Here is a 57,671-nt window from a genome sequence, read left to right as displayed (position 1 = left end):
TTTGAAAAAGCAGACCCATCAGCTGGTGCTGTCCAGATTTTTCAATATCTGCGATCTCGGTGAATCCATGGTCGAGCAGTCTATTCTCGATTTGGTCGACGGACAGACCAATCCGACCATCGCGACCTACGCAAAACCCGGGGAAGTGTTGATCCGCGTGACGGCGAACGGCACCGATCCAGACGAAATGAACCGCTTGCTCGACCGATACGCCGATGAAATCGAAAAGCGCTTTGGCCGACACATTTTCGCTCACTCCAGTGAACCCCTTTCTCAAACAGCGGCGGATCTTCTGATTAAGAAGGGCATGACGTTAGCGATAGCCGATTCGGGAACAGGCGGCATCGCGGGCTCGGTTTTGTCGGGTATCGACGACATCGCAAAGGTGTACAAGCTGGGACTGACCGTTGAGGACGATCAGATGAAGGTTAAATTTTTGGATTTGGATCCGGCACTGCTCGAAACCAAGGGCGCGGACAGCGCGGAAACGGCTGCGGCGATGGCTGAAAATTTAGCACGAATTTCCGACTGCGACGTCAACATTGCGGTTTCCGATATCCGCGAGGAAGAAGATGATGGTCAGCCGTCAGGCACGGTCAACATCTCGGTCTGCGCTGGCGGTAAAACCGAAACCCAGACCTGCAAATTTAGAGGCAACCGCCGGATGATCCAGACTCGGACAGCGGTGAAGGTCTTCGGACTCATTCGAGAGATTTTATTATGATGTTAAATAGATAAGGAGGAATGCGCATGGCGAAGAAAGAAAAACCTTTGGAACCAGTCGTTCCAATTTTAGATCAGGAAGAACGAAAAAAAGCGCTGGACACCGCGCTGAAAAATATTGAAAAGACATACGGCAAGGGCGCTGTGATGCGTCTCGGTGACAGTGCGCAGAAAAATGTCGACGTGATTTCGACCTCGTCGCTGAGTATCGATATGGCTCTCGGCATCGGCGGCATTCCGAAGGGGAGAATCACCGAAATCTACGGTCCAGAATCTTCAGGGAAGACGACCCTGGCGCTGCACATTATCGCTGAGTGTCAGAAAGCAGGCGGCAACGCGGCCTTTATCGACGCGGAGCACGCATTGGATCCGATCTACGCGGCCAATCTCGGCGTCGATATTGATAATTTGATTATTTCTCAGCCGGATACCGGTGAACAGGCCCTTGAAATTTTAGAGGCCCTGCTGCGAAGCGGCGCCATCGACGTCGCAGTGGTTGACTCGGTTGCAGCTTTGGTCCCTCGGGCAGAAATCGACGGCACCATGGGCGACTCTCATGTCGGGCTTCACGCGAGATTGATGTCTCAGGCACTTCGCAAACTCACTGGGGTCATCAAAAATGCCAATACGGCCACGATTTTCATCAATCAGCTCAGAGAAAAGGTCGGCGTCGTCTACGGCAATCCGGAAGTCACAACGGGCGGACGTGCGCTGAAATTCTATTCTTCAGTGAGAATTGACGTGCGCCGCGTCGAACAGATTAAAAAAGAAGGCGAATCCATCGGGAACCGCACCCGCGTCAAAATTGTCAAAAACAAAATGGCGCCGCCCTTTAAAACTGCGGAATTTGATATTATCTACGGCAAGGGCATTTCCCACGAAGGGGACGTGCTCGACCGCGCCGTCGACCTCGATATCGTGAAGAAATCCGGCTCTTGGTTCTCCTACGACGGCGAACGCCTCGGCCAGGGGCGCGACAAGGTCCGTCAGATCTTAGAGGATAAACCGGATCTGTGCGATGAAATCGAACAGAAGGTGAGAAACCTCATCCTCAATCAGGATGGCGACGGGGAAGAAGCAGATGGAGCTGACGCCGGCGCAGAAGCCGATGACGGCCAGGAAGCCTTTGAAATGGGCACCTTCAAGGAATAAAAAGCTTGAAATTCAAAGCGCGTCTGCGTATAATATAATGCGACTAGATCATATGATCGCGGAGGCAACTCTGAGGAAAGTCCGAGCTCCACAGGGCAGGATGCCGGATAACGTCCGGTAAAGGTGACTTTAAGGCAAGTGCAACAGAAAGTAAACCGCCGCATCTGCGGTAAGGGTGAAAGGGTGAGGTAAGAGCTCACCAGTGGTTGAAGTAATTCGCCAGCTGGGTAAACCCCATTCGGAGCAAGACCAAGAACGAGCGTTAAAAGGCGGCGGCCCGTCGCTGCTCTCAGGTAGGTCGCTTGAGTTTGCTGGTGACAGCAAAACGAGATAGATGATCATTTAAACAGAACTCGGCTTACAGATCTAATCAAAAAAAGCTTGACCAATTGGCCAAGCTTTTTTTATGCGTCAAAATAGGTTTCCTTCCGGTGCAGACAGTAGACCACCCGCCCGATAAACTGGACGTGATTTTTATTGATCTGGTAACAGGCGGCGTCAGCCGAAGGATTGAGCGGCTGGGTGATGATCTGTCCCCCTTGAACGATGACCTTTCGAATCATCATGTTTTGGCGGTTGACGTGGAAGGCGACGGCGTCTCCCGATTTGATGTCTGTGCTCAGGCGGATGACGACCAAATCCCCTGGTCTGAGAACGGGCGCCATCGTGTCGTCTGGGATGCGGTAGCCAAAAACCGGCCCCCACTTACTTAAACGGCTGAGAGGCAGATGCAGCGCTTCCTTGAGGCGGTGGTTGGAGAAAATAGGCAGGTCGTAGCGTATTTCATCGAATACCGAAATGTCGATTAAGCTGTGATCCGCGTTGATGTCGCTGTCGTCGAGAATGTCGGACTGGTACATCGAGACGGACTGTCCCATTAGCCATTTGGGATTGACATCAAAATAATCGGCCAGGGCGTAAATCGTTGTCATTTTCGGCGCCATTTCGGCTCGGGTATACCGGGAGATGCTCGGCGGCGAAAGATTGAAGCGGGCTCCCAGTGAGTAGGTGGTTTCGCCGTAGGATTTCATTAATTGCTTCAGGCGGCTGCCGAAGACTTTTTTATTAATTTGATCACTCATCGTTTTTTCCTGTAGTTTCTTCATTAGATTTCTGTACAATATTTTAATAAAAGTATAATCAATAATCGTTTATTTTTCATTAAAAAAATTTAAGTGGCAGAGGCAGTTTGTCGGGCAGAGATGCGTCGATCAATAAGTGGACAAAGATTATCGAGATTTAATTGCATTCTAAAGATGTTTGCGATATAATACACCGATAATTTGAAAATCCCGATTGATCGTGAAATAGAAATCTACAGATAGAAATTTACAGAAAGAAGAGAAATCCATGAGTGAAACTTACAGAATGGGCCTCGATGTAGGCTCAACGACGATTAAAATCGTCATCCTCGATGAAAATGATCAGATTATTTTCAGCGATTACCGCAGACACCGCTCAAATATTCAGCAGAGCATGAGCAATCTGCTGAGAGATGTCACAAAAGAACTGGGCGATTTCAGAGCACACGTGTCGGTTACCGGCTCCGGCGGGATGTTAGCAGCGAACTGGCTGGACATTCCATTTATTCAGGAAGTGGTGGCCGGTACCCGTGCCGTCGAAGAAAAAATTCCAGAAACGGACTGCGCCATTGAGCTGGGCGGCGAAGACGCGAAAATCACATTCTTTGGCGCGAGTGTGGAACAGCGGATGAACGGCACCTGCGCCGGCGGGACCGGGGCCTTCATCGATCAGATGGCGGCATTGCTCAAGACCGATGCCGCAGGGCTCAACGAGCTGGCCAAGAAGCACACGACAATTTACCCGATCGCGTCGCGCTGCGGGGTCTTTGCGAAGACAGATATTCAGCCGCTGATCAACGACGGGGCAGAACGGGCAGACATCGCCGCTTCCGTGCTGCAGGCTGTGGTTAACCAAACGATCTCCGGTCTGGCCTGCGGCCACACGATTGAAGGCCACGTGGCCTTTTTGGGCGGCCCGCTGTACTTCCTGTCCGAGCTGCGCCAGCGGTTTATTGAAACCCTGAAACTCAAGCCGGAGGAAGTGGAATTTCCGGCAAATTCCAACCTGTTTGTCGCTTTGGGGACGGCTTACGCCAGTGAAAAACAGCCGGTGATCGCGTTCTCTGAACTCCTTGAACGCATGGATAAGCCCTTTAAAGACGAAATCGGTCTGGGCCACCTCGATCCGTTGTTTAAGGATCAGGAAGAGCTGGACACTTTCCTCGAACGCCACAGCCGCGACAAGGTCAAACGTGGCAATCTGACGGCTTACAAAGGGCCGGTCTACCTCGGGATCGATGCCGGCTCCACCACGACGAAGGCGGCAGTCATCGGGAAGGACTGCGAGCTGCTGTACAGCTATTATTCGAGCAATGAAGGCAGTCCGCTGAAAAAGGCCATCGACATTTTAAAGGATATTTACCGCAAGCTGCCTGACGGCGCATATATCGCCAACGCGGCCTCCACTGGATACGGCGAAGGCTTGATTCAGTCTGCGCTGAAAGTCGATATCGGCGAAGTTGAAACGATGGCCCATTTCAAGGGCGCGAGCTACTTCAAGCCGGACGTCGACTTCATTCTGGATATCGGCGGCCAGGACATGAAGGCCATGCGCATCCGTTCCGGCGCGATCGACAGCATCATTTTGAATGAAGCCTGCTCCTCCGGGTGCGGCTCGTTCCTCGAAACCTTTGCCAAGTCGTTGAATCTCCAGATGAACGAGTTTGTCGAATCGGCGCTGGAAGCGAAGACCCCATCTAATTTGGGGACGCGCTGCACGGTTTTCATGAACTCGAAGGTGAAACAGGCCCAGAAGGAAGGGGCATCGGTCGGGGATATCTCAGCCGGGCTTTCCTACTCGGTCATCAAGAACGCCCTCCAGAAAGTCATCAAGGTTCACAACCCGAAGGATTTGGGGAAGAACATCGTTGTTCAGGGCGGCACCTTCAACAACAACGCCGTGCTTAGAGCCTTTGAAAAAATTACAGGGCGCGACGTCATCCGTCCAGATGTGGCCGGCCTGATGGGTGCCTTCGGCGCGGCACTGATTGCCAAGGAAAGATGGCAGGAAGGCACGACGAGTACGGTGCTCAAAGCAGATGAACTGGATTCCTTCACGACGACTATCAAGCACAGACGCTGCGGTGGCTGCAGCAACAACTGTCAGCTGACCATCAACATTTTCGCCGACGGAAGCCGCCACGTGACCGGCAACCGCTGCGAAATCGGCGCCGGTGGCGTGCGCAACAAGGACAACGTCCCAAATCTTTATCAGTACAAGTACAAACGCCTCTTCGATTACGAACCGCTTTCCGAAGAAGAAGCGACTCGGGGCACCATCGGCATCCCACGGGCGCTGAACCAATACGAAAATTTCCCGTTCTGGTTCACGTTCCTGACGAATTTGGGCTACCGTGTCGTGCTGTCGTCTAAATCCACCCGCAAAATCTACGCAAAGGGCATGAGCAGCATTCCGTCGGAATCGGTCTGCTACCCAGCAAAGCTGACCCACGGACACATTCAAGACCTGATCGATCAGGGTGTGAAAAAAATCTGGTATCCGTGTGTCGCATACGAAGAAAAGGAATTCGAATCGGCAGACAATTGTTACAATTGCCCGATCGTCATGTCCTATCCGGAAACGATCAAATACAACATGGACAGCATCAAGGATCAAAACGTCAAGTTCATGAATCCGTTTTTGGCGCTGGACAACCATCAACGGGTCGAAGAACGCCTTACCGAAATTTTCGCTGAAGAAGGGGTCAGCAAGGAAGAAGTCACCGAAGCGTTAAAGAAAGCCTACGCGGAAAAATACCAGGTCATGGGCGATTTGCTCGAAAAGGGCAAGGAAACCCTGCAGTGGCTGAGACAGCACAAGCGCAAGGGCATCGTACTGGCTGGCCGCCCGTACCACGTCGATCCGGAAATCAATCACGGCCTCGACAACGTCATTACCTCACTGGGCATGGCGGTGCTGACGGAAGACTCTGTCGCGGCGCTGGCCTCGAGCAAGAGTGAACAGCCGCTTCGCGTTCTGGATCAATGGAAATACCACAGTCGGCTGTACCGCGCGGCGGAATTCGTCACCGAACACAACGAGCTGGCACTGGTTCAGCTGACATCCTTCGGCTGCGGCCTGGACGCCGTCACCTCGGAACAGACCCAGGAAATCCTCGAACACAAGGGCAAGATCTACACGCTGATTAAAATCGACGAAGTCAGCAACCTCGGCGCCATTCGAATCCGTCTGCGCTCGCTTAAGGCGGCCCTGCTCGAACGCGACGCGCACCACATCAAAGTGCCGGGCAAATCATTGACCAAGCGCGTGCCTTTTACCAAGGAAATGCGCAAAAAACACACGATTCTCTGTCCGCAGATGTCGCCGATTCACTTCGATTTATTCTCGACGGCGATGAATGCCAGCGGCTACAACTTTGAAGTGCTGCCGGCTGTCGACCAAAAGGCGGTCGACGCGGGTTTAAGCTACGTCAACAATGACGCCTGCTACCCGAGTATTCTGACCGTCGGGCAGATCATGGCGGCCCTTCAGTCGGGTAAATACGACTTGAACAACGTGTCGGTCATCATGTCTCAGACCGGCGGTCCGTGCCGCGCGTCCAATTACGTCGGCTTTATCCGCAAGGCGCTGAAGGAAGCGGGCATGGAACAGGTGCCGGTCGTTTCGATCAATACGGTCGGTCTTGAAGACAATCCGGGCTTCAGCATTACGCCGGCGATGGCGTACCGCATTGTTATCGCCGCGGTATACGGCGATTTGTTCCAGCGCGTGCTTTACGCGACAAGACCTTACGAAAAAGTTAAGGGCTCGGCCAACGCGCTTTACGAAAAATGGCGCCAAAAGGTGCGCCCAAACATCATTCGTCCCCGCGCCCGCGTCTTTAAGAAGAATGTTCAGGATATCGTCCGCGAATTCGATCAGCTGCCGCGCGTCGACAAGACGATTCCGAAGGTCGGCATTGTCGGGGAAATCCTCGTCAAATACCATCCGACCGCGAACAACAACTTGGTTAAGGTGCTCGAAAAAGAAGGCTGCCAGGTCGTCTCGCCGGACATCATTGACTTTTTCCTGTATTGTTCGTACAATGCTATATATAAACACGACGTGCTCTCCGGGACAGCCAAGGCTAAGCGCATTAATGAGCTGGTCATCAAGGTGGTTGAACATTACCGCAAGAACATGAAGCAGGCGTTAAACGAAAGCCGCCACTTCAGTGCGCCGTCCACCATCGAAAAGAAGGCGGAAAAAGCGGACGAGCTCATTTCCCTCGGCAATCAGGGCGGGGAAGGCTGGTTCCTGACCGCCGAAATGATGGAATTGATTGAATCAGGTGTTGAAAATATCGTCTGCGTTCAGCCTTTTGCCTGCCTGCCGAACCACGTCATGGGCAAGGGGATGATCAAGCCAATCCGCAGACGCTACCCTTACGCCAATATCGCGCCGATCGACTACGACCCGGGCGCATCAGAAGTCAACCAGATCAACCGTATCAAGCTGATGGTTGAAACGGCGTGGAAGAATCTTGAAAAGAAAGAAAAGAGAAAACAGGCGGAAGCCTAAGCATTTGGAGACAATATGGAAATAGACGGTTACAATATCGACGAATCGCGGCTGCCTCGGCACGTCGCGATCATTATGGACGGCAACGGCCGGTGGGCCACCAAGCGGAAAATGCCCCGCGTTTTTGGGCACCGTTCGGCCATGAAGGCCGTCCGCAAGGCGATCACGACGGCGTCGGATCTGGGCATTGAAGTGCTGACGCTGTACGCCTTTTCGACGGAAAACTGGAAACGCAGTGCCGAGGAAGTATCCGGACTGATGCATTTAGCGATCCGCTACTTTTTAAATGAAATCAGATCGATGAACGACCGAGACATCCGTGTCAGAGTGATCGGCGACATGTCAGGCCTTCCGGAAGGTGTTCAGAAGGCGGCGAAGAAAATGTTGGACGACACCGCGGACAACCAGGGCATGATCTTAAATCTGGCCCTCAACTACGGCGGACGGGAAGAGCTGGTTCACGCGGTAAAGGGCATCGCGGACGACGGCATTTCGCCGGATCATATCGACGAAGCGCTCATCGACCGCTATCTGTACACAGCGGGTCAGCCTGACCCGGACCTCGTCGTTCGGACCAGCGGAGAAAAACGGCTCAGTAATTTCTTGCTTTGGCAGATTGCCTACGCCGAGTTTATCTTTGACGATATTTTGTGGCCGGATTTCGACGAAAAATGCTTTTACAAATGGATCGTCGAATATCAGCACCGAAACAGACGATATGGAGGGGTTAAATAAATGGCAAAACGAATTATTACGGCAGTGATTTTTGTGCCCATTTTGGCGATTCTGCTCATCTTGGGCGGCTATTTTGTCTTTGGCCTGACGCTGTTTCTGGCACTGGTCGGAATGCACGAATACGTCCACGCGGTCAATAAAAAGCTGGAGCTGCCGATTCACTACGCGCTGCCGCTGATTCTCACGGCATTTATGATCGTTGTGATGAAATTCGATTATCAGTACACCGTGCCGGCGCTGCTCATTTCCTTTATCGTCGTTTTTATCACAGAAATCCTTTCGAAGGAACACAGCGTTTACCGCGCGATCGCGACGGTTTTTGGCTTGGTTTACGTACCGCTGATGCTGGGGCATCTGCAGCTGTTCGACGCCATTCCGCAGGGGCTGTATTACCTCTGGCTCGTGTTCATCATCGCCTTTGTGACGGATACCGGGGCTTATTTCATCGGCCGGTTTTTCGGCAAGACGCCGCTGATCCCGGAAATCAGCCCGAATAAAACCGTAGCCGGTTCAGTAGGCGGTACCGTTGCGGCCGTAATTTTGACCGTAGCCTACGGCATCCTGATGCGGGCGAAGTTTTCCTTCGATCTGCCGATTTTTTCTTACGCGATTTTAGGCGTTGTCGGGAGCATTGTATCCCAGTTTGGCGATTTGACGGCGTCGATGATCAAACGTAAAACTGGCATCAAGGATTACGGCAAGCTTCTGCCGGGACACGGCGGTGTCCTCGACCGGTTCGACAGCGTGATTTTCGTGCTGCCGATTGTGTACCTTTTCGCGATGCTGACTTTTACCACACTTTAAATTATGAATATTGCTTTAATGATTATCCTGACGCTGGTGATGCTGACCGTGCTCGTCGTGGTTCACGAATTTGGGCATTTTATTGCGGCACGTAGAGCCGGCGTTTACGTTCTTGAATTTTCGATTGGCATGGGACCGCTCCTCTTTTCCCATAAAGGAAAGGAGACGGTCTTTGCCGTGCGCGCGCTGCCCATCGGCGGCTTCTGCCAAATGTGGGGCGAGGACGACGCGGACGGCGAGCTGGCTGAGGAATACGGGGTGCCGGAGGATCTGCCGCCGGAACGCTCTTTTATGAAGATTTCAAAGGCCAAAAAGCTGCTCATTTTATTCGCGGGACCTTTGATGAATCTGATTCTCGCCTTTATCATTTTGTTTGGCCTTTATCTGGCGGGCGGCCAGAGCTTTCCCGCTTCGCTGGTCAGCAGCTCCAAGCTTTTTGTGTCCTTCAGCGGCGCGATTTATCAGAGCCTGCACCAGCTCATCGTCGGCAAGCTTTCCCTTAACGATTTCGCCGGGCCGGTCGGCATGGTCGGCATGGTCGGCAATTTCGCGAGCCACGGCGTGCTGTCCTTTTTGTTGTTCTGCGCGTTGATTTCAGTTAACCTGGGCATTATCAATCTGCTGCCCTTCCCGGCGCTGGACGGCGGCCAGATTCTTGTAACCCTAGCGGAAATGATCGCCAAACGGGATTTGTCGCCGAAGGCCGCAATGATTTTAAATGGCGTCGGCTTTGCCTGCCTGATGGTTTTCTCCGTCGTGGTGGCGGTCAACGATGTGCTGAGGTATTTGCATTAGAGGGAAAAGATGAAGATTAACAGACGAAAAACGAGAACAGTTCAAATTGGCAATGTGGTCATCGGCGGCGACCATCCAATCGCCATTCAGTCGATGTGCAATACCGATACGCGCAATGTGGACCAGACGGTCAACCAAATCGCGGCGCTGACCGAGGCTGGCTGTGACATCATCCGCGTGGCGGTGCCGGACGAAGCGGCGGCTGAAGCCCTTCCGAAAATCAAAGCGCGGATTTCGATTCCGCTGGTGGCGGACATTCATTTTGATTATCGTCTCGCGCTAAAGGCCATTGAAGGTGGGGTCGATAAGCTGCGCATCAACCCAGGCAATATCGGCGGACGGGAAAAGGTTCACGAGGTGGTCTGCGCGGCGAAGGCACATGGCACGCCAATCCGCATTGGCGTCAACGGCGGCTCGCTGGAAAAGGAACTGCTCGACAAATACGGCGGTCCGACAGCGGCGGGCATGGTTGAAAGCGCTGAACGGCACATGGCTTATCTGTTGGATGATGGGTTTTCGGATATTGTCGTTTCATTGAAATCCTCTGATCCATTGATGACGATTGACGCGTACACGATGTTTTCAGAAAAATACGATTTTCCGGTTCATCTCGGCGTCACGGAAGCCGGGGTACTGCGCAGCGCGGCGGTCAAATCCTCTGTCGCGATGGGCTATCTGCTTTTAAACGGCATCGGCGATACAATCCGCGTTTCTGTCACAGGGGATCCAATTACTGAAGTCGAGACTGCTAGAGAAATCCTTAAATCCGCTGGGCGCTTTGACAAAAAAGAACAGGGCATCACGGTCGTCTCTTGTCCGACCTGCGGCAGAACGCAGATTGATTTAATCGGGATCGCGGAAGAAATGAACCGGCGTCTCAAAAACGTTCACAAGAATCTCAAGGTCGCGGTGATGGGCTGTGTGGTCAACGGCCCAGGCGAGGGCAGAGCCGCGGACATCGGCGTCGCTGGCGGAAATGGCAAGGGCGTCTTGTTTAAGAAGGGCCAGATTTTCAGAACCGTCAGAGAAGATCAGATCGTTGACGCGATGATGGAAGAAATAGAAAAGATGTAAATATGGATGAACTGACTCAAAAACAGCAGGCCTATCAGGCCCTGTGCGAAAAACATCATATGACCTCAAAACGAGTGGAAATTTCCGAAAGTCAATGTGAATTGACCTTTGTCTTTCAGACAGAGTCTGAATCCCAGCCCGACGCGGCCGGGGTTCAGATGGAACTTTCCACTATTTTTGATTTTGCAAAATCGCTGACGGTGGTATTCGATTCGGCGAAGCGCCAGGCTGATCAGGATATACCCGATCTGCCGCCGGTTGATTTCGACGCGTTGGAAGCGGAGATGCCGCCGGAACTCCCGGATCTTCCACCTGAATCTTTTGATTTAGAGGCAGCCGCACTTCCCGAAACAGGAGAACATGAGTCCATCGAGTCTGTAGACGACAATAAAACAGCCGAAGCGGAGGAAAAGAAAGCGGCTGACGAAGCTGAAGAGGCGCAACCTAGCGCGCCGCTTTCAGCCCTCGATGTGCGCCTTCAGCAGGCGCTGGCGGACAATCGTGAGATGGCCCGCCGGGCACCAGCCGCCGCAGCAGGTTCTTCGAAGGATAAGGACCAAGCCGCCATCACAGGACCGATGATTTTGGGCAAAAAATTCACGGTGCCGGTCGAAAAGATGGCTGATATCGATTTTGAAGATAACTTAACTCTCGATAAGAACCGTCACGGCTACGAGGGCGAGATTTTCAATTTTGAAAGCCGGGAACTCAGAAACGAGAAACAGCTGCTCGAGTTTGCAGTCAGCGATCACACCGGTTCGATTTCCTGTAAAATTTTCGCGGGGAAAAACGCCGACGCCCTCAAGGATCGGCTGAAGAATGGCACGTGGGTGCACATTGAGGGCACCATTGCCTACGACGAATACGCTCATGAAAAGCTGCTTTCGCCGAAGGTCATCGAAGAAATGGACGAGTCTGAACGGCCGAAACGCACGGACGACGCGCCGGAAAAGCGGGTCGAGCTGCACATGCACAGCCAGTATTCTGCGATGGATGCGGTGAGCAAGGTCAAAAAAATTGTCGCCCAGGCCAAGGATTTCGGCCACGACATCATCGGCATCACGGACCACGGCGTCGTCCAGGCTTATCCGGAAATCATGAAAGAAACCAAGGGAACTGGCATTAAGGTTCTGTACGGCCTGGAGGGCTATTTGGTCAACGATGGCGTCAAAATTACGACTGGAGATCAGGACGAGCCCTTTGACGGCGAGTTTGTCTTTTTCGATTTAGAAACCACCGGTCTTTATCCAGGGCGCGACGCCATCATCGAAATTGCGGCGGCGCGGATCAAGAATAAACACATTCTCGACACCTTTCAGACCTTTGTCAATCCGCACCGCAAGATTCCTGCGAAAATCACTGAGCTGACCAGCATCACCGATCAAATGGTGGCTGGCGGCCTCGAGGAAGAAGAGGCACTGCGCAAGTTCTTGGAATACGCAGACGGCCGCATTCTCGTGGCGCACAATGCCAATTTCGATATGGGCTTTTTAAGCCTCGCCATGGCCAAATATCAAATTCCCAATGGGATTACTTACATCGATACGCTGGCGATGGCCCGGACACTCATTCCGTCGATTGCGCGGCACAACCTCAAGAAACTGGCCAGTTATTTCAAAATCGACATGGGCCACCACCATCGGGCGATCGACGATGCGGTGTGCTCCGCGAAGATTTTTGTGCGCCTGATGGCCTTGGCTGAGGAAAAAGAGGTGCACACCTCGACGGCGCTCAACGGCCTGATCGATCTGCAGCAGGTGATCAAAACCGAACGGCCTTACCACATCATCATCTACGCGAAAGATCAAGAGGGGCTCATCGATCTGTACCGCCTCGTGTCGGCCAGCCACGTGAAGTACTTCTACAAAAAGCCGAGACTGCCCAAATCCCTGCTTGCGGCCCACAGAGAGCACCTGTTAATCGGCTCAGCCTGCGAGGCCGGTGAGCTTTACACGGCGATCAAGGAAAACGTGCCGAAGCACAAGCTCGACCAAATTGCCGATTTTTACGATTATTTCGAAGTTCAGCCCTTGGGAAACAACGCATTTATGGAACGAAACGGCGATTTGACCCATGACGATTTGATTCAGATCAATAAGGCCATCATCGCCCTCGGGCGGGAAAAGCACAAGCTCGTCGTCGCCACTGGAGACGTGCATTACGTGGCGCCGGAGGACGCGGCTTTTAGGGCCATTCTTCAGGCCGGGCAGGGGTACAAAGACGCAGATTATCAGCCGCCCCTGTATTATCACTCCACGGCGGAAATGCTCGATGAATTTAATTATTTAGATCCGGAGGAAGCCTACGAGCTGGTGGTCACCAATACCCGCAAGGTCGCGGACATGATCGGCGACGTGAAGCCAGTGCCTGACGGCACCTTCCCGCCGGTCATCGAAGGGTCAGACGACGAAATCCGCGACTCGGTCCACAAGCGCGCCAAGGAAATTTACGGCGACCCGCTGCCGGATATTGTGGCCGACCGAATTCACCGAGAGCTTAAATCCATCATCGGCAACGGATACTCTGTTTTGTACCTGATTGCGAAAAAGCTGGTTCAGCATTCCAGGGAATGCGGGTATCTGGTCGGCTCCAGAGGGTCGGTCGGGTCGTCTCTCGTCGCGATGCTTTGCGGCATCACTGAGGTCAACTCGCTGCCGCCCCATTACGTCTGCCCGAAGTGCAAGCACACCGAATGGTTCGACAGCACAAAGGTCGGCGTCGGGCCGGACTTACCGGACAAAAACTGTCCGGAATGCGGCACGCCGATGACTAAAGACGGCTTCGATATTCCGTTCGAAACCTTCCTGGGCTTTAAGGGTGATAAGGAACCGGATATCGATTTGAATTTCTCCGGCGATAACCAGGGCGAAGCCCACAAATACACCGAGGTGATTTTCGGGAAGGGCAAGGTCTATCGCGCTGGGACTATCGCAACCTTGGCGGACAAGACCGCCTTTGGCTACGTCAAAAATTACCTCGAGGAACGGGGCAAGGTCGTCAGCCGGGCGGAAATGGATCGGCTCATCGCCGGCGTCGCCGGTGTGACGCGGACGACCGGCCAGCACCCTGGCGGGGTCATGGTCGTGCCGAGGGACAAGGAAATTTACCAGTTCACGCCGATTCAATACCCGGCCAATGAAAAGGAAAGCGGCACCCTTACGACGCATTTCGATTACCATTCCATCGAAGGGCGCCTGCTAAAGCTCGATATTCTCGGGCACGATGACCCGACGATTTTGAAGATGCTGAAAGATATGACCGGTGTGGACCCAACGACCATTCCTTTAGACGACGAAAACATCATCAGCCTGTTTAAGGGGACAGAAGCGCTTAAGCTCAAGGACGACAGCTTCGACATTCCGCTGGGAACCTGCGGCGTGCCGGAATTCGGCACCAATTTTGTCCGTAAGATGGTGCTCGACGCGAAGCCGACTTCCTACGCCGACTTGATCCGGATTTCCGGGCTGTCGCACGGGACCGACGTGTGGATCGGCAACGCCCAGACCTTGATCGAAAGCGGACAGGCGACGATCAAAGACGTCATCTGCTGCCGAGACGACATCATGCTCGGGTTGATTTCGATGGGGCTGGCGCCGGAGCGTTCGTTCTGGATCATGGAACACGTCCGGAAGGGCAAGGGCCTGCTCGACGACGAAGAACCTTACATGCGGGAAAACAACGTGCCGGACTGGTACATCGACTCGTGCAAGAAGATCAAATACATGTTTCCGAAGGCTCACGCGGTGGCGTACGTGATGATGGCCTTCCGCATCGCGTACTACAAGGTGTATTACCCGTTGGCGTATTACGCGGCGTATTTCAGTATCCGCGCCAAGGAATTCGACCTTCGGGTCATGACCTCCGGCAAGGAAGCGGTGCACCGCAAATTAGAGGAAATCCGTGCCCAGGGCAATAAAGCAACCAACAAGGATCAGCAACTTCTGGTATCGCTGGAATTGGCCTGGGAAATGTACTGCCGGGGCTATCGATTCGGCAATGTCGATTTGTACAAATCGCACTACAAATATTTTAGAGTCGAAGGCGACGCGCTGATTCCGCCGTTGATTTCGGTGGACGGCCTCGGCGAAGTGGTGGCGAAAAACATTTACGACGAAGCGCAGAAGAAGCCCTTTATGTCGATGGAAGATATGCAGAACCGCGCCCACGTCAACAAGGCCAATATGGAAAAACTGCAAAGCTTCGGCTGTCTGTCCGATCTGCCGGAATCCAATCAAATGTCATTTTTGTCGATGATTGGATAAAATCGGCGGATGTGTTACAATAAAAAAAACACATAGAATGAGACAAACCATATGAGAAAAGAGCAGCGGAATGCATTCATCCTCAAGCGGCGTCAATGGCTCCTCATTGGGCTGCTGATGCTGATTGTTTTTCTCAGCACGGCAAGCTTGCATTTCATCAAAAGTCAATCACAAGGTCAACAGACCCAAAATAAAAAAAAGACAGCCCCCGTCGTCACACTCAACGATAAAGCGGCGGAGAGCGGCTCGATCGAGCAGCTGGTCAACAAGGATCACCTGCTTTCGGCGGATTATGTGCCCTCGGATTTAGTCGGCCTGTCGCTGAAAAGTGTACGGCCTGTCCAATTGCGAAAAGAAGCGGCAGAGGCGCTGACCAAAATGTTCGACGCCGCCAGCCGCGACGGCGTCACCTTGTCGGTCAACTCGGGCTACCGGTCTTACGCCGAACAAAAGACGATTTTCGACCAGCACGTTCAAAGCATGGGTGAGGCAAAAGCCAATGCCATCTCCTCCAAACCGGGGGAAAGCGAGCATCAGACCGGTCTGGCTGTGGATTTGACCTGCGCAGAATTGGAAGGCGATCTTCAGCAAACTTTCGCGAATACCGATGCGGGCAAATGGGTGGACGCGCACGCTCAGGACTACGGCTATATCGTCCGCTTCCCGAAGGGAGCGGAGAAAATCACCGGCTACGAATACGAACCGTGGCATCTGCGCTACCTTGGCGTGGATTTGGCGAAAAAAGTGAAAAAAAGCGGGCTGTGCTACGAAGCGTACCTTGCAAAATACGGGAAACAGGCCATAAAATAAAGGTCAGTGCTTTTGCGCTGACCTTTATTTATAGGCTGAATTGTAAAAAAAATAGGCTCACTTACTCTCAATCAAACTCTGCATCACCGACGCGTAAATTTCCTGCGTGTGCCGCTTCCAATGATCGCACAGCGCGAGGGCCTGGGCCTTGTCTGGGCAGGAGACAGTCAGCCGCATCAAGTTGATATTGTTTTCGATGAGACTCAGCGTGACCTGGTAGTCGTCGGGACTGACTTCCTCGTAGGTGGCGTCGGTACGGGTTTCCTTGAAAATTTTGGATTTGTTGTTTTTGATAAAGGCGGAGAGCATTTCCCGCGTGAACTCTGGTACACGGTCGCCCAGCTGCTTGACCATTTCGGACCCATCTGGCGTAATCAGAAGCTTGGCGTCGGCGCTCTCGTCGTGAATCAGATCTTCGCCGATGAGTTCGTCGATGTCAACCTGGATGTCGATGTAGCGCATCTGTAGGTTTTGGACAATGATGTAAGCGAGCTGCTCGCGGCTTAATCCGGTTTTGATTTTATTGAGCACGTATAATATAATAAGTTTATCTTCTGTTTTGTGTTGGAAATTTGCCATCTGGCGCACTCCTCTTTATGGACTTGCTGATCCAGCGTCCCTATTATACCATATCAAGCGGGCACTGACATAAAACATTAATTAAGAAAACTGTTCAGAAGGAGAACAAGCATGAAATATCAAATACCCGGGATACAGCCCGGTTCTGTTCTCGAAGAAATGGGAGTTGAGCCCGGGGATTTTGTGATTGCCATCGACGGCAGCACCGTCATCGATGAGCTCGACATCGAATTTTTTCAAGCCGATACCGAGCTGACCGTGACGATCGAAAAACAAAACGGAGAAATCTGGGAGTTGGACATCGAAAAAGACCCAGAAGAATCCTTGGGGATTGTCGAGCGGGACGCCGGGCAGATCAGGCGATGCACCAATCAATGCGTCTTCTGCTTTATCGATCAGATGCCGCCCGGTATGCGCGACACCCTTTACGTCAAGGACGACGACGAGCGGATGTCCTTTCTCTACGGCAATTACATCACGCTGACGAATTTGAGTCCAGAGGAAAAGGAACGCATCGTCCGCTATCACATCATGCCGATCAATATTTCCGTCCACACCACGGAGCCTGAACTGCGCTGCAGGATGCTTCACAACCGGTTTGCTGGCAATATCATCGAGGAGCTTCAATTTTTTAAGGACCACGACATCGCGATGAACGCGCAGATTGTGCTCTGTCCTGGCTGGAACGACGGCGTGCATCTCAAAAAGACGCTGACCGATCTTGCAGCGTTCTATCCGCAGCTGAAGACCGTCTCGGTCGTGCCCATCGGTCTGACGAAGTACCGGGAAGGCCTTCAGGACATTGCCGCAGTGGATCGGGACAAGGCTAAAGAAACCATTGCGATCATTTCGGATATTCAAAGAAAGATGCTCGAAAAGCACCAGACCCATTTTGTGTACCCAGCGGATGAATTTTTCCTGAAGGCAGGTCTTCCTATTCCGGAAGCGGTATATTACGAGAGCTTTAATCAATTGGATAACGGCGTCGGCATGCTGGCTGCCTTTAAACAAGAGGCTGAGCAAATGATCGCAGCACTTCAAGTAGAGAAAGTAAATGCAGCACCAGCACACATTGGCATTATTACAGCTCACTTGGCGGCGCCAATGATGCGGGACATCAGCGCGGCCATCACAAAGACGTGGCCGGAGGTGACGTTTTCGGTGTTTGATATCGAAAACCGCTTTTTTGGCGAGGCCATCACGGTTTCCGGGCTGATCACCGGGCAAGATATCCTCGAACAAAAGCCAGAGGCAGTCTTGTGTGATCGGTATTTTGTGCCGGAGAATGCGGTCAAATTTCAAACCCATTTGTTTCTCGACGATGTCACAACTGAAGATTTGGAAGCAAAATGGGACAGCCCAGTGGAAATTGTTCCGACAGACGGCCAAATATTTGTCAAGCGTTGTCTGAATCTGCCCACATCAGCCCGAGACAACGGGCCGGGCTATGAACCAGAAAAATAAGATAGAGGTCAATTATGAAACCAATTGTAGCGATTGTCGGCAAGCCAAATGTAGGCAAGTCGACCTTATTTAACCGTCTCGTCGGCGACCGCGTAGCGATCGTCGAGGATACTCCAGGTGTCACGCGGGACCGCATCATTGCGGACGCTGAGTGGCAGAACCGCCATTTTACTCTCGTGGATACCGGCGGGATTGAACTGAAAACCAACAACACGATCAAGCGGCAGATGCGGGCTCAGGCCGAGGTGGCCATCGACATGGCCGATCTGATTTTGATGATCGTCGACGGCCGCGAAGGCATGACGGCGGCGGATGAAGACGTCGCAGGTATGCTGAGACGCAACAGCAAGAAAGTGGTCCTCGCGGTCAACAAGCTGGACTCAGTGAAAATGGAAAGCAGTCTGTACGAGTTTTACAACCTCGGACTCGGCGATCCGATCCCGATTTCGGCGGAGCAGGGGCTCGGCCTTGGCGATTTGCTCGACGTGATTGTGGACCGGACCCAATCGATTTACAACGAAGACCAGGATGCGGACGACAGTTTGAAGGTCGCCGTGGTCGGCAAGCCCAATGCGGGCAAATCAACTCTGGTCAACCGGCTGATCGGCGAGGAACGGATGATCGTCAGCGATATTCCCGGAACGACCCGCGACGCCATTGACACGAAGGTCGAGCATGATGGCGTCACGTACACTTTTATCGACACGGCGGGTCTTCGAAAGAAAAAGAAAATTTACGACGACGTCGAGCGCTACAGCATCATCCGTGCCATTGCCGCAATCGATCGGGCGGACGTGGTGCTGATGCTGGTGGATGCCAGTGCCGGCATCACCGAACAGGATGCGAAAATCGCCGGCATCGCCCACAATCGATTCATCCCGACGATTTTCCTCGTGAATAAGTGGGACGCCATCGAAAAAGACGAAAAAACCGTTCAAAAAATGACGAAGGACATCCGCAACACGTTGAGCTTTATGACCTACGCGCCGATGCTGTTCATTTCGGCCAAAACGGGGCGGCGGGTCGAGCAGATCTACAAAACGATCGAATACGTGGTCGCCCAGAGCGAAAAACGGATTCCGACGTCGAAATTCAACGAAGCCCTCGTGGATTTCGTGGCGATGAAGGAACCGCCTTCACAAAATGGCCGCCGTCTGAAAATTTACTACGGCTCTCAAACGGGAATCAAGCCACCAACTTTTGTGATCTTCGTCAATGACGGCTCGCTGATGCATTTTTCGTACAAGCGTTATTTGGAAAATAAAATTAACGAAACCTTTGATTTTGACGGAACACCCTTCAGGGTATTCATTCGTGACCGTAAACAGGACGACGAATAACAGCATTCGCCATCCATTTGAGAAGAGATTTTTATCTCTTCTCTTTTTTTAATGGAAGATGAGGAAGCAGTTTGACGAAAATAAAGCCCGTCAGCAGACCGATTGGAATGGCGGCGAGGACCAGAAAAGGCAGGTAGTATAAAATCAGATGGACGTTTTGAATGACGATGAAGGCCACGATCAGCTGACCGAGATTGTGGGCGATGGCGCCGAATACCGAAATGCCGTAAAATGAAAACAAGAGCACCGCCCGTTTTTGGTTGACCGCGGTGAGCATTCCCATGACCAGACAGCTGATCCATCCGCCGGCAAGGGAATAGAGGATCGACGAGAGACTGCCAAACATGAACCCCGTTAAGAGCACCCGGGCGGTGACGATGCCAAAGGCGACGGGCAGATTGAAAAGCGCGAGGGCCAACATCGTGACGATATTGGCCAGGCCGAGCTTGATCCCGGGAATGGGAATGAAGGCGGGAATCAACGATTCGACGTAGCCGAGAATCGCAGCCGCCGCGGTCAGCAGTGCGATGGTGACGAGCTGGTGGGTCCTACTTTTCATCGGCAACCTGTCCCTTTGGCACCACAGTCAAAATCAGTTTATGGGGCAGACAGACGATGGTTTCGCCGTTTTTCGAAATTTTCCGGCTGTTGACACAAACCTGATTTTTGCAGTCAGCCTTTGTGACGTCGGCCTTGCCGTTTTTGATGACGATGGTGTTGGTGCCGTATTTGCTTTTAATGGTCTCGCGGTGATCCTTGGACAAAGGCAGCACGCGGATGACTTTTTTATCCTGCTCGACACGGAGCACCAGCCGCCTGTTGTCGACGGCGCGGTAAATGCCGATCGCAATGAAGACCAGCATCACGACGATGACGATCCAGCGAATGATGTTTTTTTCAAATTTAGTCATAAAATCTCCTGTTTTTTAAAAAATGTCTTGACAAATTTTAGAATTAAGATTATTATAATGAAGTCGTCGATGCGAGAGTGTTGGAATAGGCAGACAAGCACGTTTCAGAGGCGTGTGTACTTCGTACGTACGGGTTCGACTCCCGTCTCTCGCACCATTTGCAAATAACAGACTTTCAAGTCTGTTTTTTTTATGCGCATTTCTTTATGCGCGAATCACGGAGGTCGGGACACCGAGACATTTAATCTGATCCTTCGGATAGCTGACGGATTTTGGATCGAGCTCGTTGCGATCGATCAGCTTGACCTTTTTCGCCCCGAATTTAATCTGTTTCAGACAGACCGTATCGTCTGGCAGGAGCACCAGCGCGTCGCCGACGACAGAGGTTTCTGGATTTTCGTCAAGCTTAATGATCACAAGATCACCTTTTATGTAGCGGTCGTACATTGTGTTGTCTTTGACTGAAACGTAGACGTAATCTTGACCGTTTTTGTGAATCTTCGGGATTTCTTCCCAGGTGGTTTCCTCCAAATCAGCGAGGTAGGGGTTGGAAGGCGCAAAAGCTGCCACATTGTGAACCCATTTCATGATGAACATCTCCTTTAGTCTGCAAAATAATATCCAAGACATTATAACATAAAGATTTTTTAAGGAATGGCGTTTATACTAAAAAAATTGAGATTATAAACTCAGGGAATTTTAAGAAAAAAGGAGATTAAAATGGAGCAGATACCCGAGCCGCGCACACCATCTTCTTTTATAAAGAAAGCTAAAAATCACTGGAAGGCTATCTTGATTCTGATTGTTGCAGCGGCCATTGCGGTGACCATTGCCGTCGTCGTTTGGACGATTCAAAATGACAAAAAAATGGTTCGCGGCATCGACGTTTCGGCCTATCAGGGCGAGATCGACTGGGACAAAATAGCGGATCAGGGCTTTAAATTTGCCTATATCAAAGCGACAGAAGGTACGACATTGGTCGACAAGCAATTCAAAACGAATTGGGACGGTGCCGACGACGCGGGGCTTTACCGCGGCGCGTACTTTTTCTTGACGCTGAACAAAAGCGGCGCCAAACAGGCCGCGCACTTTTTGAACACAGTCCCGTCAGACGACAACGCGCTTCCGGCTGTGATCGACTTTGAACTTTACGGATCCTACCTCAAGACACCGCCGAGTCAGGGAAAAATCGACAGCATTTTGAAACCGGCAATTCAGAAAATCAAGAAAAAGACGGGCCGAAACCCGATCATTTATACCAATTACAACACCTACAACCAATACATCAAGAGCAGTTACAAAGATATTACGATTTGGATCTGCGATTTGTCCAATACCTCGCCGAAACTTTCTGGCAATCACCAATGGGTGTTCTGGCAGCATTCTCAGAGAGGCTTTATTGATGGTATCGACGACGGCAGTCAGCAGTTCGTCGATCTCGACATTTACAACGACAATTACAAGCAATTTAAAAAATTTGTGAAACAATAATTAGAGAGAAAAAAGGAGAAAAAAGTGGATTATCAGCAAGAAGCTTTAAAAGTACACAAGGCCCATCATGGAAAAATTTCGGTTGAATCGAAGCTGCCCGTGACTAATCAAGACGAATTGAGCATCGCCTACACACCGGGTGTCGCGGAACCGTGCCGCAAAATCGCACAAAATCCTGATGACGTCTACACTTACACAGCGAAAAGCAATCTGGTCGCTGTCTTGTCTGATGGCTCAGCTGTCCTCGGCTTGGGCAATATTGGCGGCGAAGCGGCAATGCCAGTTATGGAAGGCAAGGCCGTGCTGTTTAAAGAATTTGGCGGCGTCGACGCGTTTCCGATTTGTCTGTCGACGCAGGACCCCGACGAAATTGTTGAAACAGGTATCCGCATCGCACCGACCTTCGGCGGTATCAATTTAGAGGATATCTGCGCGCCGAAATGTTTTGAAGTCGAAGAAAAACTGCAGGCTGCATTGGATATTCCGGTTTTCCACGACGATCAGCACGGCACCGCCATCGTCGTCGCCTCCGGGATCATTAACGCGATGCGCGTCGTCGACAAGCGCCTTGAAGATGTCACGGTTGTGATCAATGGGTCGGGTTCTGCAGGCACAGCGATTGCGAAGATGCTCATCAACATGGGGGTCGGCGATTTGATTATGTCAGATATCAATGGCATATTGACCAGGGACAATCCGGACCTTAATCCGTATATGCGCTGGCTGGCAGAACACTCGAACAAGAACGACCGGCACGGCAATTTGGCAGATGCGATGAAGGGCGCAGACGTGTTCATCGGCGTGTCAGCCCCGAATATCGTCACCGAAGAAATGGTCGCGTCGATGAATGACGATGCGGTGGTCTTTGCGATGGCTAACCCGGTGCCGGAAATCATGCCGGATCTTGCGAAAAAGGCGGGCGCCCGCGTCGTTGGGACTGGCCGTTCCGATTATCCCAATCAAATCAACAACGTTTTGGCATTCCCAGGTATTTTCAGAGGGGCGCTCGATGTCCGGGCGAAACGCATTACCGAATCGATGAAGCAGGCGGCAGCTTACGCCATCGCGGGCATTGTCACTGATGAAGAACGGGACGAAGAACACGTGATTCCCAACCCGTTTAATCCGGAAGTGGCCAAGGCTGTGGCCAAGGCCGTTGGCGATACGTGGCTGAAGGAACATCCAGCTAACGACTGAGGTACGCCATGCGGACATTGGTTATTGTAGAATCGCCGGCCAAGGCGAAGACGATCAAAAAGCAATTGCCGAAGGGGTATCAGGTTGAGGCGACGATGGGACACGTTATCGACCTGCCAAAGAGCCGTCTGGGCATCGATGTTGACAATGATTTCCAGCCGGATTACATCACAATCCGCGGCAAGGGCAAGCTTTTGGCGCAGTTAAAAAAGGACGCGAAGAAAAGCGACCGCGTGCTTTTGGCCACTGACCCGGACCGCGAAGGTGAAGCGATTTCCTGGCACGTGGCCAACACCTTAGGGATTGATCCAAACAGTCCCTGCCGGATTGAATTCCACGAAATCACCAAACGGGCGATCAACGAAGCGATCGATCACGTCCGCGCTGTGGATATGGATCTCGTCAACGCCCAGCAGGCGAGACGGGAGCTCGACCGCTTGGTCGGGTATTCGATCAGCCCCTTTTTGTGGAAAAAGGTCCGCAGAGGGTTGAGTGCGGGGCGCGTGCAGTCGGTGGTCACCCGGATCATCGTCGACAGAGAACGGGAAATCGAATCCTTTGTGCCGGAAGAATACTGGAATCTCGATTTGGACGTGTCTAAACAGGGCGATAGCCGCCAATTTTTAGCGGTTTTTTATTCGGAAGACGGCAAAACGAAGAAAATTCCAGACGCAAAGGAAGCCGATCGTTTGGAAGCTATCGTTAAGGCGCATCCGGACATGGTCGTCGCGTCAGTGCAAAAGAAAAAGAATCAGCAGCGTCCGCCATTGCCCTTCACGACCAGTACCCTTCAGCAGACGGCGTACAAGGCATTGGGTTTCACAAGCCGCCGCACGATGAGCATCGCGCAGCGCTTGTACGAAAGCGGCCGCGTGACCTACATCCGTACCGACTCGACCCGTCTGGCACCGGAGGCCGTGGACGAAGCGAAGCAATACATCACTGAAAATTACGGCGAAAAATACCTGGGCAAGCAGCACCGCGCTGCGAAAAAGAATAAAAACGTGCAGGACGCCCACGAAGCGATTCGGCCGGCGTCGCTGTTCAACACGCCGGAGAAGCTGCAGTCCCAGCTGGAGCCAGAGGATTATAAATTGTACCGGCTCATCTGGCAGCGTATGGTGGCCAGTCAAATGGCGGCGGCCGTATACGATGTCACCCGTGCGGATATCGCCTGTGATCATTTGATATTCAGAGTTAAGGGCGACACGATGCAGTTCGATGGGTTCACTCGAGCCATGCCGTCAGCGGCGAGAAAAGATAATCCGCTGCCAGTGCTCGAAGAAGGGGACCCAATCCATCTTGAAAAGATCCACAAGGAACAGAAATTCACAAATCCGCCGGCTCGCTACAACGAAGCGTCATTGATCAAGCTTCTCGAAGAACGAGGCATTGGCCGGCCGAGTACTTACGCGCCGACGATCGCGACGATCAAAAGCCGCAACTACGTCGAAACGGAAAATAAACGCTTCAAGCCAACGGAGCTGGGCATCACAGTCACCAATATGATGGAAGACTATTTCCCAGATATTGTCGATCAGCAGTTTACAGCGAAGATGGAAACAGAGCTTGACAACGTAGCCAACGGCACGGAAAATTGGGTCAAGGTCATGAAGGAATTTTACGGCCCCTTCAAGGCAGAGCTGGATCACGCTCAGGAACACGCGGACAAAATCGAAATCAAAGAAGAAGTGACCGATGTGATCTGCGACAAGTGCGGCGCTCACATGGTCATCAAGGAAGGCCGGTACGGCAAGTTCCTAGCCTGCCCTAATTATCCGGAATGTAAAAACACGAAGCCCTATTTCGAAAAGACCGGCGGCATCTGCCCGAAATGCGGCGGCGATCTAGTTAAGCGCAAATCGAAAAAGGGTCGGACGTTTTACGGCTGCAGCAATTATCCAACGTGCGATTTCGTGACGTGGGATAAGCCGGTGGCTGAAAAATGCCCGCATTGCGGCAACACCATGTTCCAAAAGGGACTTGGGAAGCGCAAGCGCGTTTATTGTCTCCAATGCGATGGAGAGCCGGAAAAACGTCCGGGCGGCAGTAAAAGTAAAATGACAGAAAAAGGAGAAGAAGATGTTAAGAGCAACAACAATCGTCGGCATTCGGCATAATGGAAAAGTGGCCATCGCTGGAGACGGTCAGGTCACGATGGGCGAAAGCGTCATCATGAAGGCGACCGCGCAGAAGGTCAGAAAGCTCTACAACGGCAAGGTGCTGGCCGGGTTTGCCGGCTCTGTCGCCGACGCCTTCACGCTGTGTGAAATGTTTGAACATAAATTAGAAGAATACAACGGCAATTTAAAGCGGGCAGCCGTGGAGCTGGCCAAAGATTGGCGTCAAGACAAGGTGATGCGCAAGCTTGAGGCGCTGCTGATTGTCATGAATGAAGAAACGCTATTAATCCTTTCAGGTAACGGCGAAGTCGTCGAACCGGATGACGAAATCGCGGCGATCGGCTCCGGCGGCAATTACGCGCTGGCGGCAGCCAGAGCGCTTAAAGCGCATTCTGATTTGGATGCGGCTCAGATTGCGGAAGAAGCTCTCAAAATCGCGTCGGGGATCTGTGTGTACACCAACGACCACATCAAGGTGCTCACATTAGACGAGCAGGGAGAAGGCGCTGATGACTAAAAAAAGAACGAAGGCAGAGCTGACGCCGAGGGTCATCGTCCAGGAATTGAACCGCTACATCATCGGACAGGATAAGGCCAAAAAAGCGGTGGCTATCGCGATCCGCAACCGATACCGCCGTTCGCTGCTGCCCGAAGAAATCCGCGACGAAATCACACCGAAAAACATTATCTTGATGGGCCCAACCGGTGTAGGGAAGACCGAAATCGCGAGACGACTGGCCAAACTGGTGTCCGCGCCGTTTATCAAGGTCGAGGCGACGAAGTTCACGGAAGTGGGTTACGTCGGACGAGATGTGGAATCCATGGTCCGCGACCTTGTGACGACATCGATCCGCATGGTCAAACAGCAGAAAATGGACGAGGTTCGGGAAAAGGCGGAAGAACGCGCCAACGAAATGATTCTGGATGTCCTCGTGCCGCAGCACAAAAAACAGAAAAAAGAAGAAAAGCTGGTCAATCCTTTTGAACTATTGTCCGGCAACGGCCAGATCAATCAGCCGGCTGACGACAGCAGCGCGTCTGACGAACAGGCATCTGCTGAAATTGTAACGCGCCGTGAAGACCTGCGCAAAGATCTTTTGGCCGGAAAGCTCGAGGACGAACGGATTGAAGTCGAGCTCGACGACGACGCGACCAAATCTATCGGCGTCATGGCCGGCATGAGCGAAGACATGAGTATCGAAATCGGCAATATTTTCGACGGGCTGATGCCGGGCGGCAAGAAAAAGAAAAAGCGGACCATGAAAATTTCAGAAGCCCGCAACGCTTTCGCCAATCAGGAAGCCCAGAAGATGATCGATATGGACGAAGTCAACGAAACGGGGATTCGCGAAGCGGAACAGAACGGCATTATCTTCATCGACGAAATTGATAAAATCATCGACAACGGCGCCAGCCGCGGCGGTCCGGACGTTTCGAGAGAAGGGGTCCAGCGCGATATTCTGCCGATCGTTGAAGGCAGTACGGTCAACACTAAATACGGACCGGTTAAAACGGATTTCATGCTGTTCATCGGCGCCGGTGCCTTTAACGTCGCCAACGTCGAAGATATGATCCCTGAACTCCAAGGGCGCTTCCCGGTGTCCGTGCATTTGGACAGCCTGACCGAAGAGGATTTTGTCAAGATCCTGACTCAGCCGGAAAACGCGATCGTCAAGCAGTACACCTACCTGATGCGCACCGAAGGCATCGAAATGAAATTCGAAGAAGAGGCGCTGAAGGAAGTGGCGGCAATTGCTTTCCAGCAGAATGAAGAAGACGAAAACATTGGCGCCCGCCGGCTGCACACCGTTTTTGAAGAACTGCTCGAAGAAATTTCGTTCTACGCCAGCGATTACGACGAAGACACCTTCACCGTTACAAAAGCCTACGTCGATTCGGTGTTCAAACCGAAGGATAACGAAAAAAGCTACGAAAAATATTTGATTTAACTTGCAAAGCCCACAGGATTACGATATACTGTACAAGTTGTGAATATACACATTTCCTGAGGAATGCGCTGGTGCTCTTTGAGTCGCGCGCTCCGCAGACGGAAGTGGAAGAAAAACCAGGAGGTACAAAAATGGCTATTGTCACAATGAAACAATTATTGGAAGCTGGTGTCCATTTCGGCCATCAGACACGCAGATGGAACCCGAAGATGAAACCCTACATCTTCACTGAAAGAAACGGGATCTACATCATCGATTTACAGCAGACGGTCACCATGATCGGCGACGCTTACAATTTCGTCCGCGATTTAGCTGCTGACGGCAAACACATTTTATTCGTCGGTACAAAGAAACAGGCGCAGAACAGTATTGAAGCTGAAGCAAAACGCTGCGGCGAATACTACGTCAACCACCGCTGGCTCGGCGGCACCCTGACCAACTGGGAAACCATCAATAAACGCATCAACCGTCTCAAAGATCTGAAACGGATGGAAGAAGACGGCACATTTGATTTACTGCCGAAGAAAGAAGTCATCGGTCTCGTCCGCGAACGCGAAAAACTGCAGAAGTTCCTCGGCGGGATTGAAGACATGGACGGCATGCCGGGCGCCATTGTCGTTATCGACTGCAAGAAGGAAGCCATCGCGATCCGCGAAGCACAGAAGCTCGGCATTCCAATCGTCAGCATTGTCGATACCAACTGCGATCCGGACGATGTCGACTACATCATCCCAGGCAATGACGACGCAATCCGCGCCATCGCATTAATCCTTCGCATTCTGGCCGACGCGGTCATCGAAGGCAAACAGGGACAGACACCGGCAGAAGAACAGGAAGAAAATGTTCCAGTTTCTGCAGCAGAAGCGGAAGCTGAAGAAGCAGCAGACGCAGAATAAGCTTCTCACTTGATATTGGAGGAAACAATTCAATGAAAATTACAGCACAGATGGTTAAGGAACTCCGCGAAAAAACGGGTTCCGGCATGATGGACTGCAAAAAAGCTTTAACCGAAGCCGACGGCGATATGGAAAAAGCGATCGTCATCCTGCGTGAAAAGGGAATGGCGAAGACCGCTAAAAAGGCTGACAGAATTGCAGCTGAAGGCGTTGTCGCTTCTTATATTCACATGGGCGGCCGCATCGGCGCAATGGTCGAAATCAACTGCGAAACCGACTTTGTCGCACAGACTGATAAATTCCAGCGCTTCGCAAAGGACGTTGCCATGCACATTGCAGCAGCAAATCCGAAATACTTGAGCGAAGATGACGTGCCGGAAGAAGAAGTCGCGAAGGAACGCGAAATTCTGAAGGTTCAGGCATTGAACGAAGGTAAGCCGGAAAAAATCGTTGAAAAAATGGTAGAAGGCCGACTGAAGAAATTCTACAAGGAAATCTGCCTGCTGGATCAGCCTTACATCAAGGATCCGGACATGACGATTGGCGATTTGGTCAAGGAACAGATCATGGACATTGGCGAAAATGTCAAGATTCGTCGTTTTGCCCGCTTCGAAATGGGTGAAGGTCTCGAAAAGAAGCAGGAAAACTTCGCTGAAGAAGTTGCCAAACAGATGGGCGAATAATTGACATAAAAAACTCCGAGGCTGAGGCTTCGGAGTTTTTTTGTCATTGTGTAAGGTTTAAGATTCGAGGAGACAAGGAACAATGGGAAAATATTTTGGGACTGACGGTTTCCGAGGAGAAGCAAATGTGACGCTCAATGCGGAACACGCTTACCAAATCGGACGTTTCTTAGGCTGGTATTACGGCGAACTGCGCAGACAAAAAGGTGACGCGACCACACCGCAGATTGTCATCGGCAAAGATACGAGACGTTCGAGCTACATGTTTGAATCGATGCTCGTCGGCGGCATTGTCGCGTCCGGCGCCGATGCGTATATTCTGCACGTCACCACGACGCCGTCGGTTGCTTATATCGCCCGGGTGGATCAATTCGACTGCGGCATCATGATTTCGGCCAGCCACAACCCGTATTACGACAACGGGATCAAATTGATCAATCACAACGGCGAAAAAATGGATCCGGAAGTGATCGATCTGATTGAAGCCTATATCGACGGTAATTTGACGGTATTCGGAAAATCTTGGGGCGGCGAAATCCCAAAAGCGAAGCGGGATAAGATCGGCCGTTCGATCGACTACGCGTCGGGCCGCAACCGTTACATCGGTTATCTGATTTCCCTTGGCGTGTACTCTTTCAAGGACATCAAAGTGGCGTTGGACTGTGCCAACGGCTCAGCCTGGAATATCGCGCCGTCGGTTTTCAACGCTTTGGGCGCGACGGTTTCCGTAATTAACGCTGAACCAGATGGATTAAATATCAACGCTAACGCCGGCTCTACTCATATCGAAGGGCTTCAAAAATACGTCGTCGAACACGGCATGGATGTGGGCTTTGCCTACGATGGAGATGCCGACCGCTGCCTCGCGGTGGACGAAAAAGGCAACGTCGTGACAGGAGACCATATTTTGTATTTATACGGCCGTTATATGAAGGAACGGGATAAGCTCGTCAACAACACAGTCGTGACGACGGTGATGTCTAATTTTGGGCTCTACAAGGCCTTTGATCAGCTGGGCATTGATTACGCCAAAACCAAGGTTGGCGACAAGTACGTTTACGAATACATGTCCAAGCATGGTTGCCATATCGGCGGCGAACAGTCGGGGCATATCATTTTTTCGAAGTACGCGTCCACGGGCGATGGTATTCTGACTAGTTTGAAAATCATGCAGGCTATGATCGGTCAGAAGAAAAAACTTTCTGAAATTGTCGAGCCACTTTACATTTATCCACAGGTCTTGAAAAACGTCCGTGTCGCGGACAAAGAGGCCGCGCAGAATGATCCGGACGTCAAACAGGCCGTGCAGCGTGTCGCCGATCTGTTGGGTGATACCGGCCGAATTCTCGTCAGACCGTCTGGGACGGAACCGCTCATCCGCGTGATGGTGGAAGCAGAGACCAAGGCGCAGTGCGAAGAACTCGTTGATTCGGTGATCCAAGTCATTCGGGACAAAGGACTTGCCGACGAATAAGGCTTAACAACAGATTAAATTGATTTTTTGATTTTAATTCGAGCCGTGATATAATACACGCATACCATTAAATAGACAATTTTTAGATCGGAGTATACATGTACAAAAGAAAAACGAGCAGCTGGGTCAAGCATCTGGATTTTCTGCTGCTGGACCTGGTGTTTTTTGAACTCTCCTTTTTTATTGTTTACGCCTATAGGATAGGGGTCTTTTTCCCGTTTCCACCGCTTTACAAGCGGATGGCGATTGCGATTGTCCCTGCGCACATTATCGCGGCTTTTTTCTCGTCGACCTACAGCAATATTGTATATCGGGACCGGTACGTGGAATTTAAGTCGGTCTGCATCCATACCTTTGTGACGATCATGCTGTTGATTTTCTGGATGTTTTTGATGCAGAACTCCTACTACTATTCTCGAGTGATTATCGTATCGATGATTCCGGTGACCATCGTCCTCAATTACACAGAACGTGTGCTTTGGAAGCGGCTGGTGCGGCGGAGAATCCGGGCATCAAAAAAAGAACGCCAGATGCTCGTGATCACAACGGGAGAAAACGCGGAATCTGCGGTCAATAACCTTCAGCAGAATTTTTACAGACCCTACAATCTTTGCGGTTTGGTTTTCTACGATGTCAAGGATCAGGTGGGCGCAACCTTTCACGATGTGCCGATCGTCTGCGAAATGAGTACCGTTTTTGAATACGTACGGAAAAACATCGTCGACGAGATTTTTCTCGATATTGACAATAAAAACCAGTCGGCGGAGCAGTTGATTAAGCTGTTTGTCAATGCCGGGCTGACGGTTCACGTGGCCATGCCGCAGTTCAGTGACGAAATCCCGAATCAAAGCTTTCACAAATTAGGCGGGCTCAGCGTGATGACGTCGAGTATGAGCGCGGTGCCGCAGTGGAAACTGGTCATCAAGCGCTTGACCGATATTGTTGGCGCACTGGTCGGTTTGATTTTTACTGGCATTTCTTTGATTATTTTCGGACCGATTATCAAGCATCAGTCGCCGGGACCGATCTTCTTTGCTCAGGAACGCGTCGGCCGAAACGGCAGAACCTTTAAAATTTACAAGTTCAGGACGATGTACCCGGACGCGGAAGAACGCAAAAAGGAACTGATGGCGCAGAACAAAATGTCTGGATTGATGTTCAAAATGGACAACGATCCGCGGATCATTCCGATTGGCCATTTCTTAAGGAAGGCGAGTATTGACGAGCTGCCGCAGTTTTTTAACGTGCTCAAAGGGGACATGTCCTTGGTTGGCACGCGCCCGCCAACACTTGAAGAATACAAGCAATACGATATGCATCATTTAAAACGTCTGGCGGCTAAACCGGGACTGACCGGTATGTGGCAGGCGACCGGTCGGTCGGACATCACGGATTTTGAAGAAGTTGTGCGATTAGATGCGTATTATATCGAAAATTGGAGTTTGGGATTGGACTTTAAATTAATACTGAAGACAATCAAAGTGGTTTTCAGCCATGAAGGTGCAGAATAATAAGTGGGAGAATACGAACATGAAAGATGTCAATGAACGCATTCAGATCGTTGTAGCGACACATAAAAAATATCGCATGCCTGACGATCCTATGTATCTTCCGCTTCATGTTGGCGCGGAAGGGAAAACAGATGGACAAGGTAAACCGCTTGACCTTGGCTATATGAAGGATAATATTGGTAAAAATATCTCAAAAAAAAATGGAGGATATTGTGAACTGACTGGTTTATATTGGGCTTGGAAAAATTTAAAATCGGATTATATTGGGCTGGTTCATTATAGGCGTCACTTTACCGATGGTACAAAACCAAAGAATCGTTTTGATTCAATCTTAACTTACCAACAGATTGCTTCTGATTTGAATAAATACCGTATTTTTGTACCTCAGAAAAGACATTATTATATCGAAACTTTGGCATCTCATTATGCACACACACATTATATCGAACAGCTAGACAAAACCCGCGAGATAATTTCCGAAAAATATCCAGATTATTTAGAGACGTTCGATCAGGTGATTCAGCAAAGATCCGGATACATGTTTAATATGATGATCATGCGCAAAGAAGATTTAGATCGATATTGCACATGGTTATTTGATATTTTATTTGAACTTGAAAAGCAAATAGACAGTTCGCAGTTGTCGGTTTTTCAGCAGCGGTATCCTGGCCGAATCAGTGAAATTATTTTTAATGTTTGGCTGCAGTATCAGGTCAAAACGAAACAAATCGACCAAGCTGAAATAAAGGAACTGCCTTACGCCAATATGGAAAAAACCAATTGGTTTAAAAAAGGCGGCGCTTTTTTGAAGGCAAAATTTTTCCATAAAAGGTATGAAGGAAGTTTTTAATGTCGAAGCCATTGATTTCATTTATCATTCCTTGTCACAATAATGAAAAGACGTTAGAAAAAGCGGTTTGCAGCTTGGTATCCGAAGCTCACGCAAAGGAAATTGAAATTATTATTGTTGAAAATGCATCCACTGATCAAACCTATCAACGTGCTTTGAATCTACGAGAAAAGAATAAATACAATAATATATTGCTTTTTCAATCTGAAAAGGGAGTTTCAAACGCGAGAAATTGTGGCATTGAGCACGCAAGTGGGCGGTATATTTCTTTTGTTGATGCAGATGATTCAATTAATAAAAAAGAAATAGATGTTTTGATAGCGGACGCAAAAACAGATCGGTCAGATTTGTATTGTTATGGACACATTGCAGGGGATGAGAAACGGCCAGTATCGCAGCAACGTCAGTTCTTTTCAAAAGAACAAATTGAAAGCATAAAAGCTCAGATGATTGCAAATCCAACGAAGTATATGCAGGCTTGGGGAAAATTGTTTAGGGCAAGTCTCGTTAAAGAAAATGACGTGAGGTTTAATAAGCGCCTTTCTTTTGCAGAGGACAGCGATTTCACTTTAAATTATTTGCGCTTTATTCAGTCGATTTGCCTTTGCCCTGAATTGGTGTATGATTATACGCTCAATCCAAATTCTGTCATGCGAACATTTTCGGGAGATAAAACAAAAAAGTATATTGATGCGTTGTATTCGACTCAAAGATTAATAAATCATGAATCAATTCAAATAAAAAAAGCCTATAATTATTATATCTTGATGCACTTTAATATCATGATGGTCCGCGAAGTTTATTCTTTAAATAATCCCGACACGTGTGATAGTAAAATCAAAACAATGAAAGGCATTTTAGCAGATCCGATTTTTACTCATGCCATCCGACAAGTGAAATTGCGAAAATGTTTTTCACCTAGAATGCTGCCTTTTTTATTGATTAAAATGAAACAATATCGTCTAGCTTCTCAAATTTACTCAATTAGAGCAAGGCAAAACTGGAAAAAAGAGAATCGACAGTAGAGGTAACAGAGGAATATAAATGAAAAAGTTGACACGAAAAGAAATACAAGAAGTAGAACTTAATATATTAATTCAATTTCAAAAATTTTGTGACAAGCATCATTTAAAAGTGTATCTTACGGGTGGAACACTATTAGGGGCAATTCGTCATCACGGTTTTATTCCATGGGATGATGATATTGATGTAGGAATGCCTAGACCTGATTATCAAAAATTTATTCAGCTTTACCATGAAGCAAATGAATTACCTGATTATTTATCAATGGCGTGCTTTGAAGATGGTAATTTTGATTTCCCATTTATGAAAATATTTGATAAGCGAACCGTCTATAAACGTAAATATCTTGAGGATGGAGAAAATTCTAATCTTTGGGTCGATGTTTTTCCTTATGATGGCCTTCCAGATGATATTAACGAAGTTAAAAAAATATATCGAGAAGTTGGCAAATATCGCGATTTTTTGTCAAGTTCAAAAGCAAAGCCAAATGAAGGAAAGACTTTTCTAAAAAAGACTTTTAAACCGTTATATTTAGCATTTGTAAGAAAATTTTATCCGCCTGAGCTTTGTATAAAAAAAATTCGGACAATTGCAGCGATGGTACCTTACGAAAAAGCTAACTATGTCGGTGCAATTACATGGGGTCTCTATGGAGTAGGAGAACGAGTCAACAAAGGTGAGTTTGAAAAGCAAGTTGATGTTACCTTTGAAAAACATACTTTTAAATCTATGTCGTGTTGGGATTCTTATTTAACAGGCCTTTACGGGAATTATATGAAACTTCCTCCGGAAAATAAAAGAGAGACTCATGATATGGATGTTTGGATTAAAGGGTCGAAATAATAGAAAGAAGCTTTATAAAAATGAATATTGCTGTTATTTTTGCTGGCGGTACGGGCGAAAGAATGCACACAAAAGACAGACCAAAACAATTTTTAATGATTCATGGCAAACCGATCATTGTGCATACTATTGAGCATTTTCAGAACCATTCTGAAATAGATGGAATTATTGTTGCTTGCATTGAGAGTTGGATACCGTATATGCAAGAAATGGCATACCGATATCGTTTAGATAAAATAGGAAAAATTGTTCCTGGCGGTGAAACAGGTCAGATGTCAATCTATAGTGGCTTAAAGGCGGCAAAAGAGGTCTATGGTTTAGATGACACCATTGTATTAATCCACGATGGTGTGCGCCCTTTAATTGACGAAAAAACTATTACAAATAATATACAGAGCGTTAGAAAAAATGGGTCTGCTGTGACTTGTGCGCCGGTAAAGGAAACTGTGATTTTACGTGAGGATGGTAAAAAAGTTGGTGATGTTGTGCCAAGAGAAAAGTCTTTGATTGCGAAAGCACCCCAAAGTTTTATTTTAAATGATATATTAGCGGTTGAAAGACAAGCAATTGCTGATGGTTATACGGATGCTATCGACTCGTGCACATTAATGCGGGATTATGGGCGCGAAATATACATTGTGGAAGGCAGTTATGAAAATATAAAAATCACCACACCGGAAGATTTCTATACATTCAGGGCAATATCAGATGCAAGGGAGAATCGACAAATATTCGAATAGGAGATTAATTTGATGAATATTGGAATTGTTCTTGTTACTTTTAACAGATTAGAAAAACTAAAAATTGCAATTCAGCATTATGAAGCTCAAATTTTCAAGCCAGCTTTTATATTAATTGTGGATAATTGTAGTTCTGATGGGACAAAAGAATATTTAGATCGATGGAAAGCTGAACCTGCAGAAATAAAAAGACATGTAATTCATCTAGATTCTAATACTGGTGGTGCAGGTGGGTTTTATGCTGGAATGCAAGAAGCTTTAAAATTATCTTCTGATTGGATTTGGGTCTCAGATGATGATGCATATCCGAGACGAAATGCGCTGAAAAACCTAAAAGATTATTATCAGGGTTTGACTCCTGAAAAGCAAAATGAAATAGCCGCTTTATGTTGCGCTGTTTATAATCAAGGAAAAGTCCATGAGTGGCATCGAAATCACATGAAACAAACTAAACTGAAGGTCAAAATCTTCCCTTCGACAGCAGAAGAATATCAAAAAAAGGCTTTTCCGATAGAAATATTTTCCTATGTTGGCGCTATGATAAAATCTAGTGTTTTAAAGAAGGTTGGCCTCGATCGAAAAGAATTCTTTATCTATTGTGATGATCAGGAACATTCAATTCGAATTGCTAGAGAGGGTAAAATTTTTTGCGTTCCATCAGCTATTATTGATCATGATACACCGCCTTTTGATAGAAAGGTAATCAATTGGGGCAGATACTATAAAGTAAGAAATGACCTACTTATGATAAAATACAATTTTCCGAAGCGGTATTATTTTTTTAGATATTGGCGAAGATATTTACGGGACGCTTCTATTTTTTCAAAGAATCCGCCCGTTTTAAAGAAAGAATTAAAAGCGGCCTATCGAGATGCTGCTAATAATCGGGCTGGTATTCATCCAATATATAAGCCAGGGTGGCAACCAGAAAAATAGGGGAATAATAGATGAAAAATGATTTTCAATATATTATTGATTTTTGCAATCTTGACAAGCTTACGGGTAAAACAGTATTAATAACAGGTGCGACTGGATTAATTGGGAAAACATTAGTAAAGAGCCTCCTTTATTATAATAAGAAAAATATAAAAAAAATTAACGTTATTGCGTGTGTAAGAAATTTAAAAAAAGCGGAAAAAATTTTTGGTGAAGAGACATCTGATTTTCATTATTTAATTACTGATATTTGCCAATTGAAATCTGAAAACCTTGGCGTCAATTTGATTGTTCACGCAGCAAGTCAAACTTCTAGTAAATCATTTGTTAAATATCCGGTTGAAACAATCGACATTGCCATAACGGGTACAAAAAATATTCTTGAATTTGCAAGAGTTAATCCAGTTGAAAGTTTTGTGTATCTATCATCAATGGAAGTGTATGGAACACCTCAAACAGATGAAAAAATTTCAGAAACGCATGGGACTAATTTGGATACAACACAAGTACGGACCTGCTACCCTGAAAGCAAAAGAATGTGTGAAAATTTGTGTATTGCATATAGTGGTGAATATCAATTACCTGTTAGAATTGTTCGCTTAACACAAACTTTTGGACCAGGGGTAAATTATTATGATGGTCGTGTTTTTGCAGAATTTGCAAGATGTCAAATTGAACATAAGGATATTGTTTTAAATACTGCAGGCAAAACAAAACGATCTTATTTATATACAGCAGATGCAGCCACAGCTATTTTTACGGTCTTGTTAAAAGGGGAAAATGGAGAAGCTTATAATGTTGCGAATGAATCATCATATTGCTCTATTTATGAAATGGCTCAAATGGTTGCAGCACTTGATAAAGATTCTTCTATTAAAGTAGTTATAAAAGAGAAAGATCCTAAAATTTACGGTTATGCGCCAACATTACACATGAATCTTTCGACAGAAAAAATAAGGAAACTAGGATGGAAAGCTTCTGTTGGTCTAAAAGAATCTTTGCGTCGTCTAATCATTAGCATGACCGAAAAAGAGTAATAGCCACAAATAACAGATGATTAGAAGGAAGTGGAATATTAAAATGCAGATAAAGCCGCAACAATTTATAATTCGAACAAAACAAATTGAATATAATGAGTTTATTTTCTTTTTTGCATATGGCTTATATCTATTTGCTTCGATTTGGCATTGTTCTTTCTTCTCGATTCAATATGGAGATGGTCTTTATAAATGGTTTCTATTTTTTTCACTTTTATTACTTGTGATTAAAGAGTGCTATAATATAAAAACTGTTCTAAGAGGTTTTGTAGCTGCTTTTGTTGTTGTATTAGTGTCGGGAATCACCTATTATACCCATAATAGCGACATTATTATGAATCACCTCTTTTGGCTGATGATTTTGTGTTTTTCTGCTAGAAATATTGAATTTAAAAAAATTGTAGAATTTACACTAAAGTTGGAGGGAATTCTTCTATTTTTGGTTATTTTTAGTAGTGTCTTGGGGATTATTGATAACTATATTGAAAAAAGTGATCGAATTCGATATTATCTTGGGTTTAAGTATTCTTTATTTCCTGCAACTTTGTTGTTTAATGTTTCGGCGTTGCTAATTTGGCTTCAAAGGGAGAACATGAAATGGCGAATAGTAATCTTTCTTTCTTTGATTAACTCTTTAATGTTTTATTTTACTCAGTCAAGATTAGCTTTTGGATTATTTATCTTAATGATGATTTGTGTGATAGGATTTAAAATTCGTGCATCAATAATAAAAAAGAAACCAAGCCGAAAAAAAAGAAAGAGAGTCCATTTCGCAAAAATTCTTATATTTTCATATGTTTTATGTCTATTTATCAGTTTAGGAATAACACTATCTTATTCAGATAGTTCCGCTTTACAAAAAAAAGTTAACATTGCATTAGGTGATCGTCTAGAATTGGGACAAAATTCGTTAAAAGAAAATAGAGTAAAGCCATTCGGTGAATTTATTGAAATGTCTGGAAATGGCTTAAATGAAAAAGGAAAACGTGATTTAACTTCTACAAATGGAGTATATAATTATGTTGATTGTATGTATATTCAAATTCTTCAGGATTTTGGATGGGTTTTTACAGTATTAATTATTATTTTAATGACTATTGCAATGTATCAAACCTACAAAAAAAGAGATTGGTATATGTTAATGATCTGCTCAATTTTAGCGCTTCATGGGATTATAGATGATTTAATTATTAATGTTTACTATAATACTTTTTGGCTAATTATTGCTCCATATGTACTCAGGCCTTTTATTTATCGAATCAAATATAGAAACAGTTAATTACAAGGGATCTATTATTTTATGCCAAAACAAAAATCAATTAAGAAAAACTTCGTCATGAATGCCATCTTGACGATGTCGCAATTTATATTTCCTCTCATTACATTTCCGTATGTCTCCAGAATTTTACTGCCAGTCGGAACAGGAAAAGTATCTTTTGCGACGTCGGTAATCACGTATTTTACGATGTTTGCACAATTGGGCATTCCAACATACGGCGTTCGCCGCTGCGCGCAAGTCCGCGACGATAAAATGGAGCTAACCCGCGTGACACACGAATTGTTATTTATTAATTTCATAATGAGTGTGGTTGCCTATGTAATATTATTTTTTACTTTGGCCTTTGTTCCGAGATTTCAAGGTGATCGAACGTTATATCTGATCATCTCACTCAATATTATTTTTACTTGCATCGGCATTGAGTGGATGTATAGGGGATTAGAAGAATATACTTATATTACCGTCAGGTCGATTATTTTTAAGTTCATCGCTTTAATTGCGATGTTCGCGTTTATTCACCAGAAAAGCGATTATTTGATCTATGGAGCCATTTCGATTTTTGCGGCTTCGGCGTCCAGTATTCTGAACTTTATCAACGCACGTAAACACATCTACATGCATCCCATTGGCGGGTATCAATTAAAACGGCACTTGAAACCAGTGTTGATTTTTTTCGCGATGTCTATTGCAACGACGGTCTATACCAATTTGGATACAGTCATGCTCGGATTTATGAAGACCGATACAGATGTAGGTTATTACAATGCAGCAGTCAAAATTAAAGGGATTTTAGTCAGCATTGTAACATCGTTGGGTGCTGTTCTTTTGCCGCGGGCGTCCTATTATGTAGAAAAAGGAGACTTGGCAGATTTACGCAGACTTTCATCGAAGGCTTTGGATTTTGTACTGATTGTGGCTTGTCCCTTAGCATTATATTTTATTCTGTTTGCCAATGAGGGCATTCGCTTTTTATCCGGCCCAGCTTATGGCGGGGCGGTTTTACCAATGCAGTGGATTCAGCCGACGATCATTTTTATTGGATTAACTAATATTTTGGGACTGCAGATTCTTGTTCCTTTGGGAAAAGAAAAATACGTCTTGTATTCAGAGATTGCAGGGGCTGTTACGGATTTTGGAATTAACATGCTTTTAATTCCAAGATTGGCATCGACTGGAGCGTCCATTGGCACATTAGCTGCAGAGTTTGTAGTTTTGGTGGTGCAATATCACGTTCTTCGGAAAGAAGTTGCACCGATTTTTAGAAAACTACCTTATGGAAAAGTTTTACTGGCATTGGGGTTATCTGCAGTGGCATCTTTGTGGATTAAGCGTTTTGCTTTTCATGCGTTTGCTGTATTAGTTATTTCGGTAGTTTTGTTTTTTGGCGTGTACACATTGGTTCTTGTTATTGCGAAAGAACCTTTGATGATTGAAATAGTTAGAATAATAAAAAATAAGTTACATATAAAATATGAGAGATGAGGAATAAAATGGAAAATATAAACAAACAATATGTAGATGAGGTGTCAATTGATTCGCGAACAATTTGGAAAATTATTTTTCATAACTGGCTTCCAATTATAGTTTGCATTCTTGTGTTTGCTGCAGCAGGATATGGGGTAAGTCGATCAAGAAGAGCAACTTCTTATTCTGGAACGGTTAGCGTTGTTGTCAACATGCCATATGGCCCTGAACAACCAGATATTACTAAGCGTTCAATAGCTAATAGCCTTGAAGCGTTACTTCAAACACCAGAGTATTATAAAGAAGAAAATATTAATTTAAAGTCAATTAAAAAATCTGATTTGAAAGATATTAGCATTAATGTTAAAGACGAAGATAATGACAGATCATTAACACATGTTTTAGCGATCAAATATAATAATGGAAATCGAAAAAAAACAAATCGGATGGTAAAACTTATTGAAGAGGCTGCACCAACAGTTGCAAAGGATAATCTTCATATGATTGAGTCCATTGAAACAGCAGGCCACACTGTAAAAACTTCTGTTCATTCTTCAACAAAGAAATACACTGTTGCTGGCGCTGCCTTGGGATTTGTTTTGAGTGTAGGCTATATACTAATCCGGATTTTTACAAACCGTTGTTATCGCAATAGTCAGCAGATAGAAGAAAATCTTGAAATTCCGGTTTTAGGTAATATTCCAACAATCGATTCAAAGAGGAGATAAAATGAGCTTTTTTAAATTAGGGAAGGACAAGGCAAAAACTGCTGAAGAAACACTTTTGATTAATACACATAATATTCGATATCGCGAATCATATCGAAAATTATGCACAGGCTTACTTAATAATAATTGCTTTGATTCAAAAAGAAGAAATAGCGTTATTATGTTAAGCGCTTCAAAACGCAAACAAGGTATGACAACAACAGCAATTAATATGGCTTTGACATTGAGCGAGATGGGACAGAAAGTATTGTTAGTAGAAGCTAATTTACATCATCCAGCTTTTGAACTGATTCTAAAATTTCAGGTAAAAAATAAAATAAATGATTATTTTTTGGATCCTCAAGTTGCCATTGATCAATGTATTTATACATATAAAAATCATTTTGATGTTATTCAATCATCAAAAGAAAACAGTTCAAAAACTATTAATTTTGAATTTCTCAAGAAGGATATGCAGGAATTAGATTACGATTGGATTATTATCGATACACCTTCAACAGATGAATACGCTGATGCCTTTCAAATCGCGGAAAGCGCAGACGGCATTTTGCTAGTTGTTCGAAAACTCGATGTAGAACGACAAGCAACAAAAAAGCTGCTATATGGATATAAACAAAACAATAATCCAGTAATTGGAAGTATATTAACATTTGATAATAATCTATAAAGAGATAAACGATAGTTTAAAAACAAGAGTAGTTTGGACCGATTAATTATATAATCTTTAGTAGATGAATTCTGTTGGCAAAACCCATTTTGGATTTTGCCAATTTTGTATTGAAGTGCTTTAGCAAAGGATTCGACAAGAGGAACGAGGATAATCAAAAAGCCACCGGCTCAGCCGGTGGTTTTGACTAATTTTTTAGTTTCAAAAATTTAATCAAGGAAAACTGACTATTTCAATGTATTTGACTTAATTAGAGGAGAATTCTCTGTATTACAGAAATTTTCCTGATTATTTCCGTAATCATAATTGTAATGCCAAGTTCAATGAATGGAGCAGTCATTCGGTAGATAATAGAAGTTTCATTAATTAAAAATTCTTTTAGTAATATTTGTAAAATGTACCAGTGCAACAAATAGAGGCTAAAAGTATAATTTTTGATTTTGTTTATAATTTTATTGATGATTCGGTTTTGTATGAATTTTCATCTATTAAGATCTAAAAAATCATGTTAGAATATCTTTAATGAGGAATGTTTGTATATCTTTTTAGTGTAGTATATATAGTAGAGAAGAATTCTTTATAAAAAATCAATTCTAATATTTTTAGATTAGCGCTGAATAAAAAGGAATTAATTTGTGAAAAAAAATATTAAAAAATATTTACAAGACAATAAAAATACATTTTTTGTTTTATTTTTTTGCCTAATAATAGTAGTGCAGATTATTGCTGTTGTACATTTTGCAATACAGAAAGATGGGTTCTTTGGAGATGAAAATTACTCATTTAATTTAGCAAATAGTTATTATTCGCCTTTCGTAGGGCATGTTTCGAAATCGAATATCAACAAGGTACTAAATTCAAAGTTTTGGATTACAAGAGTTAATGTAACTAATAACCATAGATTTATATATCGATCAGTTTTTTATAATCAATCAAAAGATGTCCATCCTCCATTTTATTACGTTGTACTTCATACTATTTGTTCAATTTTTGTAAGTCCGAGTTTAAATAAATGGCAAGGAATAATTCTAAATATTATTTTTTTTGTTATTACTCAAATTTTTCTTGCTAAAACATCAAATAAGGTTTTTTCAAATAGATGGATGACCGCAGCAGTTTTGATCTTTTTCGGATTTTCCTGGGGTAATATCAATAACGTATTGTTTATACGTATGTATGCAATGTTAACCATGTGGGGAATTATTTCTTTTTATCTCCATTTAGTATTGTTAGAAAAGAAAACAATAAAAAATCTTATTTTGATATTGTTAGTGGGATATTGTGGAATATTAACTCAATATTATTTTATTTTTTTTCAGTTTTTTCTTTCTTTATGTACAGTGGTTTATTTAATAATAGATAGTAAATCAACAAAGCTATGTCTAGAATATATTTTAGGATATATTCTTGTATTAGGTTTGTCTGTTATAACTTTTCCGGCAATGATACCACAAATGCTTGGAAAAACAGGAACACAAGGTATTTCAAATTTTCAAAAAGCAACGCGACTAGAATACTGGTTAAAAATTAAGGATTATATTAATATCATTAAGTTTGATCTGTTTGGAAATAGACTAAAAGTTACTTTTTTGATTATACTTGGACTGTTGCTGATTAATTTGTTAATAATAGTTAGAGAAAAACACAAAAAATCTAAGCTATTTATTAATAAGAAAAATAACATTCAAAATCTAGATTTGAGAATTGGTTATTTTGCAATTATTGCGTCTATAATAATTATCATTGGGGTTTTTGCAATTGTAATTAAATCGTCTTTATATATTGCAACTCGATATTTAGTGATACTTTATCCAATCGCGTCTCTTGTCTTTGTGTATATATTTATGTCTCTATGGAATAAAATAATATATACTCCCAAAATTTCATTTGTTATATTGTTCTTGATTGTACTACTATTTTGTAAAAATACTTATAATATTGAGAATACGTTTTTATATAATAGAAATTATCCAAGAGTAAGTGAATTAATTCAAAAAAATAAACAGGATATGACATTAGTAATATATGAAGGAAATAGTGGTTCAGCAGATTGGTGGTGCAGTGTCAATCATTTGCAATATCTTACTCAAGCTAAATATTCTTGTATATATAGTGGAAACACTAAAGGATTAGATACCGTAATATCAGGAGATAGAACTCAGAAGCTATTGATCTGTTTCCACAATGGAGAAGATGAAGAGTCCATATCCAATATAATAAAAGAAGTAAAAAGGCAAAATGGTTATAATCATGATTCATTAATTGATGATTATTGCGGACAAAAATTATATTATTTAGAAAAATAATATTAAGGATATTTCTTAGATAGTTATTTATAAAAAGAGATGAATTGAATTAATATACCCAATAAAATTATAAAAGTATTGAGAAAAATAGATTATTTATATAAGTAAATTTAGGTACTTTGTATTTTAAGTGATATCAAAATGTATACAAACGGGGGAAGAACAAAAATGTCTGTTAAAATATCGGTAATAGTACCCTGCTATAATGAGGAGGCAGCATTACCAATTTTCTATGAAGAAATTACAAAAGTATTTAATAAAATAGAATGCTCCTATGAACTGATCCTTGTGAATGATGGATCAAAAGATAGTACTTTAGCAAGTATCAAAAAGTTTGCCTCTTGTGACGATCATGTTAAATATATTTCATTTTCCAGAAATTTTGGGAAAGAATCTGCGATGTACGCCGGTTTTTGCAATGCAAAGGGAGATTATGTTGCGGTGATGGATGCCGACATGCAGGATCCGCCGTCGCTTTTACCTAAAATGCTTCATATTTTAGAAAATAGTGAATATGACAGTGTGGCGACGAGACGGGAAGATCGAAAAGGGGAGCCCCTAATTCGAAGCTATTTTGCTAGAAAATTCTATAAAATTATTAACCGCGTTTCTGATGCAGATGTAGTGGATGGCGCAAGAGATTTCCGCTTGATGAGACGAGAAATGGTTGATGCGATTGTTTCGATGTCAGAATATAATCGATTCTCCAAAGGAATTTTTGGATGGGTTGGGTTTAAAACATATTGGATGCCTTATGAAAATGTAGAACGTGTTGCAGGAGAAACGAAGTGGAATTTCTGGAAACTATTTAAATATGCTATTTCTGGAATTATCAATTTTTCTCAGGCACCGTTAGACATGGTATCTTATATTGGCGCCTTTTCAACTATTGGTTCATTGATTGCATTAATTGTCATTATCGTTAAAAAGCTGGCCCTAGGAGATCCCGTTCAAGGCTGGGCATCTATGGTTTGTATTGTCATTTTCATGAGTGGCTTGATCCTTTTTTGTTTGGGGATTATTGGACAATATATCGCAAAAATTTATATGGAGACGAAAAATAGGCCTCATTATATTGCTTCGGAAAGTAATATTGAAAATGTGAAAAGAATAAAGTAGGTATAATGAAGAAATAAAGATAAAAGAGAGAATCTATTTGGCATCTATATTCAGTTTATGTTGATACACTAATTTAGATTGAAAATGTTTTTCTGTAAATAATGGTTTGATATAAAAAAAGTGGTATTTTTGTGAAAAGGATTGTCATCAATAAATATTTTTCTAATATTATAAATTTGTTGTTTGGTTTTGCGAGCTTGCTGTTTATCAATAGTACACTAAAAAGCGATCACTCACTATTTGAGTTTTCAAATAGCATCTATTCGTTGGTCGTATTTATAGGCGTATTATTTTTAATAAATAAAGCGACAAAGAAAATAAAAAGAGAAAAAGACATCAGATTATTAATTGTCTCTATTGTTTTGGGATTAATATTTTCTATTTTTATGGTATCAGGGAGAAATATATTACTTCTTGATACAGTAGAAATAGGAAAGATCAAAACCTGGATTAAATTTTTATGCGGCATTCCATTTTGGACTCCGATCATTATTTTATTATTGACTTTTCGACCAAAGACTAGAATAGAAACAGAGAACCGATTTGAGACAATAAATTCAAAAAAATATTTTCTTATATGCTGGGGAATTATTTTTGGAATATGGTTTTTAGGATTAATAGCATCATATCCAGGAGTATACGGATATGATTGTATTTATCAGTTGTACTGGTATATGAATGGAAAGATCCTATCACCGCATCCATATATCCACACTTATTTGTTGGGATTTTGCACGTGGACGCTGGGAAATTTGTTGGGAAGCTGTGAAAAGGGCTTTTTTATTTATTCGATTATACAGATGCTCATTTTATCGTCTTCCTTTGCGTATATCTGTTTGTATTTACGCAAAAGAAATGTCAGCAGAGTATTTAGAATCATAACCATTATGTTAATGGCAGTTTTACCATGCAATATGATTATGTCTTTTTCCGGGACAAAGGATATTATCTATGTTGCCATGGTAGTATATTTGACGGTAATGCTGTTATATACAATTGAAGATCCTCAAAAATTGAAGAGTATTAAATGGATCATAGCATTAATTATTGTATTTTTCTTTCAAAGTGTATTTAGAAGCCAGGGAATTTATATTACGGTGTTGGTTTCGATACTCTTGATTGTATTTTCGAAAAAGTATAAAAAAGTTTGGAGTGTCATATTTGTCAGTATTTTAGTATTATTTGCAATTTATCAAGGACCTTTAGCAAAGGCTTGTCATGTGAAGAAGATAGATTCGATCCATGAAATGATGAGCGTCCCTTGTGTCCAGCTATCAAGAGTATATATACATACTGGAACTGAATTATCAGCAAGTGAAAAGAGAGAAATAAAAAAATATGTTCCAAATTGCACGCAATATTCTATTACATCACAGGGAATTGCAGATTCTGTAAAAAATACATTTAATTCAAAGGCGTTTAAAGAAAATCCCAAGGAATTTATTCAATTGTACATAAAGATGGGAGAGAAGTATCCTGGCTATTATTTAGATGCTTGGGCCAGACTTTCAGTGGGTAACTGGTATCCGGATATGAATTATCGAGACCCAGCAGCTTTCCATCCGTATTGGGAATATGATTTAAGCAGTACTCAGACGTCTTGGGCGTTTCCAGGTAAACCTCTTCTACTTCAGCGTAGCACATTTCATTTTTTGGAAAAAGTAACTAAGGGATTGCGTGTGATTTCAATATATAATGTATATCAAAAAATACCGGTAATTTCACAACTCTTTAGTGGTGCATTAAGCGTGTGGATTATGTTATTTATTATTAGTTGGTGTATTTATAATAAGCGGTATAAATATATTTTACCTGCACTAATTGTGTTATTTGTTTGGTTGACTCTATTATTGGGGCCAGTAGTATTGTTTAGGTATTTATACCCAGTTTATGCTTGTACACCAATCTGGATTGGGATAATGCTGTCGCCAGGAGTGGTCGAAAAAGATACAAAAAATAATGAGTTTTAATAACAGATATTTATTTTCTGGAAAAATAACAATATAATTAATAAATTGAATATTAGAAATAAATAGATTGGAGAAAAATGGACCAAATAGCAATACTCATTCCGTGTTATAATGAATCAAAAACGATTCAAAAAGTAGTAGAAGACTCCAAAAGAGCTCTTCCAGAAGCTAAAATTTATGTTTATGATAACAATTCATCTGATGAAACGGCTCAGATCGCAGAAAGTGCAGGCGCGATTGTCCGTCATGAATATCAGCAGGGTAAAGGAAATGTTATTCGTCGAATGTTTAGAGAAATCGACGCGGAATGTTATGTGATGATCGACGGTGATGATACTTATCCGATGGAATCAGCACCTGCAATGGTGGACAAGGTTTTGCATCATAATGCTGACATGGTTGTCGGCGACCGTCTCTCTTCGACGTATTTTACAGAAAACAAGCGACCGTTCCACAATTTCGGCAATACAATTGTTAGAAATAGCATTAATCATTTATTCAAGTGTGATGTTAAGGACATTATGACTGGGATGCGTGCCTTCAGTTACAACTTCGTTAAATCTTTCCCCGTTTTGTCAGAAGGCTTTGAAATTGAAACGGAAATGACGATCCACGCTGTGGATCACAATATGCAGATTGAAAATGAGATCATCGAATATCGGGATCGGCCGGAGGGATCAGAATCGAAACTCAGCACTTATTCCGATGGCTTCCGGGTGTTGGGAACGATCGCAAAATTATATAAAAATTATAAACCCTTTGGATTCTTTGGCATTATTGCCTTGATATTAGTCGCCATTGCTGCGATTTTGTTTTTCCCGGTTTTCGGAGCTTATCTCAGAACCGGTGAAGTATTGAGATTTCCAACATTGATCGTTTCGGGTTTTCTTGCCATGGGTTCTTTAATGTCGTTATTCACGGGGCTTATGCTGTCCAACAGCGCCAAAGACAGCCGCAGACAATTTGAAATGACTCTGAATGATCTTGAAGAAAAGAAAAAGAGCAAATTGCGTTAATTTTTTGACTGCCCTTTTTTGAAGACAAACAATTTACTAAAAACGTAGTTGCCGATGGTCACGACGACTTGAGAGATAAGTTTGACAATTTTGTCGTTCCCGCCAATGGCGGTAACGCCTATAAACATTACCCCCATATCCATCAATAGTGTTCCGACTCTTGATAAGAAAAAAGCCGAAGCTTCTTTAAGGATATTGGGGTTTTTGCTTTCAAAAACGTATTTACGATTGGTGAAATAAGCAAAAATAACAGCACAGATCCATGAAATGACGTTAGCCACCTGCAATTGAAAAGCATTTTTTGGATCTAAAAAGGTAACAGTGCAAATATAATAAACACCGAGGCTGACAACTGTTGTCAATACGCCGACAATTAAATAGTTGATAATTTCTTTGTATTTTAAATAGAGGGACTTAATACTTTTCATTTAATTTCTCCTTTTTAAACAATGATCTTATTTTATTGGTATTTTCTTTTATTTTCAAGCAAAATATAATAATTAAGAATAGAGAAGAATCTTTACTTAAAAATTTTTTTAAAGTATAATAAAAATGTATCTTTATAAAACGAATTTTGAAAGGATGGTTGTATGAGCGTTTCAAAACTGAGGGCAAAAAATATTGTTTTTATTTTAAGCCTTCTCTTTATTTCGTTATTATTATTTATTCCGCAGTCTGTTAATGCAGCGGAAAGTTTGCCGGAAGACAGCTTCACAGCTCAAATATTAGTCGGCGATAAAGCAGTATCACGGGATAGTGATAATGTCATTGTTTTAGAAACCAATCAGTACAGCCAGGATCAGTATTGGGAATTCATTCCAATAGGCGACGGACAATACAAAATAATCAATAAAGGAACGCAAAAAGCATTAGATGTGAGCGGTGCATCAGATAAAAATGGTGCAAACATTCAGATTTACAGCGATAATGGATCAGACGCTCAAAAGTGGACTTTAAATCTTGAATCAGATGGCAGTTATACGCTGCAGCCAGCTTGCTCTAATGACAAAGTGATGGATGTCACAGGCGGGAAAATTAATACCAATGGTACAAACGTTCAGCTTTACCAGGAAAATAATACCGCTGCGCAAAAGTTTAAAATTGTGATTGGAAATCCCGTTAATGGTTCCACAGATTTGGGAACAAACTTTTACGCGCGTTTGACTTCGTCAGGACGGTCACTATCAGTTGCCGGCTCTAATGTTGTGATTGACAATACACAAATTTCTAAGAATCAAGTATGGAAATTTGAATTAAATAAATCGTCAAATACATATACGATTACGAATTGTGCAAATAGAAAAGCGTTAGATGTATCCGGCGCGATTGATAAGGATGGTACTAATATTCAAACATATCCAGCCAACCAGACCAATGCACAGAAATGGTATTTGTTAAAACGGGATGACGGTTCGTATACTTTGCGTCCGGCAATGTCCGGCTCTCGAAGCGTAGATATCGCGGGCAATAGTTCAAATATTGGAACGAATGTCCAATTATACCGAATGAACAATTCAAGCGCGCAATCTTTTAATGTTGAGAAGACGAACGATGAACAACAGCTGCCAACAGCAGATGTCGGCACCGGTTTTATTGCGAAATTAGTAAATTCCGGAAATGGAAAGGTACTAACAGAAAGCGGCGATAGTCAAGTGGTTCAAGCTTCATCTGCCAATATCAAACAGCAGCTTTGGAAATTTGAATTAACAGACGGTGTTTATAAAATTACAAACCAAGCATCCGGTAAGGTATTAGACGTAAGTGGGGCTTGGGATGTTAACGGAACCGCCATCCAAACATATTCTTCGAATGATACAAAGGCCCAAAGATGGAAGATTGAAAAAAACGGGTCGTCTTATAATTTAAAACCAGAGTGTTCTACAAATCGAGTTTTGGATATCACAGGCGATTCTTCTTCTGAAGGGACCAAAGCCCAGCTTTACACATCGAATGGGACAAAAGCGCAAGCCTTTACAATTGAAAAAGTAACAGACATTTCTTCGTACATACAAGCTAATGACATTGGAGATAACATAACATCCAGAATTACTAATGTGAAAAGCGGCAAATCACTGACGATCAACGGAAATGGGATTACACAAAATACGAAGTCAACGTCTTATGCTCAAGGGTGGATCCTTAAACGTAATGCAGATTTATCCTATACGATTGTAAATATTGGAGATAATTCAAAAGCCTTAGATGTTGTTGGCGGTGCAAACAGTCAAGCTGATGTGCAGGTGTACACAACAAACGGAACAAAAGCACAGAAATGGCTAATAGTTAAATCATCTGATCATTATGCATTGGTTCCTGAATGTGCAACGGGCTATGCGCTTGACGTTTCAGGCGGTTCAACAGAAGACAATGCCAGACTTCAAATTTATAGTAACAACAACACGCAGGCGCAGCAATTTGATATTAATCGAGCCTCAGCTTCCGAATTCGCATCCGCTGTATACGCAGGTGGTTTAGGCTTCGATGTTTCTGAATGGCAAGGATACATCAGCGCGGATAACTGGCGCAAAGCGAAAAATGCTGGATACTCCTTTGCAATGCTGAGAATTGCCTGGGGCCATGCGGGAAATGGCGCGATGGACAAGCAATTCAATAACAATTATGAAAATGCGACAAAAGCAGGGATGCCCTTCGGCGTTTATGTGTACAGCTACGCAGACGACGAAAAAGAAGCGCGTCAGGAAGCGGATTACGCCATTAGCTTGCTGAATGGCAGAAGCTTGAAAATGCCGATTTGCATCGATTTGGAAGACGATCGAATTTCCTATTTAAGTAAAACACAGCAATCCAAGAACGCCATCGCTTTCTGTGAAGAGGTGAAAAAAGCGGGATATACGCCGATGATTTACGCTAATCAAAATTGGCTAAACAACCATCTGAACTATAGCATGATTAAAAACTATAAGATTTGGTACGCGCAATATCCATATTCATGGAATAGCTCTTCGAAACCGCAATATAGTAATCATATTGATATTTGGCAGTACAGTGACCGTGGCAGCGTACCGGGATTGTCAGGAAGCATTGATATGAATAAGGCGTATTCTAGTTTTTAATTTAGAATAGAGCTTAACCCTTTTACAAGATAATTTGTAAAAGGGTTTTTGCTTACAATTGATTGATAGTCAATTATATTTTGTTGATGGGATATTTTCACTGAATGAAAAAGCAAAATCCTTCTTGTACAATAAATTAGAGTAGAAATTTTATGAATCCTATGCAAGAAAATAGAATAAAAAATAAATTTAATTACCAAATGTGTATTCTTTCCGCAATTGGAATGATAGCCGTTATGCTTGGGCATATTGACGGAGGGTATATTAATGAATCGCCACAAGGTATAATAACATTAGGCGGTTGGCTCCCATATTATTCGTACCATATGCCACTTTTTATTTTTATTTCTGGTTATTTTTATAATAAAGATTTTGAAAATCATATTAGTGGTTTTTTGAGAAAAAAGTTTCGAACAATGATATTACCGTTTTATGCAATTAATGGAGCCTTTTTTTTATTTCAAAGTTTAATACGATTAAAAGATTTTACTGTTGGTTATCCTTTTTCACTAAAGGTATGGTTGATTTATCCTTGGATAACTAGACAGCCAATAGATTTTTCTATCCCAACATGGTATTTAATTGCTATTTTTCTAGCGGAATTATTCTTCATTCTATTGCGCAAGATAGTCTTTTTTTTCTATAACAATAAACAATATGAATTGCTATTATTATTTACAACACTGGTGCTTGGCGTAGCAAGTGTCATTTGTGTTCGAAAACTGAACCCACCAGAATGGGCAATAGTTTATCTCCGCTCATTAATAATGGTGTTTTTTCTAGAGGCAGGCTATTTTTATAGAAACTACCTTGAAGAAAATGTTCAAAAAATAAATAACGCCAAATATTTCGGAACGCTTTTCGCAATGCAAGGGGTAATGATTGCCCTCCTGCATGGTGAACTTGATTCGGGTCTTTGGGGAATAACAAATGGATTTCGATTTTACGGACTAGCTTTTTATGTAGAAGGAATTATTGGTATTACATTTTGGTTACGTATCTCAGAATTTATTGCTCAGATTCCTCAAAAGTTTAAATCACTAATTTTTATTGGTAAAAATTCAAAGTGGATTATGTCATTTCATTTGTTTGGGTATTTTGTAATGAATACATTAATTTATTTGGCGTTAAAAATCAGTGGAAAGATTTCTCAGAATGCTCTTTTTGATGTAGGAAGATATAAGACACAGATTTACTACTGTATTCCGAAAAAACAATTAGCTATTCTATACATGTTGTTTGGGTTGGTTATTACTTTTGTTTTGATGAAAATTGGGTATTTTATTAAAAAGTGGTGGAAAAATTTTTTGATTCAGGCGAAGATTAGTTGAATTTATTTAAAAAATTTAGAAAGGAATCCATTGGGTTAATATGACATTTTCGAAAATATCTTTAAAAAAAGTTCTCCTATATTTGGCCGCAGGTATTTATTTGTCTGCTGTTGTAACGTGGAATTATCAGCCGAAGCCGAATCAAACCACTACTTTTTCAGGCATTAACAGTTTTCTCAATGTTGCCTTTAGTTTTAACGGCTTTGGAGTGATAACAGCCTTCTTGTCCCTTTTTTTTGCTGTCTCTTTGTTTCTGATTACGAGTCTGCAGCAAAAAAATGAACATCATCCATCATTCGGTCTCATTGTTGTCAGCATTATTTTCGGCATTTCAAATACATGCGGTCTTCACATGTATTACAATGGTCGCTTGCCTTTTAATTCGGGAAGTTTGACACTATGCAGCATTTTTATCGCAATTGGATACGCCGTTATTTTCTATGAGATTGCTTATTGTATCTTTTTATTTTTTGATCATAATATGAATCTGCCAATTGAGTCTAAAACAAAGTTTACATTTATTGAGAAACACCCCTTCCTTTTCAGTGTTATTGTTATCAGCCTTTTTTGGCTGCCGTGGGTGATCATCTATTATCCAGCAAGTATGGATAACGATGTATTTTTTCAAATTGATACAGTAATTGGACAGTTGCCGCCAAGCAATCATCATCCTTGGCTGTCCAACTTAATGATTTCAACTTTTTGGCGTCTAGGAGCTGCCATTGGCAACCAAAATTTAGGCATTTTCTTGTTTGTCTTAGTGCGAGATGCAGTTATTGTGTGCATTTACTCTTTTTGCGCATTTTTTGTCAAAAAATCAGGACTTCCGAAATGGGTGTATCTGGGAACGATTTTGTTTTACGCGGTCACACCTGTGTGGGGTGCCTACGCGAAGCATGCCTTTAAGGACACGTTTGGGGCGGCTATCTTTTGTTTGTATATTTTGACGCTGATTGTATTAATTAATAAAGTTCAAAAAAAGGAGGATCATCTTTATGATTATATTGCAAACGGGGCGGCAGGTGCTTTTGCGTCCCTAATGCGAAATAATTTTATTTACTGCATTCTGCCAGTTACGTTGCTGCTTATTGTTTTTTTCATGCGTCATCGTGTAAAAGTGGTTAAAAGCATTTTGCTCTTGCTCTTGCTTTCTAGTTATTTTATTTTTAATTACAGTATTTATCATTTTATCGGCGTTGCTAAAGGAAGCCCAGTGGAGGCATTCTCAGTACCGCTTCAACAGATTGCAAGAACCGTTCGGGATCACCGAGATGAACTCACAAAAGAGGATCTTAACGAGATCAGCCAAGCGATTTCTATAGAATCTGTTCAGAATTATGACCCATTAGTGTCTGATCCAATTAAATCCGTTTCTCCTTTAGCTAGTGTTTCTACTAAACAGGCGATTTGTCATTTGCTGCCGGTTTGGAAAAAATATTTTATACGTTATCCTGTAACATATTTAGAAGCATTTTTGGGTGGCTCTTACGGTTATTACGCGTTTACACCGATCGGAAATTATGACGACGGCAATTGGAACAGCAATATGTGTATTTGGAATTGGCTTGGTACCCAATGTTATCCGGACAAGGCCTTTCACTTATCTCAACCTAAATCGCTAGTAATACCGCGTGAAATTCTAGACAAATGGGCAGATTTATGGGAGCATCTTCCGATCTTCAGCCTGATGAATTTAATTGCAATATATACTTGGACAGCTGTGTTAATTACGTTTTGGATGTTAAAAACAAGGCATTATGCTTATGCGCTTCCATGCACGGCTTTGCTGCTTATGGTGTTGACTTGCATGGCCTCTCCTGTTAATGGGTGTTTCAGGTATTTTGCACCAGTTGCAGCTTCGTTGCCAGCTTTATTTGCATTAATCGGATTTTCAAATCCGAAGGATTCAAGTGATTAATTAATGATTACTGCAATAAGATAGAAAATATAGTGAGGATAACAACAACGATATGGAGTTTAAACCGATTTCGGATGTTTGAAAGCGTATCAAATTTTAACTTTTTACTATAAATTGGTATTTAAACGTAAAAATAGTTATAATAAAACCTGATTAAGTTGGTAAAATTCAGAGGAGGTTCCCATGAATATACTTTTAGCCGGCGGCGCCGGTTACATTGGCAGCCACACAGCGCTGTCTTTGATCGAAAACGGACACGATGTCGTCATCGTGGATAATTATTACAACTCATCACCGGAAGCGGTGAATCGGGTTGAAGCTCTGGCGGGCAAGCCGATCGTGCATTACGAAGCTGACGTGCAGGATCGGGAAGCGATGATGAAAATTTTTAAATCGAATAAAATCGACTGCGTGATTCACTTCGCGGGCTTGAAGGCCGTTGGTGAATCGGTCCAAAAGCCGGTGCTGTATTACCGCAACAACATCGACACGACGCTGACGCTTCTGGAATGTATGGCGGAAACGGGCGTCAGCCGCTTCGTTTTCTCATCTTCTGCAACAGTTTACGGCTCGGAAAACCCGATCCCTTACGTCGAAACGATGCCCAAGGGCAGCTGCACCAACCCCTACGGCTGGACCAAATCGATGATGGAACAGATTCTGCAGGACGCCGTCGTGGCCAACCCGGACATGACCTTGATTTTGCTTCGGTACTTTAATCCGATCGGCGCCCACGAAAGCGGCTTGATCGGCGAAGACCCGAAGGGCATTCCGAACAATTTGATGCCTTACATTTCACAGGTTGCCGTCGGTAAGCTGGATCACCTGACCATTTTCGGCGACGATTACGACACACCGGACGGCACCTGCCGCCGCGACTACATCCACGTGGTCGACCTGGCCGAAGGCCACGTCAAGGCGGTCGAATACGCAGAAAACCACAAAGGCACTGAAATCTTCAATCTGGGCACGGGTACACCGTACTCGGTTCTGGACATCGTCCACGCCTTTGAAGCGGCCAACGATTTGAAAATCCCGTATGAAATCGGGCCGAGACGGGCTGGCGATCTGCCGCAGTTCTGGGCGAACGCGGATAAAGCGAAGGACGTACTCGGTTGGACTGCTAAGCACAACCTGGAAGATATGTGCCGGGATTCCTGGAATTGGCAAAAGAAAAATCCGGACGGATACCGAAAATAAAGAAAACTGAATTGAAAGCATAAAATAGGAGTAGAGGATGGGCGCACAGCAGAAAGCAATCTTAATCGACGGCAACAGCATTTTGTTTCGGATGTTTTACGGGATTCGCGGTATGGCCAGCACCAAGGGCGTGCCAACCAATGCCATTTACGGTTTTGTAAAACTGCTCCAGCAGATTCAAAATGAAATGCGTCCGGACTACCTTGCCGTCGCTTTTGACCTGCCGGAACCGACATTCCGCCACAAAACGTACGACGAGTACAAAGCTGGCCGAGACAAGATGCCGGAAGAGCTGATTATCCAGCTGGATTTGATGAAAAAACTGCTGGGTGAAATGCAGGTGCCGGTGCTGACATTGGCAGGCTACGAAGCCGACGATATTGTCGGGACGGTATCCAAGCATTTTGCACACAAAGCAGCGCCAGTTTTGGCGCAGATCATCACTGGGGACCGCGATTCATTCCAGCTGGTCGAAGACAACATTCACATTCTCTACACGACGACGCGCAGCGGCTCGCAATTTGAAGAAATCGACCCGGCAGCCATTGACGAAAAATATGGCATCGCACCGGTTGAATTGATTCAGGTCAAGGCGCTGATGGGTGACACTTCCGATAATATTCCGGGCATAAAAGGAATCGGTGAAAAGACAGCGCTCAAATTCGTCAAAAAATACAAGACTGTTGACGGTCTCTATGAACATATTGACGAATTAAAGGGCAAACAAAAAGAAAAGGTCGAAGCAGGGAAGGACAGCGCCTATTTGAGTCTGTTCCTCGGGCGAATCGACGTGGAAGCCCCAATTGAAATCGACGAAGACGCGATGCAGATGCGCGATTTATTTAATCCCGAGGTGATGGCCACTTTAAACGAGCTGGAATTCTCTTCTATTATCCGCAGCATTGAGCGCACGCGGGGGCAGAGCGGCGAGGCGGCAACTCAAGGCAATAGCACATCTGTGCCGTTCTCGAGTATTGATTCGGAAAAGGATTTGTATTTTGTGCAGCTTCAGCTGGCAAAGCTGGATCGGATTGCGATCCACTTTCGAAGAGAAGCAGACTGCGCCTATCTAGCCTTCAGCGATTTCAAAAAAATATGGGTTGTGGACGATCCCAAGCTCGTCGCGCGCTTTATTCGTGAATTTGACGATCTGCCCAACGCGGACGATTTGGCCGTTGTGGGGCACGATTTAAAAGCACTGATTCACGATTTTGAGGCCTACGGCGCGGAGCTCGGTAATCTGGGCTTTGATACGTACGTTGCGGCTTATTTGCTGGAGCCGACGGACCGTCGGTACGACCTCTCTGATCTGGCGCTTAAATACCTCGATCGGCACATTGCAGATGAAGAGACTTTATTCGGAAAGGGCAAAAAACGCAAAAAGCTGGGCGACATAGACCCTGCGGTCATGCGCGCCCAAATGGCGGCGGAATGTCAGGCCCTGGCCGATCTGCTTGAAGAGTTGAGCACGTGTCTGGAAGAAGAGGGCATGACACAGCTGTACCGCGACATCGAGATGCCGTTGATCGACGTGCTCGCCAGTATGGAAAGCATTGGCTTTCAGATCGATGTGGATCAGCTTACGGCGCTGTCCAAGACCTTTGAAACCCGCATCCATGAATTGACTGAAAAAATTTACGACGAGGCGGGTCAGACCTTTAATATCAATTCGACGAAGCAGCTCGGGCAGATTTTATTCGAAGAGCTGCAGCTGCCGGTAATTAAAAAGACGAAAACAGGTTACTCGACGTCGGTCGAAGTGCTCGAACAGCTGGCGCCTTATCACGACATTGTACCGGATATTCTCGAATACCGGACGGTGACGAAGCTGAACTCCACTTACGGTGCCGGCCTGATTAAATACGTCGACCCGAAGACCCAACGGGTGTACTCCCATTTCAACCAGACGGTGACGGCAACGGGGCGGATCTCTTCGTCGGATCCCAATCTCCAGAATATTCCGGTCCGAACGGATTTGGGCCGGGAAATCCGGAAAGTGTTCATTCCTGAAGGGCCGGATCGAACCTTGCTCGATGCGGACTACTCGCAGATCGAGCTGCGGGTGCTCGCACATTTGACAGGCGATCAGAATTTAATCGGGTCCTTTATCCGCAAGGAAGACATCCACGCCCGGACAGCCTCTGAAATTTTTGGCGTGCCTCTTGAAGAAGTCACAAGAGAACAGCGCAGTCACGCTAAGGCGATCAACTTTGGCTTGATTTACGGCAAGCAGGCCTTCAGCCTCGGAAAAGAGCTGAGCATCGGCCGCCAACAGGCGCAGAATTACATCGATATGTATTTCGCCCGTTATCCCAAGGTTCAGGCCTATATGGAAGGAATCGTCGAAGAAGCGAAGGAAAAGGGCTACGTGACGACCTTATTCGGGCGCAGACGCAACATTCCGGAAATTCAGTCCCGCAACGGCATGATCCGTAAAAGCGGCGAGCGCATTGCGCTGAACACGCCAATTCAGGGAACGGCTGCGGATATTATGAAAATGGCGATGATCCACGTGTACTGCCGACTTCAGAAAGAAAGCTTCCGCTCTCATCTGATTTTGCAGATTCACGATGAATTGATCATCGATGCCCCG

Annotated in this window: 45 protein-coding genes, 1 tRNA gene and 1 other RNA gene (2 of these 47 running past the window's edge); 41 read left to right on the top strand and 6 right to left on the bottom strand. The window is 44.8% G+C overall.

The genetic code is table 11. The features are described from left to right. From QZX60_RS02335 to rnpB, 3 genes are all read left to right on the top strand, one after another. Window positions 1–724, top strand: partial view of a competence/damage-inducible protein A gene (locus tag QZX60_RS02335; protein ID WP_295360901.1) — the 3' portion only. 500 nt of this gene lie to the left of the window's left edge; 724 of the gene's 1,224 nt are visible here — the last part of the coding sequence; its start codon lies beyond the left edge, outside the window; it ends in the stop codon at window positions 722–724. Window positions 725–750: 26 nt separating this feature from the next. Beyond that, entirely contained in the window at window positions 751–1,875 is a 1,125-nt protein-coding gene (gene recA, locus QZX60_RS02330) for a recombinase RecA (RefSeq protein ID WP_295360898.1), read from the top strand. Between the two features lie 40 nt (window positions 1,876–1,915). Continuing rightward, window positions 1,916–2,252, top strand: an RNA gene (rnpB, locus tag QZX60_RS02325) — RNase P RNA component class A. A 27-nt stretch (window positions 2,253–2,279) separates the two neighbouring features. On the opposite strand, the gene QZX60_RS02320 is transcribed toward rnpB, so the two are convergent. Next, a complete protein-coding gene (locus tag QZX60_RS02320; RefSeq protein WP_295360894.1) occupies window positions 2,280–2,957 on the bottom strand; it encodes an XRE family transcriptional regulator in 678 nt (225 codons plus the stop codon). A gap of 268 nt (window positions 2,958–3,225) precedes the next feature. Between QZX60_RS02320 and QZX60_RS02315 the strand changes: the two genes are divergently transcribed. From QZX60_RS02315 to QZX60_RS02285, 7 genes are read left to right on the top strand one after another with little or no spacing between them, the layout of a single operon-like run. Further along, the gene (locus QZX60_RS02315; protein ID WP_295360891.1) at window positions 3,226–7,479 is read left to right on the top strand and encodes a 2-hydroxyacyl-CoA dehydratase; all 4,254 of its coding nucleotides are present in this window, start codon (window positions 3,226–3,228) and stop codon (window positions 7,477–7,479) included. A gap of 15 nt (window positions 7,480–7,494) precedes the next feature. Then, window positions 7,495–8,214: an isoprenyl transferase gene (locus QZX60_RS02310; protein WP_295360887.1), complete on the top strand. Its 720-nt coding sequence runs from the start codon at window positions 7,495–7,497 to the stop codon at window positions 8,212–8,214. Further along, window positions 8,215–9,018: a phosphatidate cytidylyltransferase gene (locus QZX60_RS02305; RefSeq protein WP_295360884.1), complete on the top strand. Its 804-nt coding sequence runs from the start codon at window positions 8,215–8,217 to the stop codon at window positions 9,016–9,018. A 3-nt stretch (window positions 9,019–9,021) separates the two neighbouring features. Continuing rightward, window positions 9,022–9,813 carry an RIP metalloprotease gene (locus QZX60_RS02300; protein WP_295360881.1) on the top strand — a complete coding sequence of 264 codons (792 nt, stop codon included), beginning with the start codon at window positions 9,022–9,024 and terminating at the stop codon, window positions 9,811–9,813. A 9-nt stretch (window positions 9,814–9,822) separates the two neighbouring features. Beyond that, a complete protein-coding gene (gene ispG / locus QZX60_RS02295) occupies window positions 9,823–10,887 on the top strand; it encodes a flavodoxin-dependent (E)-4-hydroxy-3-methylbut-2-enyl-diphosphate synthase (protein ID WP_295360878.1) in 1,065 nt (354 codons plus the stop codon). 2 nt (window positions 10,888–10,889) lie between these two features. Beyond that, complete coding sequence (locus tag QZX60_RS02290; RefSeq protein ID WP_295360875.1) at window positions 10,890–15,149, top strand: PolC-type DNA polymerase III; 4,260 nt, start codon at window positions 10,890–10,892, stop codon at window positions 15,147–15,149. Between the two features lie 51 nt (window positions 15,150–15,200). After that, complete coding sequence (locus QZX60_RS02285; protein WP_295360872.1) at window positions 15,201–15,959, top strand: M15 family metallopeptidase; 759 nt, start codon at window positions 15,201–15,203, stop codon at window positions 15,957–15,959. A 57-nt stretch (window positions 15,960–16,016) separates the two neighbouring features. Here the strand turns inward: QZX60_RS02285 and QZX60_RS02280 are convergent, their stop codons facing one another. Beyond that, the gene (locus QZX60_RS02280; RefSeq protein ID WP_295360870.1) at window positions 16,017–16,538 is read right to left on the bottom strand and encodes a DUF4364 family protein; all 522 of its coding nucleotides are present in this window, start codon (window positions 16,536–16,538) and stop codon (window positions 16,017–16,019) included. Window positions 16,539–16,649: 111 nt separating this feature from the next. On the opposite strand from QZX60_RS02280, the gene QZX60_RS02275 reads away from it, so the two are divergent. Both QZX60_RS02275 and der read left to right on the top strand, forming a co-directional pair. Further along, window positions 16,650–18,002 carry a DUF512 domain-containing protein gene (locus QZX60_RS02275; RefSeq protein WP_295360867.1) on the top strand — a complete coding sequence of 451 codons (1,353 nt, stop codon included), beginning with the start codon at window positions 16,650–16,652 and terminating at the stop codon, window positions 18,000–18,002. Window positions 18,003–18,013: 11 nt separating this feature from the next. Next, entirely contained in the window at window positions 18,014–19,342 is a 1,329-nt protein-coding gene (der, locus tag QZX60_RS02270) for a ribosome biogenesis GTPase Der (protein ID WP_295360955.1), read from the top strand. Between the two features lie 31 nt (window positions 19,343–19,373). On the opposite strand, the gene QZX60_RS02265 is transcribed toward der, so the two are convergent. After that, window positions 19,374–19,901 (bottom strand): Gx transporter family protein, encoded by a 528-nt coding sequence (locus tag QZX60_RS02265; protein ID WP_295360864.1) that lies wholly within the window; start codon window positions 19,899–19,901, stop codon window positions 19,374–19,376. Next, entirely contained in the window at window positions 19,891–20,253 is a 363-nt protein-coding gene (locus QZX60_RS02260) for a NusG domain II-containing protein (protein ID WP_295360862.1), read from the bottom strand. The genes QZX60_RS02265 and QZX60_RS02260 overlap by 11 nt, the downstream gene beginning before the upstream one ends. A gap of 71 nt (window positions 20,254–20,324) precedes the next feature. Here QZX60_RS02260 and QZX60_RS02255 point away from each other — a divergent pair. Then, window positions 20,325–20,410, top strand: a tRNA-Leu gene (locus tag QZX60_RS02255). A gap of 47 nt (window positions 20,411–20,457) precedes the next feature. Here the strand turns inward: QZX60_RS02255 and QZX60_RS02250 are convergent. Next, window positions 20,458–20,841 (bottom strand): S24 family peptidase, encoded by a 384-nt coding sequence (locus QZX60_RS02250; RefSeq protein ID WP_295360861.1) that lies wholly within the window; start codon window positions 20,839–20,841, stop codon window positions 20,458–20,460. 132 nt (window positions 20,842–20,973) lie between these two features. On the opposite strand from QZX60_RS02250, the gene QZX60_RS02245 reads away from it, so the two are divergent. The 23 genes from QZX60_RS02245 (at window position 20,974) to QZX60_RS02135 (ending at window position 47,555) form a co-directional block, all read left to right on the top strand. Beyond that, on the top strand, window positions 20,974–21,744 hold the full coding sequence (locus tag QZX60_RS02245) for a glycoside hydrolase family 25 protein (RefSeq protein WP_295360858.1): 771 nt from the start codon (window positions 20,974–20,976) through the stop codon (window positions 21,742–21,744). A gap of 24 nt (window positions 21,745–21,768) precedes the next feature. Then, window positions 21,769–22,941 (top strand): NADP-dependent malic enzyme, encoded by a 1,173-nt coding sequence (locus tag QZX60_RS02240; RefSeq protein WP_295360855.1) that lies wholly within the window; start codon window positions 21,769–21,771, stop codon window positions 22,939–22,941. 8 nt (window positions 22,942–22,949) lie between these two features. After that, a complete protein-coding gene (gene topA, locus QZX60_RS02235; RefSeq protein WP_295360854.1) occupies window positions 22,950–25,061 on the top strand; it encodes a type I DNA topoisomerase in 2,112 nt (703 codons plus the stop codon). Next, window positions 25,024–25,581: an ATP-dependent protease subunit HslV gene (hslV, locus tag QZX60_RS02230; RefSeq protein WP_295360851.1), complete on the top strand. Its 558-nt coding sequence runs from the start codon at window positions 25,024–25,026 to the stop codon at window positions 25,579–25,581. The genes topA and hslV overlap by 38 nt, the downstream gene beginning before the upstream one ends. Beyond that, window positions 25,574–27,013, top strand: a complete 1,440-nt coding sequence (hslU, locus tag QZX60_RS02225; protein WP_295360848.1) for an ATP-dependent protease ATPase subunit HslU — start codon at window positions 25,574–25,576, stop codon at window positions 27,011–27,013. Before hslV ends, hslU begins: the two co-directional genes overlap by 8 nt. A 131-nt stretch (window positions 27,014–27,144) precedes the next feature. Next, the gene (gene rpsB, locus QZX60_RS02220; RefSeq protein WP_295360845.1) at window positions 27,145–27,909 is read left to right on the top strand and encodes a 30S ribosomal protein S2; all 765 of its coding nucleotides are present in this window, start codon (window positions 27,145–27,147) and stop codon (window positions 27,907–27,909) included. A gap of 32 nt (window positions 27,910–27,941) precedes the next feature. Continuing rightward, on the top strand, window positions 27,942–28,592 hold the full coding sequence (tsf, locus tag QZX60_RS02215) for a translation elongation factor Ts (RefSeq protein WP_295360844.1): 651 nt from the start codon (window positions 27,942–27,944) through the stop codon (window positions 28,590–28,592). A gap of 82 nt (window positions 28,593–28,674) precedes the next feature. Beyond that, complete coding sequence (glmM, locus tag QZX60_RS02210; protein WP_295360841.1) at window positions 28,675–30,066, top strand: phosphoglucosamine mutase; 1,392 nt, start codon at window positions 28,675–28,677, stop codon at window positions 30,064–30,066. Between the two features lie 98 nt (window positions 30,067–30,164). Then, window positions 30,165–31,577, top strand: coding sequence for a sugar transferase (locus QZX60_RS02205; RefSeq protein ID WP_295360839.1), 1,413 nt, complete (start codon window positions 30,165–30,167; stop codon window positions 31,575–31,577). Window positions 31,578–31,596: 19 nt separating this feature from the next. Beyond that, entirely contained in the window at window positions 31,597–32,427 is an 831-nt protein-coding gene (locus QZX60_RS02200; protein ID WP_295360837.1) for a DUF4422 domain-containing protein, read from the top strand. Beyond that, window positions 32,427–33,452, top strand: a complete 1,026-nt coding sequence (locus tag QZX60_RS02195; protein ID WP_295360835.1) for a glycosyltransferase family 2 protein — start codon at window positions 32,427–32,429, stop codon at window positions 33,450–33,452. Before QZX60_RS02200 ends, QZX60_RS02195 begins: the two co-directional genes overlap by 1 nt. Window positions 33,453–33,471: 19 nt before the next feature. Continuing rightward, window positions 33,472–34,293, top strand: coding sequence for a phosphorylcholine transferase LicD (locus QZX60_RS02190; protein WP_295360832.1), 822 nt, complete (start codon window positions 33,472–33,474; stop codon window positions 34,291–34,293). A 20-nt stretch (window positions 34,294–34,313) separates the two neighbouring features. Further along, the gene (locus QZX60_RS02185) at window positions 34,314–35,033 is read left to right on the top strand and encodes a 2-C-methyl-D-erythritol 4-phosphate cytidylyltransferase (RefSeq protein ID WP_295360829.1); all 720 of its coding nucleotides are present in this window, start codon (window positions 34,314–34,316) and stop codon (window positions 35,031–35,033) included. Between the two features lie 12 nt (window positions 35,034–35,045). Beyond that, window positions 35,046–35,969 carry a glycosyltransferase gene (locus QZX60_RS02180; protein ID WP_295360827.1) on the top strand — a complete coding sequence of 308 codons (924 nt, stop codon included), beginning with the start codon at window positions 35,046–35,048 and terminating at the stop codon, window positions 35,967–35,969. Between the two features lie 11 nt (window positions 35,970–35,980). Next, window positions 35,981–37,006: an NAD(P)-dependent oxidoreductase gene (locus QZX60_RS02175; RefSeq protein WP_295360825.1), complete on the top strand. Its 1,026-nt coding sequence runs from the start codon at window positions 35,981–35,983 to the stop codon at window positions 37,004–37,006. A gap of 16 nt (window positions 37,007–37,022) precedes the next feature. After that, a complete protein-coding gene (locus QZX60_RS02170; protein ID WP_295360823.1) occupies window positions 37,023–38,285 on the top strand; it encodes a hypothetical protein in 1,263 nt (420 codons plus the stop codon). 21 nt (window positions 38,286–38,306) lie between these two features. Next, complete coding sequence (locus tag QZX60_RS02165) at window positions 38,307–39,767, top strand: flippase (protein WP_295360821.1); 1,461 nt, start codon at window positions 38,307–38,309, stop codon at window positions 39,765–39,767. Between the two features lie 8 nt (window positions 39,768–39,775). Further along, a complete protein-coding gene (locus QZX60_RS02160; protein WP_295360820.1) occupies window positions 39,776–40,477 on the top strand; it encodes a hypothetical protein in 702 nt (233 codons plus the stop codon). A gap of 1 nt (window position 40,478) precedes the next feature. After that, entirely contained in the window at window positions 40,479–41,144 is a 666-nt protein-coding gene (locus tag QZX60_RS02155; RefSeq protein WP_295360818.1) for a CpsD/CapB family tyrosine-protein kinase, read from the top strand. A 635-nt stretch (window positions 41,145–41,779) separates the two neighbouring features. Then, window positions 41,780–43,450: a glycosyltransferase family 39 protein gene (locus tag QZX60_RS02150; RefSeq protein ID WP_295360816.1), complete on the top strand. Its 1,671-nt coding sequence runs from the start codon at window positions 41,780–41,782 to the stop codon at window positions 43,448–43,450. Between the two features lie 141 nt (window positions 43,451–43,591). After that, window positions 43,592–44,569 carry a glycosyltransferase family 2 protein gene (locus QZX60_RS02145; protein ID WP_295360814.1) on the top strand — a complete coding sequence of 326 codons (978 nt, stop codon included), beginning with the start codon at window positions 43,592–43,594 and terminating at the stop codon, window positions 44,567–44,569. 131 nt (window positions 44,570–44,700) lie between these two features. Then, complete coding sequence (locus tag QZX60_RS02140) at window positions 44,701–46,539, top strand: DUF6020 family protein (RefSeq protein ID WP_295360812.1); 1,839 nt, start codon at window positions 44,701–44,703, stop codon at window positions 46,537–46,539. A 77-nt stretch (window positions 46,540–46,616) separates the two neighbouring features. Next, entirely contained in the window at window positions 46,617–47,555 is a 939-nt protein-coding gene (locus QZX60_RS02135; RefSeq protein WP_295360810.1) for a glycosyltransferase family 2 protein, read from the top strand. On the opposite strand, the gene QZX60_RS02130 is transcribed toward QZX60_RS02135, so the two are convergent. Further along, on the bottom strand, window positions 47,552–47,983 hold the full coding sequence (locus tag QZX60_RS02130; protein ID WP_295360808.1) for a GtrA family protein: 432 nt from the start codon (window positions 47,981–47,983) through the stop codon (window positions 47,552–47,554). The two genes, QZX60_RS02135 and QZX60_RS02130, sit on opposite strands and share 4 nt — an antisense overlap. Before the next feature lie 162 nt (window positions 47,984–48,145). Here QZX60_RS02130 and QZX60_RS02125 point away from each other — a divergent pair, with 162 nt between their 5' ends. The 5 genes from QZX60_RS02125 to polA form a co-directional block, all read left to right on the top strand. Next, a complete protein-coding gene (locus QZX60_RS02125; RefSeq protein WP_295360806.1) occupies window positions 48,146–50,629 on the top strand; it encodes an RICIN domain-containing protein in 2,484 nt (827 codons plus the stop codon). Between the two features lie 152 nt (window positions 50,630–50,781). Next, window positions 50,782–51,960, top strand: coding sequence for an acyltransferase family protein (locus tag QZX60_RS02120; protein ID WP_295360804.1), 1,179 nt, complete (start codon window positions 50,782–50,784; stop codon window positions 51,958–51,960). A gap of 40 nt (window positions 51,961–52,000) precedes the next feature. Continuing rightward, a complete protein-coding gene (locus QZX60_RS02115) occupies window positions 52,001–53,878 on the top strand; it encodes a DUF6020 family protein (RefSeq protein ID WP_295360802.1) in 1,878 nt (625 codons plus the stop codon). A 183-nt stretch (window positions 53,879–54,061) separates the two neighbouring features. Next, the gene (galE, locus tag QZX60_RS02110) at window positions 54,062–55,078 is read left to right on the top strand and encodes a UDP-glucose 4-epimerase GalE (RefSeq protein ID WP_295360800.1); all 1,017 of its coding nucleotides are present in this window, start codon (window positions 54,062–54,064) and stop codon (window positions 55,076–55,078) included. A gap of 37 nt (window positions 55,079–55,115) precedes the next feature. Next, a protein-coding gene (polA, locus tag QZX60_RS02105; protein ID WP_295360798.1) for a DNA polymerase I crosses the window boundary here: on the top strand, window positions 55,116–57,671 show its 5' portion. The gene runs 120 nt beyond the window's last position; the window shows 2,556 of its 2,676 coding nt (coding positions 1–2,556); its start codon is at window positions 55,116–55,118; the stop codon falls past the right edge of the window.

Source organism: uncultured Pseudoramibacter sp. (assembly GCF_903789625.1).
Taxonomy (GTDB): Bacteria; Bacillota; Clostridia; order Eubacteriales; family Eubacteriaceae; genus Pseudoramibacter; species Pseudoramibacter fermentans.
The sequence above is the reverse complement of the archived record's forward strand: the minus strand, read 5'-3'. Positions and strand labels throughout refer to the sequence as shown.

What these genes read in the sequence shown, in the direction of transcription:
- QZX60_RS02115 (WP_295360802.1), top strand. Translation starts at nt 52,001, where the DNA reads ATGACATTTTCGAAAATATCTTTAAAAAAAGTTCTCCTATATTTGGCC.
- QZX60_RS02260 (WP_295360862.1), bottom strand. Translation starts at nt 20,253, where the DNA reads ATGACTAAATTTGAAAAAAACATCATTCGCTGGATCGTCATCGTCGTG.
- QZX60_RS02185 (WP_295360829.1), top strand. Translation starts at nt 34,314, where the DNA reads ATGAATATTGCTGTTATTTTTGCTGGCGGTACGGGCGAAAGAATGCAC.
- QZX60_RS02155 (WP_295360818.1), top strand. Translation starts at nt 40,479, where the DNA reads ATGAGCTTTTTTAAATTAGGGAAGGACAAGGCAAAAACTGCTGAAGAA.
- QZX60_RS02175 (WP_295360825.1), top strand. Translation starts at nt 35,981, where the DNA reads ATGAAAAATGATTTTCAATATATTATTGATTTTTGCAATCTTGACAAG.
- QZX60_RS02130 (WP_295360808.1), bottom strand. Translation starts at nt 47,983, where the DNA reads ATGAAAAGTATTAAGTCCCTCTATTTAAAATACAAAGAAATTATCAAC.
- hslV (WP_295360851.1), top strand. Translation starts at nt 25,024, where the DNA reads ATGTTAAGAGCAACAACAATCGTCGGCATTCGGCATAATGGAAAAGTG.
- QZX60_RS02315 (WP_295360891.1), top strand. Translation starts at nt 3,226, where the DNA reads ATGAGTGAAACTTACAGAATGGGCCTCGATGTAGGCTCAACGACGATT.
- QZX60_RS02250 (WP_295360861.1), bottom strand. Translation starts at nt 20,841, where the DNA reads ATGAAATGGGTTCACAATGTGGCAGCTTTTGCGCCTTCCAACCCCTAC.
- QZX60_RS02310 (WP_295360887.1), top strand. Translation starts at nt 7,495, where the DNA reads ATGGAAATAGACGGTTACAATATCGACGAATCGCGGCTGCCTCGGCAC.
- QZX60_RS02245 (WP_295360858.1), top strand. Translation starts at nt 20,974, where the DNA reads ATGGAGCAGATACCCGAGCCGCGCACACCATCTTCTTTTATAAAGAAA.
- QZX60_RS02170 (WP_295360823.1), top strand. Translation starts at nt 37,023, where the DNA reads ATGATTAGAAGGAAGTGGAATATTAAAATGCAGATAAAGCCGCAACAA.
- QZX60_RS02290 (WP_295360875.1), top strand. Translation starts at nt 10,890, where the DNA reads ATGGATGAACTGACTCAAAAACAGCAGGCCTATCAGGCCCTGTGCGAA.
- QZX60_RS02200 (WP_295360837.1), top strand. Translation starts at nt 31,597, where the DNA reads ATGAAAGATGTCAATGAACGCATTCAGATCGTTGTAGCGACACATAAA.
- QZX60_RS02180 (WP_295360827.1), top strand. Translation starts at nt 35,046, where the DNA reads ATGAATATTGGAATTGTTCTTGTTACTTTTAACAGATTAGAAAAACTA.
- QZX60_RS02320 (WP_295360894.1), bottom strand. Translation starts at nt 2,957, where the DNA reads ATGAGTGATCAAATTAATAAAAAAGTCTTCGGCAGCCGCCTGAAGCAA.
- QZX60_RS02280 (WP_295360870.1), bottom strand. Translation starts at nt 16,538, where the DNA reads ATGGCAAATTTCCAACACAAAACAGAAGATAAACTTATTATATTATAC.
- rpsB (WP_295360845.1), top strand. Translation starts at nt 27,145, where the DNA reads ATGGCTATTGTCACAATGAAACAATTATTGGAAGCTGGTGTCCATTTC.
- tsf (WP_295360844.1), top strand. Translation starts at nt 27,942, where the DNA reads ATGAAAATTACAGCACAGATGGTTAAGGAACTCCGCGAAAAAACGGGT.
- QZX60_RS02195 (WP_295360835.1), top strand. Translation starts at nt 32,427, where the DNA reads ATGTCGAAGCCATTGATTTCATTTATCATTCCTTGTCACAATAATGAA.
- topA (WP_295360854.1), top strand. Translation starts at nt 22,950, where the DNA reads ATGCGGACATTGGTTATTGTAGAATCGCCGGCCAAGGCGAAGACGATC.
- QZX60_RS02165 (WP_295360821.1), top strand. Translation starts at nt 38,307, where the DNA reads ATGCCAAAACAAAAATCAATTAAGAAAAACTTCGTCATGAATGCCATC.
- ispG (WP_295360878.1), top strand. Translation starts at nt 9,823, where the DNA reads ATGAAGATTAACAGACGAAAAACGAGAACAGTTCAAATTGGCAATGTG.
- QZX60_RS02190 (WP_295360832.1), top strand. Translation starts at nt 33,472, where the DNA reads ATGAAAAAGTTGACACGAAAAGAAATACAAGAAGTAGAACTTAATATA.
- QZX60_RS02120 (WP_295360804.1), top strand. Translation starts at nt 50,782, where the DNA reads ATGAATCCTATGCAAGAAAATAGAATAAAAAATAAATTTAATTACCAA.
- hslU (WP_295360848.1), top strand. Translation starts at nt 25,574, where the DNA reads ATGACTAAAAAAAGAACGAAGGCAGAGCTGACGCCGAGGGTCATCGTC.
- QZX60_RS02265 (WP_295360864.1), bottom strand. Translation starts at nt 19,901, where the DNA reads ATGAAAAGTAGGACCCACCAGCTCGTCACCATCGCACTGCTGACCGCG.
- galE (WP_295360800.1), top strand. Translation starts at nt 54,062, where the DNA reads ATGAATATACTTTTAGCCGGCGGCGCCGGTTACATTGGCAGCCACACA.
- QZX60_RS02145 (WP_295360814.1), top strand. Translation starts at nt 43,592, where the DNA reads ATGTATACAAACGGGGGAAGAACAAAAATGTCTGTTAAAATATCGGTA.
- glmM (WP_295360841.1), top strand. Translation starts at nt 28,675, where the DNA reads ATGGGAAAATATTTTGGGACTGACGGTTTCCGAGGAGAAGCAAATGTG.
- recA (WP_295360898.1), top strand. Translation starts at nt 751, where the DNA reads ATGGCGAAGAAAGAAAAACCTTTGGAACCAGTCGTTCCAATTTTAGAT.
- QZX60_RS02285 (WP_295360872.1), top strand. Translation starts at nt 15,201, where the DNA reads ATGAGAAAAGAGCAGCGGAATGCATTCATCCTCAAGCGGCGTCAATGG.
- QZX60_RS02300 (WP_295360881.1), top strand. Translation starts at nt 9,022, where the DNA reads ATGAATATTGCTTTAATGATTATCCTGACGCTGGTGATGCTGACCGTG.
- QZX60_RS02125 (WP_295360806.1), top strand. Translation starts at nt 48,146, where the DNA reads ATGAGCGTTTCAAAACTGAGGGCAAAAAATATTGTTTTTATTTTAAGC.
- QZX60_RS02275 (WP_295360867.1), top strand. Translation starts at nt 16,650, where the DNA reads ATGAAATATCAAATACCCGGGATACAGCCCGGTTCTGTTCTCGAAGAA.
- QZX60_RS02305 (WP_295360884.1), top strand. Translation starts at nt 8,215, where the DNA reads ATGGCAAAACGAATTATTACGGCAGTGATTTTTGTGCCCATTTTGGCG.
- QZX60_RS02160 (WP_295360820.1), top strand. Translation starts at nt 39,776, where the DNA reads ATGGAAAATATAAACAAACAATATGTAGATGAGGTGTCAATTGATTCG.
- QZX60_RS02205 (WP_295360839.1), top strand. Translation starts at nt 30,165, where the DNA reads ATGTACAAAAGAAAAACGAGCAGCTGGGTCAAGCATCTGGATTTTCTG.
- QZX60_RS02135 (WP_295360810.1), top strand. Translation starts at nt 46,617, where the DNA reads ATGGACCAAATAGCAATACTCATTCCGTGTTATAATGAATCAAAAACG.